Below are 57,671 nucleotides of genomic sequence, written 5' to 3'. Positions count from 1 at the left end.
GGATTGAACGACGGCTACAACGACTTGTCTCTTCTTCATTCGCTTGACCTCCCTCGCATTCTTTCAGCTTGAGCATTATGATAATAGAAATCGGATGGAAACAAACCATCCAATCACACGACATTTCTAACCATCCACCAGACTGAAGAGCAGGTGCCGAATATGTGGAAGCCCGACCGTTCCAGCGACAAATCGTTATTTCAACAAATCGCCGACGACCTTGAAAGAAGAATTTCCTACGGGGAGTTTCCGCCCGGCAGCGCGCTGCCGTCCGAGCGCAAATTGGCCGACCAATTGGGCGTGAACCGCAGCACGGTCATTATGGCCTATGCGGAGCTTCGCGCGCTAGGAATTATCGAAAGCCAGTCGGGAAGCGGAACGCGAGTAAGCAAATACAAATGGGGAGCAACGCCGAAGCATACTCCGAACTGGCATCGGTATGCGGAAGGCGGAAGCTTCCTGCCTAACGTGCCCTTCCTGCGCCGAATCCGGGAAGCGCTCGGACAGCAGCCGTCGTTGATCGATTTTGCGAGCGGCGAGTTGTCGGGGGATCTGGCGCCTGTCGAAGAGATCAATGCGCTGATGAGCGACAATCCGTTGGCTACTTATTTGGGGTATGACGATCCCAAAGGCTACAGCTCTCTCAGGCAAGGGCTTGTCTCCTATTTGAATAAGTTCCGGGGAATCGAGACGACGGATTCGTCGATTCTGATCACGTCCGGCTCCCAGCAATCTTTATATTTGATTACGCAGTGTTTGCTGTCGCCCGGAGACGCGGTTGCAATCGAAGACCCCTCCTATTGCTATTCGCTTCCGATGTTCCAATCCGCCGGGCTACGGTTATTTCGCCTTCCCGTCGATCGGCATGGCGTCCGTCCCGACGATATTCGCTCGCTGTACAAGAAGCATCGAATCAAGATGGTGTTCCTGAATCCGAATTTTCATAATCCGACGGGCGCGGTGCTCGACCAAGAACGGAGGCTGAAGCTGCTTGACGTTGCTAGCGAGCTGGGGCTTCCGATCGTGGAGGACGATCCGTTCAGCCTTACCGCTTATGAGGACTCGCCTCCGCAGCCGCTCAAGTCGCTGGACTCGATCGGTTCGGTTCTCTATATCGGCTCCTTCTCCAAGATTGCCGCTTCCGGACTGCGAGTCGGCTGGATGGTCGCTCCCCATTCCGTCGTCGAGCGGCTCGCCGATGCGAGGCAGCAGATGGATTTCGGCCTGAGCGTCGTCCCTCAGAAGGTTGCGATGCAGTTTTTGAACTCCGCTTATTTCGAGCCGCATCTGGATCGGCTGCGCTCCAGCTTGCTGTACAAACGGGATTTGCTTATCGAAGCTTTTCGGAGAGAGCTGCCTGACGAAGTATCTTTTGAGGCTCCGCGAGGGGGACTGCACTTATGGTGCAAAATTATTCCGGAGGTGAACGACAGCAAATTGCTGGAGGAAGCCATCCGCAGAGGTGTCGTCTTCGTGCCGGGAAGCGTCTATGGCTCCGATTCCGGCTATATCCGATTTACTTATGCCAGACCTCGGGCGGAAGAAATCGTCCGGGCGTGACGAAGTTCGCGGCCGCGCTTCGTGATATTTTACGCTAGTCAATAGACAGCCTGCCGATAGCTGCGGCAGGCTGTCCTCTTACCGGTAAGTCAGGTTCGAACCGATTCGGGCGCTTGCGATTGTAGAGTCCCCAGCACCGCGTTTGCTCTCAAAAGCTTGAACGGCTGCGTTGGCGACTTCAATGTCCTGAGCGCTCGTCCCCCGCTTACTCCGATACCGCCAACGATCATGCCTTCGCTGACAAGAGGAATGCCTCCGCCCAAAATGACAAGCCTGCCATGATTGGTTGTATTAATGCCGAATGTAGGACCTCCGGGCTGCGCCGACTGCGCAAGATTGGATGTCGGCATCTGCATGGCGACGCTCGTCCACGCCTTGTTCTGGGAAATGTCGATGCCTGCAATCCGGGCGTTGTCCATCCGATGAAAGGCGATCAAGTTCGCTCCTTCGTCGACGATTGCGATGTCGCTGTTGAGCCCCAGCTGCCGCGCTTTTTGCTCCGCGACCGCCAGCAATCGTTTTGCTGTCTCCAACGTTAATTTCACAGCCTCTATCCCTCCTTCCGTCTTGTATCGTATGGTCATTTTCTCGCTTAGGTGAACGTCCGTTCGAATTGCCCCTAACGAAAAAGGGTTGAGCGACAATTCGCCCAACCCTTACAGTATCCATTCTCAATACTCCCTTTAGAAGCTGGGCCGCTGTTCTTGCCGTTTCTTGGAGTCCTTCGGAAATGATCTCTGCGGAACGATCCTTGAACTGATTATGTCCTTCGATCACAACTTCCTCCGCCGCAATTCCGAACAGCCCCAGCGATGCTTTAAGCGGCTTGACAGCCGATTCGATCGCCGACATCGGCTCGACCGAATAAACACCGCGCGAGCGTTCAGCAAAACGACTTTCTTGTCCCCCGCAAGTCCGACCGGACCTTCCGCCGTGTATTTGAACGTTTTGCCGACTTGCGTCAGGTAAGAAATATAGCTGATCAAAGGAGCCGGAGCGACGAAATTCCAAAGCGGAAAGGCGAAGACGACTTTGTCGGCGGCGAGGAACTGATCCAAATACCGGTTTGCGAGCTCGGCGGCGGACCGTTCCGATTCGGTAAGCTCGTAGCCTTGTCCAAGCTTGTACAAGCCGGTGATAGCGTCGTTTCCGTAGTAAGGAAGCTCGGTCTCGTAGAGATCAAGCTCCTCAACTTGATCGGCAGCGTGCGTTTCTTTGTATGTTTTCAAGAAGGTGTCGTACATTTGTACGCTTACCGCTTGTTCGGATGGACGGTCGTTTGCTTTGACGAATAGAACGTTTGCCATTTTTTCATTTCTCCTTTGTGAATAGAGCGGATTGTTAATTGTGTAAAATATTGCACAGTATAGCTTAAAAAAATCCTGTTGTGCTCACCCCGTTGGAAATCCGACGAAATCGGAAATGCAGCATTCGATCTTCACTGAGTTTAATGTGCCTCTAGAAAGCACATTAAATCGCAAAAAAACACTTCAAATGCAACCAACATAAGCACATTATATTGCAATTCGAATCCGATCTCAAGTCATTTATGAATTCGGGCAAAAAAATTCAACTCGCCCCATAATATCCGCAACCGTATATTGCCTCAGATGCTCCACCGTAAGCCGTTCGGCTTCAAAGAGAATCTTCTCCAGCTCCGCGTCCAATTGAACGCCGGCTTCTCCGCAATCTACGTCGTCGACCGACTCGGCAGGCTCTGCGCTGACCGCGCAATAAATCTCTCCCAAGGTCAGCTCGTCGGCTTTTTTTCGCAATAAATAGCCGCCTTCGCGACCGCCGCGCGATTCCACGATGCCCGCGACAGCTAATGATTGCAGGACTCTCCGCATAAAGGTCGCATGCGATTGAACTTGATCCGCGATCATGGCGCTCGACAAGATGCCGCCGCTGTTTGCCAGCCACACAACGGAATGAACGGCTATTTTAAACCGGGGAGGCCCGATCTGAATACCGCGGCTTGCGCTGCTCATTTGCGATCGCTCCTTTTTTGCATCCGTATCTCGCAAATTATAGAACAGCCGCGCCAGATGTTCAACCTCCCGTCGACAAAGCGGCTTCCATTTTCGTTCATTTCCGCCTTTTCTAGAGACAGTAAGATTCGAGAAGCTTGCGCACAGCCGGACCGTTCTTCTCCAGCCAAAGCTTTCTGTCGCTGAATTGATTCATTATGTAATTGAAGCTTCGTTCAACGTCATGTCCGAGTAGTGCTGCCCAATGTAAATATGAAGAACGGCAATGTGGTAAATCCGGGTCAGCAGCTCCAATCGTTCGATTTCCGGCGACGTGCATTTTCCTTGCTCCGCGTACCCTTTTACGAATGCCTCCGCCATTTCCATGGAACCGCCCGACATTTGCAGAACATGATTAAGACTAATGGCCAATTCCATGCAGCGAGCGTCCACCGAGACAAAATCGAAATCCAGCACGCCGCGTATTCCGTTCTCGTCGGCCAACAGGTTGAAGATTAACAAATCATGGTGAACGAGCTGGGTTGGCAAATCCTTTAGCAAGTGTGCGGACTTTTCAATCGAAGAAACCATGCTTTCGTAAAAAAGAAGCTGATCCTCCGCAATGGGAAAAGGCGGATTTTCAATAAAAGCGGCGACAGCCGCGCGATCGGCAAGCGGATGAAGGCCGTAAAACTCGGAAAACGACTTGCCCCGGTACGATAGCCGATCGGCCTCGAATTGCTCCAATGCGTTGGACAACTCGCCGACCACTTTGCCGAAATCAACAGCGTGACGAACGCTCGATAGCTCGGGCGCGCTGCCTTTCAGGAAAGTGACGACGGCGCCCAGCGTTCCATCGGACATGGATATGTATTCATTGCCGGATAGGCTGCGCACAAATTCGGGCACTCGGAAGGATAGGGCGCGCTCGCTTAGGAAGGACGTTATTGCGGCTTCCAGCTCCAAGCTTTGCACGCTTTTCGTATGGCGGTTATAGATCCGGATGACGTACTTGTCCGCTTCAATAGTAACGATTTTGGTCACGTTGGTCAGACCGAACGGAACCGAATCGATCTCATAGCCGGGAGTTTCAAAATAGGCATGCACCACTTCGTCGATCAAAGCTTTCATCTCTATTGACCTCATCTCTATGCTGTTCATATCTCAAAAAATGATTGACACTTATTAATTCGCAGTGGTATTCTCTTTTTCCTTTCATTTTTGTAAAGTTGGAGGTATTTTTCCATTGATTACGCTTAGCGGAATCGAAAAAACATTCAAAGTCGCCAAAAGAGCGACGGGATTGCGACATGCGGTTCGTTCGTTGTTTTACAGGGACTATACGATGGTGGAGGCTCTTCGCGATATTTCCTTCACGATTGCCCAAGGCGAGATCGTCGGCTACATAGGACCGAACGGCGCGGGCAAATCGACGACGATCAAAGTTATGAGCGGGATTCTCGTCCCGGATCGCGGCGATTGCGAAATTATGGGCTATACGCCTTGGAAGGATCGTGTCGCTTACGTTCGGAATATCGGTGTCGTCTTCGGTCAGCGTTCCCAGCTTTGGTGGGACGTTCCGGTGTTGGATTCTTTCGAGCTTCTTCGCGACATTTACGACGTGCCGCAATCGGAATATGGACGGAATCTTGAGCTTCTCGTCGACACGCTGGATTTGGGCGACCTGCTTCAAACTCCGGTCAGACAGCTTAGTCTGGGACAACGAATGAGGTGCGAGATTGCCGCTTCCCTCCTTCACGGTCCGAGCCTGCTCTTTCTGGACGAGCCGACGATCGGACTTGACGCCGTCTCCAAAATCGCGGTACGCCGTTTCATTCAGACTATTAATCGCGAGAAAGGCGTCACCGTCATCTTAACGACGCACGATATGAGCGATATTGAAGCTCTCGCCCATCGCGTTCTGCTCATCGGCAAAGGCCGCCTGCTCTACGACGGCAATCTGGAAGCGATGAGAACTCGTTTCTCTACCGACCAAATCGACGAAGCCGTCGTGAAGCTGTACGAGGAGTACGAATTAGTATGAGAGCGTTCCTATCCGTGTTTCGACTCCGGCTGTTCGTTGGCTTGCAGTATCGTTCCGCGGCTTTGGCGGCATTGCCACCCAGTTTTTTTTCGGCGCCATGACGATTATGGTATTCGAAGCCTTCTACGCCAACGTATCCAACGAACCTTCCATTACGTTATCGCAATTAACCATTTACATTTGGCTGAAGCAAGCCTTTCTCGCTTTTATTGCTCTTTGGATTCGGGATAACGAGCTGTTCCAATTGATAACGACAGGCAACATCGCCTACGAGCTTTGCCGGCCAACGGGACTGTATGGACTATGGTACGCCAAGCTGACCGCCCAGCGGCTGTCGAATGCCGCGCTTCGCTGCTTCCCAGTCCTCATCGTCGCATTCGTGCTTCCTCAGCCTTATCGCCTGACGCTTCCTCCCGATTTGACTTCGCTTGTTCTGTTTGCGATCGCTCTCCTGTTCGGCCTTATGCTGCTGGTATCCATCTCGATGCTTCTCTACATCTCCGTTTTCGTTACGATGTCGCCGGTCGGTTCGCTCCTGATATTCGCAGTCGCAGGCGAATTTTTGGCGGGGATGGTCATTCCGGTTCCGCTTATGCCTCATTGGCTGCAAACGGTCGTCTACGCGCTCCCGTTTCACTATACGGCAGATTTCCCGTTTCGCGTCTATTCGGGACATATTCCGGCTAACGAGGCGCTTATAGGGATTATTGTTCAATTAGCGTGGCTGGTCGTACTTGTACTGCTTGGAAAAAAGCGATGAACGGCGCGCTCCGCAAAGTCGTCGTGCAAGGAGGCTAGTCGGATGCGAATTTTTTGGAAATATTTGATTTTGCTGTTCAAAGCGCAAATGCAATATCGAATGTCGTTCTGGCTATTGACTGCGGGACAATTTATTATCCCTTTTACCGTATTCGCGGGACTTTACTTTCTCTTCGAGCATTTCGGGCAAATTCGAGGCTGGGATTTCTATGAGACGGCTTTATGCTTCGGCATTATCCATATGGCGTTCGCGGTCAGCGAATGTTTGGCGCGTGGATTCGATTCGTTCTCGACTCTCGTGGGCGGAGGAGACTTCGACCGGCTGCTCGTTCGTCCCCGAAGCACCGTCGTTCAGGTGCTCGGATCGAAGTTCGAATTTACGCGTATCGGACGGATGGCTCAGAGCGTCTTCGTTCTCTTGATAGCGGTTCAAGGTGCAGCTGTGGAATGGACAGCATTGAAAATCGTCGTCTTGCTGCTTATGATCGCAAGCGGAGTGTTTATTTTCACCGGCATCTTCATGCTTGCGGCAACGATGTGCTTTTGGACGATTCAAAGTATCGAGGTGGCCAACATCTTCACCGACGGCGGACGGGAAGTCGCTCAATATCCGCTTCATATTTACGAGCGATGGGTAACCCGCTTTTTCACGTTCGTCATCCCTTTCGGATGCGTCAATTATTTGCCGCTGCTTTATATTTTGGATCGCAACGACGGCAACGACCTTCTCTACGCGGCGGCGCCATTGGCCGGGTTCGCCTTCATCGTACCGTGCTTGCTGGTATGGAGATTCGGCGTTCGTCACTATCGCTCGACTGGGTCGTAACCGGCACAGTGGGAGCTCGTACCACTGTCGAGCGTTTGGACTCACCATTCGCCGAATGTATGGGAGCTCGTACCACTGTCGAGCATTCGGACTCACCATTCACTGAATGTGTGGGAGCCCGTACCACTGTCGAGCGTTTGGACTCACCATTCGCCGAATGTATGGGAGCTCGTACCACTGTCGAGCGTTTGGACTCACCATTCGCCGAATGTATGGGAACTCGTACCACTGTTGAGCATTTGGACTCACCATTCGCCGAATGTATGGGAGCTCGTACCACTGTCGAGCGTTTGGACTCACCATTCGCCGAATGTATGGGAGCTCGTACCACTGTCGAGCGTTTGGACTCACCATTCGCCGAATGTATGGGAACTCGTACCACTGATGCTCATCCGAAAGCGCCTCTATCAAACCATAAAATAGGGCTCTCCCACCGGTTCAAAATGACCTGTGGGAGAGCCCTATTTATTGCTTACTCTTCTGCTCAATCTCTACAACTATTGATCCTTCCAACGCTGAACGGTAATGTTAAGCGTCTGTGCTCCGCCTGATGTCGTGAACGTGCGGTTGGCAATATCCGTACCGTTGCTGTTCGCTTCCACGCCTGCCCATGAACCTTTCGTCACCTTGAAATCAAAGCTTGTCCCGGAGGCGATAGACAGCGTGATGCTGTACGTACCGTTCGTATTCTTCGTCAGCTTGTAAGCGGAATCGTTCGTGCTCCATCCGTTCAAGCTCGACGCTAAGTAAAGATCAGCGTTTGACGGCGTGTTCGACGGCGCCGTTACGACGATTGTCAAGCTGTCCACCTGCGGCAAGCCGCTTGTTATGGTTCCGTTCACGAACGTCGAGACGCCCGTATTGAAGTAATAACTCGTTCCGCCATTGTTGTCCCAATTGCCGTTGCCGTCGTTGAACGCGACCCGTACTCCTGTTGCCGCACTCAGAGGAATCGTAATCTTACTGTATCCGGCAAACTCGGACTGCGTCATAAGCACGCCAGGAGTCGTCGTCCAGACTCCCGGTTCCGGCTGGTAATGAATGTACGGCGCAGCAAAGCCTCTCTTGTAATAGATCGTCGCCGTATTGCCCGCCGATGAATCTGTCGTTACCGTTATGGCATTGCTCGCTGAAGACACATTGTTCTTCGCGTCCTTCGCTTTCACCGTGAACGTATAGGCCGTATTAGCCGTCAATCCTGTCGCCGAGTAGTTCGTCGTCGTCGAAGTGCCGATGAGTGCCGAGCCCCGGTAAATCTCATACCCCGTTACGCCGACATTGTCGGTCGAAGCCGTCCACGTCAAGATGACCGTCGTATCCGACTTGCTGTTCGAAGAAAGGTTCGTCGGAGCCGTTGGCGGCTCGGTATCCGGCGCTCCGCTTACGATCGTGCCCGCGTTGTACGTCGACGTGCCTGCCGGGAAGAAATAGTTCGCCCCGTTGTTGCTGTCCCACGTGCCGCTTCCGTTGTTGAAGCACGCTTCCAGCTGCGTTGCCGTGCCGATATTGATCGTGATCTTGTTGTACCCCGCAACCTCCGCTGCCGGGATCGCTACGCCGGGAAGACTTGTCCACGTTCCGTTCAATTTGTAATGAATGTAAGGAGTCGTATAGCCCTGCTTGTAGTAAATCGTAACGACGTTGCCTGTCGGAGCGTTCGTCGTCACCGTAATCGCACCGCTTGCTGTCGACACGTTCGCAGCCGCATCCTTCGCTTTTACCGTGAACGTATACGCGGTGCTAGCAGACAGTCCCGTGACGGTATAGCTCGTACTCGCAGTCGTTCCTACCTTCGTCGTTCCTTGATAGACGTCATAGCCCGTTACGCCAACGTTATCGGTTGAAGCGGTCCACGACAAGCTGACCGTCGTATCCGTCTTGCCGGTCGACGCCAGGTTCGTTGGAGCGGTAGGCGCTTGCGTATCGGGAAGTTCGGTGTACACGACGCCATTGTCAAGGACATTGATGCCTGGTGAGAAAATATAATTATTTCCGTTGTTATCGTCCCAAGTTCCCGATCCGTCCGTGATTTTCGCCTGAATAGCGTTCGGAATATTCCCTACCGTAATGGTAGCTTTGCTATAACCGGGAATTTCGGACTGTGACATGGCAGTCGAATACCAAACTGAATCCTTGAAAAAGCTATTGTAATGAAGGATAGGATTGGACAGACCGCGTTTGTAGTAAACGATAATCTGATCGGGTCCGCTCGTTGTCGAAACAGTAAACGTGCTTGCGCCCGATTCGTTACCCGACAAATCTACCGCTTTTACCGAAACCGAATAACTTGTATTCTCACTCAACATACCAAATTTAAACTGATTGATTTCCTGAGAGTCCAAATAATAACCGTTTTGATAAATTAGATAATGATCGAAATCGGATTCCGTTGAAGGACTCCAGGTCAAGGACGCTGTAGAAGCCGTCTGGTAAGAAGAAACTAACCCCGTAGGGGCTGCGGGAGCCGTATTGTCGTAATCGCCATAAACATTGACAGTCATGTTTTGACTGCTCGCAGAATTGACGTTGACTCGAATGCCCGTGTACTTTTTGCTGTAACCATCAGCCGCGCGGAACCGGTCGCTGTTCGGCGCAGTCGACGGACCGAATTGCGTACCTCCGCCAGTTCGGTATAACGGATCCCAAGGCTGCCCGTATACCAGATCTACCCACCGACGGTTATCATCGGAGTTGCTGCCTCTGGAATCATCGATTTGCCAAATGGCAATACCGCCGCTCACTGCGGATAAACTGGCATCATAGCCTTCTAACTGTCGATTTTCCACGAGAAAATATTGCTCGGGAACTGCCGTAGGCAGCTTCAGTACATTATATCCGCCGGTAAGGAGCGACTTCATCGTATACGCAGTGCTCGTATTGGGTTTAACGACCGTTGGCTGTACGAATCCGAGCCTCACCTTGCTCCAAGCATCCAATTGCGTCGGCGTCACCCCGGAATATTCTCCTGATAACGCACCCCAGCTTCCCGAAGCCATCAGACTGAAAGACCCGATACCTGAGCTGCTGCCGTCAGTATCGTACAGATCCGGCAGCCCCAGCATGTGTCCCAACTCATGCGCAAGTATCCCGATTGTCGCCTTGTGTGTTCCATGCATCTCACCTTGTTGCGTGTATCCGGCACCGACACTATAACTGCATAGTTGTTTTCCGTCCAGAGTGGGGATTAAGCTTCCATATAAGAAACCTTGGTGCCCCCATACACTTGGATTGGAGCCCGTATCGCCGTAACTTTCCTCTTTTCCCGCCAAAATAGTAACTATTTGAAGCTCGTCGTTAGCGATATAACCGTCTCCATTTGTATCGTAGCTGGCGTAGTCGATATACGAATCCGCGGCGGTCAACGCATCCTTAACAATAGTTTTGCTATTATTGGATGTCTCCTTGTTGGCGTGAGCGTAATTCAAAGTCACTTTGACAACGCCGTCATTGGAAGTGCCCGACGACTCCGTAGCCGGGAGAAACGTCAGAAGACCGTTCGAAACGTCGCGGTAGTAGTTGCGAACCGTCTTGCCAGTCGTCCCGAAGAAAGTGGTGCTCCAGTCCGCATCCGAATATTGCATGCTGACATTCGAGAATTGAACCAGCAGCACTAGAATTTTCTGATTTCCGGTCGTGCTCATCGCGCTTAAAGCGGGACTGCCGCTGTTGTGCAATTCCGAGCTCTCTGCAAAAATTCCTGATTGCGCAGGTCCTTCGAATACTTCCGGATGCAGTTCGTTTAATTGCTGCAGATCGGCTTGATCGATAGCGGACGATGGCTTCGCGTCGATGCCGAATTTGCTGCCGCTTGCTTTAGGAGCATTGGCTCCAATTTCCGCATAATTCCAATACTTTTGATTGTCTCTGATGAGAATATCGCCTACCGCTGTCACTGCCCAATTCAAATGCTCGTCCCCTTGCAACCTTGCTTGGAACGTGACGCCGGACGGCTGCGTGAACGTCTGCAAATCCGTTCGCGCAGGAGCAGCCGAAGCTATGCCTCCCGCACATAGAGCAGTCAATAGAAGAAACGAAAACAAGTACAGCACTCGGTAAACATTTTTCATGGGTACATCCGCTCCTTTTGTCATTTGATATGCAACCGTTTGCACGATCATTTCCAGATTAGCACAATGTATCCATACAAAATGTTATTTTATCAATATTTTAGGTAAATTTTGTCGAATCTTTAACAACAGACGAAGCTTGATTTGCCTCCAACGCTGCCAAAAATGTTTTATAAAAGATAAAAAACGACATGCGATCATTCCGCATGTCGTTCGTTGTCACTAAAATAAATCAGGATATTGCCGGCTGTTGCCTTCTAAATTAGTTGTTATTGATCCTTCCAACGCTGAACCGTAATGTTAAGCGTCTGCGCTCCGCCAGATGTCGTGAACGTACGGTTGGCAATATCCGTGCCGCTGCTGTTCGCTTCCACGCCTGCCCAAGAGCCTTTGGTCACCTTGAAATCAAAGCTTGTCCCGGAGGCGATGGACAGCGTAATGCTGTATGTGCCATTCGCATTTTTCGTCAGCTTGTACGCGGAATCGTTCGTGCTCCAGCCGTTCAAGCTCGACGCCAGATACAGATCGGCGTTCGACGGCGTATTCGACGGCGCCGTTACGACGATCGTCAAGCTGTCCGCCTGAGGCAAGCCGCCTGTAATGGTGCCGTTCACGAACGTCGACGTGCCTGCATAAAAGTAATAGTTGGTTCCGCCATTGTTGTCCCAATTGCCGTTCCCGTCATTGAACGAGACCCTCAGGCCCGAGGCCGTACCTAATTGAATAGTAATTTTGCTATAACCGGCAAATTCGGAATTGGTCATGGCCACGCCAGGCGTAGTCGTCCAGCTTCCCGGATCCGGCTGGTAATGAATATACGGCGTAGCAAAGCCTCTCTTGTAATAAATCGTCGCCGTATTGCCCGACGTTAGGTCCGTTGTCACGGTAACGGCATTGCTCGCTGACGACACATTGTTCTTAGCGTCTTTCGCTTTAACTGTGAATGTATAGGCCGTGTTCCCCGTCAACCCTGTTGCCGTATAGCTCGTCGTCGTCGAGGTTCCGATGAGTGTCGACCCCCGGTAAATCTCATACCCCGTTACGCCGACATTATCGGTCGAAGCCGTCCACGACAGGCTGACCGTCGTATCCGACTTGCTGTTCGAAGAAAGGTTCGTCGGAGCCGTTGGCGGCTCGGTATCCGGCGCTCCGCTTACGATCGTGCCCGCGTTGTACGTCGACGTGCCTGCCGGGAAGAAATAGTTCGCCCCGTTGTTGCTGTCCCACGCGCCGCTTCCGTTGTTAAAGCACGCTTCCAGCTGCGTTGCCGTACCGATATTGATCGTGATCTTGTTGTACCCCGCAACCTCCGCCGCCGGGATCGCTACGCCGGGAAGACTTGTCCACGTTCCGTTCAATTTGTAATGAATGTAAGGAGTCGTATAGCCCTGCTTGTAGTAAATCGTAACGACATTACCTGTCGAAGCGTTCGTCGTGACTGTAATTGCACCGCTTGCCGCCGACACGTTCGCAGCCGCATCCTTCGCTTTTACCGAGAACGTATACGCTGTGCTCGGGAGAGCCCCGTAACGTTATAGCTAGCGCTCGCGGTCGTTCCTACCTTCGCCGTCCCTTGATAGATGTCATAGCCCGTTACGCCAACGTTATCGGTTGAAGCGGTCCATGACAGGCTAACGGTCGTATCCGTCTTGCCGGTCGTCGCCAAATTCGTTGGCGCGGCAGGCGCCTGCGCATCGGCGCCGTTCGGAAGATCGCTGCTTACGAAGCCATTGGCGATTACATTGACTCCCGGCTCGAAAAAATAACCTCTGCCGTTAGCATCGTCCCATTCCCCGGATCCGTTCTGAATTTTACCGGCAATAATGGAGCCGTTAAGTCCCGATACCGGAATAATAATTTTGTTATATCCGGCAATTTCCGCTTGCTGCATCGATTCATAATGCCAAATTTCGTCCCCGTAAATTCGGCTGTAAGAAATGTTCGGCGCAGCAAAGCCGCGCTTGTAATAAATGATAATGTTGTCTTCGTTAGATGTGGTCGCTGTATGGGCTGTGCCTACTGCAGATATATTTCCTGACCGATCTACCGATTTGACGGAATACGTATACGTCGAATTGGCTTGCAGATATAGCCCTTTAAACTGAGTAGAATCGGTATCAATGATAAAATTGCCGTTCGAATATACTTTATAATAATCCGTATCCGTACTCGTTGACGGATCCCAAGAAAATCCGACTGACGAAGCGGTCGTATACAGCGTGGTCATCCCGACCGGAGCCATTGGAGGCGTATTGTCGTAAGTGCCGCTGACATTGACGACCATATTCGACGAGCTTGAGCTCGCCACGCTGAGCTGAATGCCGGTATTGCGTTTATCGTATCCATTGCCCATAGCATATCTGTTGCTATTAGGAGTTGTCGTTGGCCCAAAGTCGGTTACGTTGCCCACGTAATAATAGGGATTGTTGCTGTTAAAAAATTTTAGGTCAACCAGTCTGCGATTGTCGTCGGAATTGACGGGCTGGGTATCGTCGATTTGCCAAATAGCAATTCCGCCGTTCACGGTTAGACTTGCGTCGTATCCTTCTTTTTGCCGATTTTCAATTAAAAAGTATTGCTCGGGCACCGATGTAGGCAGCTTCACTACGTTATATCCGCCGGTCGATATGGACTTCAGCGTATACGGGGTGTTCGACGCAGGTTTGGCGATAAGCGGGTCGACAAAACCGAGCTGCACCTTGCTCCACGCATCCATGTGCGTCGGTGTCGTTCCGATATATTCTCCGGTCAAGCTAGCCCAGCTTCCGAAGGCCATTAGACTATGTTGTCCGACTCCAGTGCTGCTGCTATCATAATCATAAAGGTCGGGAAGACCTAACATATGACCGAGCTCGTGCACAAGAATGCCGATCGTCGCTCGGTGGTTGCCGTGCCGTTCGCCTTGCTGCGTATATTTTCCGCCCTTGAATTCATTGCAAATAATTTTGCCGTCAAGCGTAGCGCTGTTCTCGTCGCTCAAGCTCCAAGTAACTCCCCAAGCGGTCAAATTGGTATCGCCGTAACTCTCTTCGTATCCGGCCAAGATCGTAACGATGTGGAGTTCATCGTTCGAAATAGCGCCATTCCCGTTCGTATCGTAGCTTGCAAAATTAATATAAGGATCTGCCGCGACCAAGGCATCGTGAACAATAGCGTTGCCTTGATTGAAATCTATCTTGGCGGCATGGGCATAATTCAAAGCCACTTTGATTACACCGTCGTCAGCGGTGCCCGACGACTCTGTTGCGGGAAGAAACGTCAGCCGACCGTTCGAAATCTCGTTATAGTAATTTCGTACCGTTTTGCCAGTCGTTCCGAAGAACGTATTGCTCCACTCCGATTCCGAATATTGCATTCCGATATTCGAGAATTCGACGAGCAGCACCAATATTTTTTGATTGCCGGTTGCACTAACGCTTTGTTGTAAAGACGGTCCATTATTTTGCGACCCAGCGTTATTGTCGATTTTGACGCTGCTATCGAGCGCAGGCGCTTTGAATTCCTCGGGATGCTCATCGAATAATTGCTCCATATCCGCTTTGTTAATAGCGGATGAAGGCTTCGTGTCCATTCCGAATTTGCGGCCGCTCGCTGTCGGGCGATTCTCCTCGAGCTCCGCGTAATTCCAATAATTATTGCTGTCCCTTACGAGGATTTCACCGCTTGGCGTCGCCGCCCAGTTAAGAAACTCGTCTCCTTGCAGTCTAGCTTGAAATTGAACGCCAGACGGTTGCGTAAACGTCTGCAAATCCGTTCGTGCGGGAGCGGCCGACGCCAAGCTGCCCATGCACAATCCTAGCAGCAGCAAAAATGAAGATACCCCCAACACTTTGTACAGCCTTTTCATCCGGAAACCTCTCTCCCTTTTCAAATGGCGCAAACGTTTTCTTATTTGCGCAATTTCCAGAATAACACATTTTTATGTCGTAATTTGTAGTTTTTTAAAAACTTTAAGCATATTTTAAAATTAATACCTTTTATAGACGACGATTTCCTTTGCAAAAAGCTCCTTCAGTGTCTTATTGACCTGAAGGAGCTTCTCTTTGCTATACTATTCTATCTCTATTTCTACCGTTATTGATCCTTCCAACGCTGAACGGTAATGTTGAGCGTCTGCGCTCCGCCCGATGTCGTGAACGTGCGGTTGGAAATATCCGTGCCGTTGCTGTTCGCTTCCACGCCGGCCCATGAACCCTTCGTCACCTTGAAATCAAAGCTTGTCCCGGAGGCGATATAAAGCGTAATGCTGTACGTGCCGTTCGTATTCTTCGTCAGCTTGTAAGCGGAATCGTTCGTACTCCAGCCATTCAAGCTCGACGCCAAGTAAAGATCGGCGTTCGAAGGAGTGTTCGACGGCGCCGTTACGACGATCGTCAAGCTGTCCGCTTGCGGCAAGCCGCCTGTAATGGTGCCGTTCACGAAGGTCGACGTGCCTGCATAGAAGTGATAATTCGATCCGCCGTTATTGTCCCAATTGCCGTTACCGTCGTTGAACGCGACCGACAAAGCGGATGCCGAACCGAGTTGAATCGTAATTTTGCTATATCCGGCAAACTCGGAGCTCGTCATAGCTACGCCAGGTGCAGTCGTCCAGCTTCCCGAGTCCGGCTGGTAATGAATGTAAGGAGTTGCGTAGCCTCTCTTGTAATAGATCGTCGCCGTATTGCCTGTCGACGGGTTCGTCGTTACCGTAATGGCATTGCTTGCGGACGATACGTTATTTTTTGCGTCCTTCGCCTTGACCGTGAACGTATAGGCGGTATTGGCCGTTAAGCCCGTTGCCGTGTAACTCGTCGTCGTCGAAGTGCCCAGCAGCGAAGAGCCTTGGTAAATCTCATATGAGGTTACGCCGACGTTGTCGGTCGAAGCCGTCCACGACAAGCTCACCGTCGTATCCGTCTTACCCGTCGATGCGAGGTTCGTCGGAGCCGTTGGCGGCTCGGTATCCGGCGCTCCGCTTACGATCGTGCCCGCGTTGTATGTCGAAGTACCTACCGGGAAGAAGTAATTCGCCCCGTTGTTGCTGTCCCACGTGCCGCTTCCGTTGTTGAAGCACGCTTCCAGCTGCGTTGCCGTGCCGATGTTGATCGTGATCTTGTTGTACCCCGTCACTTCCGCAGCCGGGATCGCTACGCCGGGAAGGCTTGTCCACGTGCCGTTCAGCTTGTAATGGATGTATGGAGCCGTGAAACCTTGCTTGTAATAAATCGTAACGACGTTGCCTGTCGCAGCGTTCGTCGTCACCGTAATCGCGCCGCTCGCAGCCGATTCGTTCGCAGCCGCATCCTTCGCTTTTACCGTGAACGTATACGCGGTGCTAGGCGACAATCCCGTAACGGTATAGCTCGTGCTTGCAGTCGTTCCTACCTTTGTCGTTCCTCGGTAGATGTCATAGCCCGTTACGCCGACATTATCGGTCGAAGCGGTCCACGACAAGCCGACCGTCGTGTCTGTCTTGCCGGTCGACGCCAGGTTCGTCGGCGCTGTCGGCGCTTGCGTATCGGTTTCGGGAAGCTCGGTGTAAATGACGCCATTGTCGAGAACATTGATGCCTGAAGTGAAATAATAGTTGGATCCGCCTCTATCATCCCAATTTCCCAAACCATCCGTGATTTTCGCCTGAATACCGTTCGGGATGTCCCCTACCGGAATAATAGCTTTGCTGTATCCGGCAATTTCGGATTGCAGCATGGTAGTCGAATACCATATCGCATCCTTGTAATAGCTGTTGTAATGGAGAATAGGATTGGACAGCCCGCGTTTGTAGTAAACGATAATTTGATCGGGTCCGCTCGTCGTCGAGACGGTAATCGCGCTGGCGGGCGATTCGTTCCCCGACAAATCTACCTCTTTTACCGAAAACGTATAACTTGTGCTCGTATTTAGCATAACGTACTTAGCTGTCGTCGTTTCTTGCGCATCCATGTAATAGCCGTCTTGATAGATAACATAATGATCGAAATCCGGTTGCGTAGACGGGTTCCAGGACAACGCCACCGAAGAAGCCGTCTGGAAAGTAGAAGTTAATCCGGAAGGCGCAGCGGGAGCCGTATTGTCGTAATCGCCGTACACGTTGACAACCATACTCTGACTGCTCGAAGAGTTGACATTAACTCGTACGCCCGTATATTTTTTGGCGTAGCCGTTAAGCTCGCGGAATCGATCGCTGTTCGGCGTAGTCGTCGGTCCGAACTGAGTTGCGCTTCCCGAATGGTACAAGGGATCGAAGAATTGTCCGATTTTAAGTTCTACCCACCGACGGTTATCATCGGAGTTGCTGCTTCTCGAATCGTCGATTTGCCAGATGGCAATACCGCCGCTTGCCGCGGATATGCTGGCATCGTAGCCTTCCAATTGCCTATTTTCCACGAGGAAGTATTGCTCTGGAACTGCTGTTGGAAGCTTTAGTACGTTGTACCCGCCGGCAAGCAGCGACTTCAGCGTATAAGCAGTGCTCGTGCTCGGCTTGACAACCGTCGGTTGAACGAATCCGAGCTTCACTTTGCTCCACGCATCCATTTGCGAAGGAGTCGTCCCGGAGAACTCTCCCGGCAACGAACCCCAGCTTCCGTGAGCCATGAGGCTTAAGGTCCCGATTCCGTAGCTGCTTCCGTCGGTATCGTACAAATCCGGAAGACCGAGCATATGTCCGAGCTCATGCGCCAAAATTCCGATTGTCGCCATATGGGAGCCGTGCATTTCGCCTTGCTGCGTATATCCGGCATCGACGATGTAGCTGCACAGCACTTTTCCGTCCAAAGTAGGACTTAGGCTTCCGTACAGGAATGTTTTGTGCCCCCATACGCTCGGATTCGTGCCCGTATCGCCGTAGCTTTCTTCCTTTCCCGCCAAAATGGTCACGATTTGAAGCTCGTCGTTCGCGATATAGCCGTCTCCGTTCGTGTCGTAGCTGGCGTAGTCGATATAAGGATTCGCCGCGGTCAGCGCATCTTTGGTGATCGTTCTGCCGGTATCGGATGTCTCTTTGTTGGCATGAGCGTAGCTCAAAGTGACTTTGACCACGCCGTCATTGGCAGTGCCTGAAGACTCCGTCGCCGGCAGGAAGGTCAAATTGCCGCCTGAGATGTCATTGTAGTAAGTGCGCACCGTCTTGCCGGTCGTTCCAAAAAACTGGTTGCTCCAGTCCGCGTCCGAATTCAGAATGCTGACATTCGAGAATTGAACGAGCAGCACCAATATTCTTTGAGTGCCGGTCGCGCTGATCCCGTTAATGGAAGGGCTCCCGCCGCTTTGGGATTCGGAGCTCTTCAAGGAAATTCCTGGCGCCGGAGCCGGCGCTTCGAACGCTTCCGGATGAAGCTCGTTTAATTGCTGCAGATCGGCTTGGTCGATAGCCGACGACGGACGCACATCGATTCCGTATTTGCGGCCGCTTGCTTTCGGAGCGTTGCTTCCGATTTCCGCATAGTTCCAATATTTTTGATTGTCTTTAATAAGAATATCGCCCGTTGGCGTCGTTGCCCAGTTCAAGTTCTCGTCACCTTGCAGCTTCGCCTGGAACGTGACGCCCGACGGCTGCGTAAAGGTCTGCAAATCCGTTCGCGCCGGAGAAGCCGACGCCAAGCCTCCAATGGCTAGAGCAGCTAACAACAAAAACGAAAACAAGTACAACAATCGATAATGCCTTTTCATTCGTTCATCCACTCCTCTATTTTTGGTATGCAAACGTTTGCGCATTTGCTGTTTCCAGAATAACACATTTTATGCATCCATAATGTAGTTTTTTTGATGTTTTAGGTAAATTTTGTCGGACATTTTATAAACATAATGAAATGTTCAAGTTCGTATTTATTTGTGAACGCTGTCAAATTCGTACAATAAAAAAACGACTAGCGGTCATCCCGCTCGTCGTTTTTATTGGAATTGATTTGGAAACTGCTTGACTATACCGTCAGTGAAAACATCCGCCATCATCAATGCTTGCTGCTCGATTTTGTCATAATCCGAAATATCGGCGGCGAAGTTTTGATTAAGCCGGTTAACGGCTTCCGACTTGGTCAACCGCAAATGCTCGTGCATCATTTTCGCGACATCGTTTTTTGGCCAGTACGGGTTGATGCCGCTCAAAAATACCGCAATTTCGTCCGCGTTGGCGTACCATCTTTTCTCCGCATCCGCGGTGGCCGCCGTATCGCCGGCTTTAGCCGCTTTGACCAGTTGATCCGCTATGACAAGATGCTGGGTCATCAGATCGTTAAAGCGCGACGCGACCTGATCGCCGTAATACCGCCTGAATACCGCAGCCATATCCGGCGCGTTCCGGAGAAGCCGCTGCGTAACCAACGCTTCGTCCTTCAAATCAGATGCAATGCTGATGATGAGCATGCGGGTCCATGCGACGTGCTCTTCCCACAGCATTCGAAACTCGTTGCGCAGATCCGATTCGGCCTGGCTAATGCATCCTTTCGACGACCTGCCGAATATCCGTGAATCGCATGGAAACGACATCGGGTAGGCGACATAATAATACGGCGCGGCTGCTTGCCAAACATAAGGATACAAAGTCCCTTCACCTCGCAATATCGATGTTTGCCTAATCAACATATGAAGGGAACGGCGAAGTTGTTATCTTTTTAGAATAGATCAAGCAGCATTCCTCCTGCAGCGCCTGCAATGACAGCCGTCCAGGGCGGAAGCTTCCAAAAAACGAGCATCAAAAACAGAACCGAAGCAAGAATGAATTCGCCGGAAGTTTGGATCGACGTCGTCCATAACGGGTTATACAAAGCCGCCAGTAAGATGCCTACTACCGCTGCGTTGATTCCGATCAGCGCACCTTGCGCTACGGCGTTGCGCCGCAACGCATTCCAAAAAGGCAGCGCACCAGCAACTAGCAGAAAAGCAGGAAGAAAAATGGAAGTCGTTGCGATCAAGACTCCCTTGACTCCGCTAATCATCGCTCCCAAATAACTTGCGAAAGTAAACAGCGGTCCAGGCACCGCCTGTGCTGCGCCGTACCCGGCCAAAAAATCCTCCTTGCCGATCCACCCGGTTGGAACGACTTCCCGTTCGAGCAGCGGAAGCACGACATGGCCTCCGCCAAATACAAGAGAGCCTGCCCGATAAAAGCTGTCGAACAACGCCAATTCGTTCATAGAAGTCCCCTGTCGAATAAGCGGCAGAACGATTAACAGCGCGGCAAAGAGAGACAAGCACGCCGCAGCAAAGCCTCGGCTTACATGAACAGTCAGGCGCGGCGGTTCAGGCGAAAGCGTCCTTCTGTATAGAATAGTTCCTGCAATGCCCGCTGCGACAATGAGAAGCGCCTGACTTAGCGCCGTCTGCCACATGAGGGTAACAATCGTTGCGGCCAAAGCGACTGTCGCCCGCTTACGGTCGGGAGCAAGCTTTTGTCCCATGATAATAACGGCTTGGGCGACAATGGCTACAGCCACGATTTTAAGACCGTGAATCCACCCGGTTCCGATGCCGATATCCGAGCCTTGAAGAATGAAAGCGAATAAGGCCATCGCAATGACCGAAGGCAGCGTAAAGCCGAGCCAAGCAACCAAGCCGCCTAGCAAGCCTGCGCGAACGATTCCGATGCCGATGCCGATCTGGCTGCTGGCCGGACCGGGCAGCAATTGGCACAAGGCGACCAAATCGGCGTAGCTCCGTTCATCCATCCATTGGCGGCGGCGTATATATTCCAAGTGAAAGTAGCCAAGATGAGCGATCGGCCGCCGAAAGATGTAAGACCCAGCTTCACCGATACGAACAACAAATCTTTGAGCGTTCCCGCCTTGCTGAAGGTCTCTTGGTCGACAGCTTCCTCTTTCTTATGCACGTGAAGTGATTCCCCCTGGGTGGTACAACTATTCTAGAAAAAAGAGTATCATATCCTGTATATCGATTCGACGCATTATCAATTACTGGAGGGTATGCCATGTTATTTTTACGCAATGAAAATTTTCGCAGCTATATCCGATTTTACCCGGTCACATCGATCATTCTCGCGATCAATTTGATCTTGTTCTCCATCGACGAGCTGTTTCTTGACAATAGAATTACGATATGGGGAATGTTTTTTCAGGAGCCGGGTTATAATCCATACGGATTAAGCGAGCCTTGGAGATATGTCACTTCCATCTTTTTGCATGGCGGCTGGGACCATCTTTTGTTCAACTGCTTCTCAACGCTGGTATTTGCCCCGCCGCTCGAAAGACTGTTGGGCCACTTCCGTTATTTCGCCTTTTACTTGGCGGCCGGCATAGCAGGCAATGCTTTGAGCGCCATCGTACAAGCAGGCTCCGTACATGCCTCCGTGGGAGCTTCGGGAGCGATCTACGGCCTATTCGGCGCGTATTTGTTCCTTGCGATATTCCGCAAATCGGCTTTGGATGAGGGATCGCGCAAGACGGTATATACGACGCTGATTTTCGGACTGATCTACTCGGTCGTATTGCCGAACATCAATATTTGGGCCCATATCGGCGGCGGTATCGCGGGCTTCGCCATGATGGGGCTGCTCGTGTCCAAACATAGACTGACGGAAAATGCACGTTTCTCGTAAACGACGCTTGATCCTTTTTTAATGTACTTCCCCTAGCTGTCGTTGTCCACCCTTTCACCCTTCCCTGGGCGAACGCATAGGATGGTTGCAGATCGCAGCGAAGGGCAGGGGATTACGAATGGCCGTTTCCTATATGAATTACACTTCTCCGTCGACACAATTCACTTACGATTTGAGCCAAAACCCGTTTTTCAAAAAAAACGCTCAGAACTATATCAACGAGCTTTCCGTGTATCAATTGAATACGCTTGGAAATACCTCTCTGCTGGATATCTACTTAAGCTCGGGCGGAATCGTGGAGCCTCATTACCATCAGAACGCAACGGAGCTTGTCTATGCCGTCTCGGGCGCCGCCGTCGTTTCCTTGCTCAATCCGTTCACCAAAGAACTGCTCAACTTTCCGATAAAACCCGGACAAGTAGCCAACGTTCCGCAGGGTGGTGGCATTATGAGATTGCGACGACGGACAATACGCAGCTGCTCGCCATATTCGACGCCCCGGTTCCCGAAACGATCTTCGGTTCCGATATTTTGCGGCTGACACCCGCAAGCGTGCTTGCCTACTCCTATTGCCTTGACGAGAAAAAAGTAAAAGAAGCGCTGGCTCCCATTCAAACTACAACCTATCTCGGCCCTCCCAACGACTGCGCCAAAAATCAAGCTTCAGCGGCCATGCCAAAGACGCAGACGCAGCACTATCCGGCTTCCCGGGTCAAATCGCAACTGGGTATCCGCCATACGCGCAAAGGCCATAGCATAAAAACAGGGCTTCTCCCTTAGCGGAGAGGCCCTGTTTTTGGCGTATGAAGGATAAGTCCGGCCGCATATACTCTCACGATACCCCGATTCCAATGGGAGGGCTGCGCATGAAGCACCGCCGCTTCTTAACGATAATTCCGATCACCCTGCTGCTTCTATCCGCTGCAAGCTACCTGATGAGCGATGGATCGAAGAGCTTTCCCGCTGCAACCATCTCCGACAACGGAAAGCTAAAAGCCGTCGTGCTCACAGATGCCGCGAATAACCCAAAGGCGATGAAGGAGCAAAAATTCACTTATACGATAACGGACGAAAACGGACAATCGGTCAGCGGCGCCGTCGTCGACGTCAGCCTGACCATGCCGGTATGTTCTGCGGCGTCATTCCCACGCGGATGACGGAAACTTCGCCGGGAACCTATGTCGCCGTCGGCATTCCCGTCATGAAGGGGAATTGGACGGCGGTCGCGAGCGTACAGGCGGGTCGGACAGTCTTCGCATAGAGCACCCGTTCCATATTGGATAGATTCTGTCACCATAACCACGGATGGATAGAAGGAATCCATCCGTTCACGCTGAAGCCCTTGAGAATCGACAGCAGCCCCATGATCACAGCCACGTAAAATCCGGCGGCTCTCAATCCCCTTCGCCAGCGGCGTCCCATGCGGTTCGCAGTTAATGCTACCGCTAACAATACAGGCACCGTTGCGAGGCCAAACACCAACAATGTTGCCATGCCTTCGATCCAAGAGCCGGCAGCAGCAGCCCTCATCTGCATCGAATACGTTAGCCCGCAAGGCAGCAGCCCAAGCATGAGTCCTGTCAAGAAGACCGACAGCAGCTCGAAAGGAGCTCTAATCCGTCCCGCGATTTCGTGAGTGATGCGCGATCCCTTCGTTTTCCGCGCCGGGAGCGGTATCGCATATTTTCGAAACGCCCACAGCAGGATGAACGCTCCTCCAACGATGCTGGCAATGGATTGAAGGCCGACCAGCTTTCCGGCTGCGTTAATAAAAGAGCCGATGCTTCCCATGACGGCGCCGGAAACGGAATAAGTGACGATTCGCCCCGCATGGTAGGCGAGTACGGAAAGCATGGCGCTCTTGCGTGCTTCGAGTGCGATGGATGAGCCGATTCCCCCGCACATGATTATACAGTGCGGCGCACCCGTAAGCCCTGCGACGACGGCAATCGTTAACGAATCCGCCATCATGTCGTTAATTTCTTCTTTTCAATACGAGTATCTGGTCGTTTCAGACGCAAGGCATTGCCGACGACTAGGACGGAGCTGAACGCCATGAATACGCAGGCTGCCCTGGGATCGAGCAGCCCAAACGCTGCCAGAGGGATCATGATCGCATTATAGACGAGAGCGAAGCTTAGGTTCTGGCGAATGTTCCGCATCGTCCGGCGCGAAATGGCGATCGCATCGGCTACAGCCGACAGCCGGCTTCCGACGAGAACGATGTCGCCTGCCTGCATCGCCGCCTCGTTGCCCCCTGCCATCGCGAATCCGATGTCCGATGCCGCGAGGGCGGCCGTGTCGTTAATGCCGTCACCGACCATGACGACTTTGCGGCCGGCAGCTTGAAGCTCCCTCACCATCTGCAGCTTTTGCTCCGGAAGCATGCCCGCTCTCACGCGTTCGATGCCGACTTCCGCCGCTGCTTTTTTTGCCGCCTGCTCTCCGTCTCCCGTCAGCATCCAAATTTCGCCCGTTCGTTCGAGCTGCCGGATAGTCGATTTTGCGTCCTGCTTCGTTCGATCTTGAAAAAATAGAGCTCCTATCCATCGCTCTTCCAACGCTACATGCAGGATGGACGCTCCTTGAATGTCAGTCTGCCGCTCAAAAAGGTCGGAAATCGCGATTCCATGTGCCGTCAGCCACTTCTCGTTTCCGATTCTCATCCGCTTGCCGTCCACCATTCCCGTCACTCCTTGACCGGGGTACTCGCGAAAATCGATAGCTTCGGATAACAGCAGGCTTCGAGCCTTCGCCTCGCTCGCGACCGCTTTCGCCAATGGATGCTCGGAATATTGTTCAAGCGATGCGGCCAGCCGAAGTCCCTTATGCCGCTGGCCGTCAACGAAACGGCTGCCGACGAGCGCTGGTTTTCCTTCGGTAAGCGTACCGGTCTTGTCAAACAAGAACGTATTCATAAGGGGGAGCGATTCCATGAAGCGCCCTTCCTTCACGAGGATGCCCGCTCTTGCCGATAAGCTTGAGCCGATTAATAACGATACCGGCGTCGCCAGTCCTAACGCGCACGGACAGGCGACCAGCAGCACAGCCATCGCATTCCGGAACGCGTCGTCGGGATCGGATGACGGCGCATAGAACCAAGCGATAAAGGTGATAACGGCAATTCCAAGCATAACCGGAACGAATACGAAAGCGATTCGATCGACGGCTCGTTGTACCGCCGGCTTCGTACTCTGGGCTTCCTCCACCGTCGCGACGATGCGGGACAATCGCGTGGAGGCAATATCGGACGAAGCTTCCACGATCAAGCGGCCAACGGCCAGCCGCGTCCCGCGTGAACCCGATCACCCGCTCGTTTGAAAATCGTTCGATACTCCCCGGTTAAGAGAGCTTCATCGATTTCGGCCAAGCCTTCGAGGACTATTCCGTCCGTCGCAATCCACTCGCTGTCCGCAACGGACAACCGATCGCCTTTTTTCAATCGGGCGGCCGGCACCCATGCCGTGCTGCCGTCGGGCAGCACGACTCTCGCATTGTCCGTCTGCAGCTCCTTAAGCGCCGACAACGATCGCAACGCTTTTCCTTTCGCTATCGCTTCCAGCCACTTGCCCAGCAGGATGGCCGTCAAAACCATCGCAATCGTATCAAAATACAAAAAGTGGTGCTCATGGCTCCCGTCGTCCCGGAAGACGAGATAATGACTGTATAAATAAGCGGCTGAAGTGCTGATGGCGACCAGCGTATCCATATTGGCCGTTCTTTGTTTGAGCGCCTGATAAGCTCCGTAATAAAAAGGGAAGCCTACATAGAACTGCAAGACGGTCCCGACAACAAGCTGAACGAACGGCAACGTTATTGCGTGCGGAACGTATAGGCTCATCGGTTCCGCGAAATGGGCCATCATTCCCCAAAACAGCGGTATGGACAGAAGCAGTGATAGGAAAAATCGTTTGCGGAGCTCGGCCTTTTCGCGTTGGAACGGGGCTGTTTCATCGACGGCATCGATACGCGCGCCGTAGCCGAGCTTCTCTATTCTCGCAATTACAGATTGGGCCGAGGATTGGCCGCCGGATTCGATATCCACAATCGCCTTTGTCGTCGCCAAGCTGACGGCGGCGCGAGCTACGCCATCCATACGGGATAGCGATTTCTCGATACGGGCTGAGCAGGCTGCGCAAGTCATGCCGGTGATCCGCAATTGAATCGTTCTCATAGCACCCTCCCGAATGACGCCGCTTAACGGGCAATCTGCCCGTCCTTTTAGTCTATGATCCGTGAACCGCACGAGAACTTCGTCCCTCGCCCTATGCGGCTCTAAAGTAAATATTTCCTGGACGTCCGCAACCTTTCCGCTGACGAATGCGTCTCTGACAACGAATGCATGAAGCAACCTACACCGCCATGCAGCCGAAGGGAGATTATGAAATGAACAAGAAAAAAGCAATCCTGATCGCTACCGTAGCCGGAGTTATCGCGACAACGGCATCTGTCGGCGCGTCGGGCATACTGGAGAAAGTAAGCGGACTTGTGAGAAAAGACTATCAAATATCCGTCAACGGCGAGAAGACGAGCCTCACCCCCGTCTTCATTAACGGACAAGCTTATTTGCCCGTCCGCAGCGCCGCTGCGGCACTCGGCTACGAGCTGCAATTCGACGGCGCCAATAAGGAGATCGACCTTACGGAACGTTCGAAGGAAGAGGCGGCGGACTATATGAGAATGAACGGCGTCATCGTTACCGCACAGCCTGTCGATAACGGCCAGTACCGAATCGAGCTGCTCGGCAGAGGCGATTCCAATTGGATCATTCTGTACGTCGACGACAAGACAGCTCTTACGGATGCTGAAGGCAAAGCTGTCGCAGCGAAGGATTTGAAGCCGGGAATGCAGGCGACCGCCGAGTTCGGACCGGTCGTCGCTCTTAGCTACCCGGGTCAATCCCATGCCGCCAAACTTTCGATTGGCGCCGAAAGGCTGATCAAGGAAGACGTCATTCAATCCGTCAAGCATACGGATGACGGCTGGCAAGTGCAGTTCGGCGAAAGCAAGGACGGCGCAGCGGTGCCGACTTTGATCTTGAACGCGGGTAAGGAAACGAGCGTGCTGACGGCGGAAGGCCAGTCCGTCGCTTTCGAAGACTTGAAGGCGGGAGACCGCGTACGCGCCTATTACGGTCCGATCATGACGAAAAGCATTCCTCCGATTAGTCCGCTCTATTACTTGGTACTCCTTGCTCCGGATAACGGACAGCAGATAGCTCCGGCGGAAGCCCAGCAATTCCGCGATCTGGCTTGGAACCAATTGTCGGACGACCAGAAGACCCATCTGACGACCGCGCGCAACGATGCCGTCGTCGACGTCGTTAGCGCGAAAGAATCGGGAGTTTTCCCTTCCGACGATGCGCAGAAGAAAAAACTTGAGGAGCTTAAAGCGGCGAATGCGAAGCTTGTCACCGTTACTTACCATACGGATCAAGACGCTCTCCTCGGCCCTCTGACCGCCGCATTTTCGCTTGAAACGAAGGAATTCATCGGCTATTACATTCGCAAGTAAGCCGGGAAGGGCAGCCTGGGCAGCAAAGAAAAATTTCTCCTCCGCCCCGTTCCTACTGGAACCCAAACAAGCGTAATGCGATACCCTATAGAGACAAATGACTATTTTTCCTGGAGGGTATCTTATGGATCGCGCGTTTTTTCCCGGCGGAGGTTTCGGGGGAGGTTTCGGGGGAGGTTTCGGTCGCCCATTCTTTCGACCGTTCCCCACCCTTTTTTTCCAAACCGTTTTCTGTTTCCGAGCTTTTTCTTCTCTCCGTTCTTCTTCCCGTTCTTCCGGGACGGACAATCGGACGACACGCTGTTTGCCCAGCACCAAGCGACGCATGGAGAAACGTTAGCCAGCGTCGGTCATCGCTATAACATTCCTCATCCCATCTTAGAGGAAGCGAACCCGCACCTGGCCAATCCGAATCAATTGGCCGCCGGTGAAACCGTCAATATTCCGCGCATCTCCAATATGATGTGCCAAAAAACATACGCGGAGATGACGGCGCCCGCTCAGCAAGTCCAACCGGTAATGTACGGAGGACAAAGGCAATAAGAATCGCCGTAAGGGCTATCTCCAAGGTCTGAATAGACCAAGGGGATGGCCCTCTTTGCTGTTACTGCGCATTCCGCTCTCTTGAATGCTCGGCATCGGGACGAGCTCCGGTTCTGTTCTTTCGGCTGGACAGTGTGTGTTCGCTCGCATCGGTGGGACGAGGTACCATTCTTTCGGCGAATCGGGCGTTCCAGCGCGCATCGGTGGGATGAGGTACCATTCTTTCGACGAATCGGGCGTTCCAGCGCGCATCGGTGGGACGAGGTACCATTCTTTCGACGAATCGGGCGTTCCAGCGCGCATCGGTGGGACGAGATACCATTCTTTCGACGAATCGGTCGTTCCAGCGCGCATCGGTGGGACGAGGTACCATTCTTTCGACGAATCGGTCGTTCCGGCGCGCATCGGTGGGATGAGGTACCATTCTTTCGACGAATCGGGCGTTCCAGCGCGCATCGGTGGGATGAGGTACCATTCTTTCGGCGAATCGGGCGTTCCAGCGCGCATCTGTGGGATGAGGTACCATTCTTTCGACGAATCGGGCGTTCCAGCGCGCATCGGTGGGACGAGGTACCATTCTTTCGGCGAATCGGGCGTTCCAGCGCGCATCGGTGGGATGAGGTACCATTCTTTCGGCGAATCGGACGTTCCAGCGCGCATCGGTGGGATGAGGTACCATTCTTTCGACGAATCGGGCGTTTCGGCGCGCATCTGTGGGATGAGGTACCATTCTTTCGGCGAATCGGGCGTTCCAGCGCGCATCGGTGGGATGAGGTACCATTCTTTCGGCGAATCGGACGTTCCAGCGCGCATCGGTGGGATGAGGTACCATTCTTTCGACGAATCGGGCGTTTCGGCGCGCATCGGTGGGATGAGGTACCATTCTTTCGGCGAATCGAGCGTTCCGGCGCGCATCGGTGGGATGAGGTACCATTCTTTCGGCGAATCGGGCGTTCCAGCGCGCATCGGCGGGATGAGGTACCATTCTTTCGGCGAATCGGGCGTTTCAGCGCGCATCGGTGGGATGAGGTACCATTCTTTCGGCGAATCGGGCGTTCCAGCGCGCATCGGTGGAATTACCAGTATTTTGGGATTGGTGCGCGTCCGTAAGTTGATTAGGATAGAGTATATCCTGCTCTCTCCAGATCAAGAAACGAGTTGATAGTAAAAAATGAGCTTCTTTCGTTCCCTCTATGTACCGACAGCAGCGTTTCTCCTATGTTTAGCCACTGTCGCAACCCCAGTTCAACTCGCAGCCGCCGCAGAATCGAAATTGCCCTTTAACGATATTGCCGACAGCTACGCCAAGGGTGCGATTGTACATTTAAGCACGTTAGGAATCGTATCGGGCAACGGCTCGGGTAAATTCGAGCCGCGCAAATCGGTCACGCGAGCCGAATGGGTCTCGATGCTCGACCGTCTGTTCGCTATCGAGCCGGTAAACGGCGCGATTCCGGCTTTTGCTGACGTTCCGAATACCGTCTGGCATTATCCGTGGGTTCAGTCAGCTGTAGAGCTGGGACTGGCGACAGGCACATCTCCATCTTTATTCCAGCCAGATAAGAAGGTTAGCAGACAGGAAGCCGCCGTCTTTCTCGTACGAGCATTGAAGCAAAGCTTGGCGGCTGCCTCGTCGTCGAATGACAAGACATATATGGACTCCGACCGAATTGCTTCGTGGGCGCTTCCATCCGTTCGTCAACTGCAAAAGCTTAACGTCATGAATGGCGACGGCGGCACGTTCCGCCCGGAGGACTCCATGACGAAGCAAGAAGCCGCCGCTCTTCTGGACAAGGTGCTGCAACGGAACGCGTGGTCCGCGCAATTTCAGGCTGCGCCTGCCGCTTCCATCCAATTAGGGTGGCAATACGGGCAAACAACCGTTCAATTCGAGCGGCAAGTCGCCCAGTCGAATGTGAACACATTATCTCCGCGGTGGTTTTTCCTCGGGCAAGCCGGCACACTTGAAGATAGCGCGGATGCGCCGCTCGTTGCATGGGCGCACGCCCAAGGCAAAAAAGTGTGGGCGATGGTCGGCAATCATTCGGATCCATCTCTCACCGGCAAGACGATTTCCGATGCGACACAACGGAAAATTTTCATTCAAGCTTTGGCCGATGCCGTTCGAAAATACGGTTTGGACGGACTGAATATCGACTTCGAGAACGTAAGCCCGCAAGATCGGAACGGCATGACTCTCTTCGTCTCCGAGCTGGCCGCTGCGCTGCGCGCTATCCCGGCGAAGCTGTCGGTCAACGTCTCGCCTGATCTCGGCACCGATTGGACGGATGCATTCGACTATGCCGCACTCGGAAACGACGCCGATTATATCGTGCTCATGGGCTACGACGAGCATTGGGAAGGCGATGCAGAAGCCGGATCGGTGTCCTCCCTTCCTTGGCTTCGCTCCGGCTTGGACGCATTGCTCGATAAGGTGCCGGCGAACAAAGTCATTTTGGCGATGCCGCTGTACACGAGAGACTGGTATGCAGGCGCAGCCGCCACGATGTCGACCGAATGGAGCTTGATCCGCCAGAACGATCAAGTTCGAGCTCTGCATCTGAAGCCCGACTGGAACGAACGTCTCGCCCAATATTCCGCTTCCTATTGGAGCCTTGGCGTCCAACACCGTATATGGCTCGAGGACGGACGCTCCTTGTCGCGGAAAATGGAATTGGGTTTAGTGAAAAACATAGCCGGGTTCGCCTATTGGTACATGGGAGGCGATAGCCCCGACGTCTGGGCAAGCATGCGCAATCGATTGCGATTCAGCACCTATACTTTCCTTTGAAGGAGCAAACCCGCCTATCCGGAATCGGATGGGCGGGTTTGCTTTTGCGTCTTGCGCAACATGCGGAATAACTCGACCAGTACGACATTTGAGCTCAACCATACTCCAGTGAAGGCAAAAGCGGCGGTTACGTCGCTAGCGTCATAGCGGTTCAAATAGATACAGGCAACTCCGGCGAATAAGCTCGCTATGACGGCAACGCCCCCTAACGAAATTTGAATCCTCCTTCTGCGGACGGAACGTCCGACGTAATAAGCGGACAAGCCGAATACGACCATAATTAACGATACCGGTTCGCAAGGAAAGGAGTAAGCCGAGAGCTCCGGTCCCGTCCCGGCAAACAAATGCCGAAGTCCATACTCCCAGATTATGCCTCCGAAGATACCGAACGAATAGAGGGCAGCTTCCTCCAGGCGTTTCCCACGGAGCTTCCACACGGCTATCAATGACAGAACAACGATAGGTGCGAGAATAATCGGTGAGGCCGCCTGCATCGTACCGCTGAACAAAGACTTCCAGCTTTCATCGAATACGGCGTGAATGACAAGAGGAGCGATTTGGTCGAAGTCGGAAAACTCATGCGCCAAAAAATCCTGGATGATTACGACAGCCCAGGTAACGGCTGCGACCAATACGAGACAAGCTATAGCGATTGCCCATTCGGCTTTTCGAACGGTACGGAATGCAGACGATCCGTTAGCGATAAAGCGAAGCACCGCTTGCTTGACACGCACTTTCCTATTCTTGATCGTGTAATAAGCAAGCAATAAGATCGCGCCCAAAATACCGGCGAAAATTAAATATTTGCGAATCGAATGGTGAAAATGGTCCCATTGAGGACCGAGTATTTTTCCTAACGTTATGAAAAGTCCCGTCCAAATAAAAGCGCCCGTATAAGCATATAACGCAAACGTGCGAAACGGCAGTCTGGTCACCCCGGCGAAGTATCCTGTGAAGTGGCGGATACCGGGAATGTAGTATGCGATCAGCAATACTTTGTTCCCGTACTTGTCGAACCAGACGGAAGCTTTATCCAGCTTATCCGGACCGAGATGGATTCTCGAGCCAACCTTCTCGAAAAAGGGGCGTCCTGCGGCGTAGCCGATCCAATAAGCCGCCGTCACTCCCAACGAACTGCCCGCTCCTGCGGCCAGCATGCTCGCGAACCAGTTCAATTTCCCCTCAAAGACGAGAAGTCCGGCATAGCTCATCAGAAATTCTCCCGGAAGAGGAAGAGCCAACACTTCCAGCATGAGGCCAAGCCCTAGAACCCAATAGCCGTAATGGTTCATCGCATTGTGCAAAAAGTTCATCGCTTCACCCGCCAGAATCGATTTTCAGACCATCATCGCAGCCGGCCAGAGGCAAAGAAATCGTAATGACGGTGCCGATTCCGCTCCTGCTGCGAATTCCGATCGTTCCGTCATAAGCTTCCGTCAAGCTCTTCGCGATAGACAGTCCTAGCCCGCTGCCGCCTTTTTTGCGGTTTCGATCCCTATCGACTCGGTAGAAGCGTTCGAACACGAGAGGCAGCTCATCTTCGGGAATACCCTGCCCCTGGTCTTCGATCTCGATTATCGCCCTGCCCGCATCGGAGAAAGCCCGTAACGATACGGGCTTGGAATCCGCCGAATAACGAACGGCATTATCCGTCATTATGATAACGATCTGTTTGAGATGGTTAGCATCGATGGAGACGCTTAACCCTGGAGCGAGCTCAGTGTGGAACTCCCTCTGCGGATACAGCATGACATAGTCCTTTACCAAGTCCTCCAATATTTCCGATGCGTCAATCGCGCTGCCACACTCTCGTCTCACTCCGGACTCCGCCCGCGTCAATTCAAGCATCTGGTTGGCGAGCGACTTAAGCCGGGCCGTTTCCTGCAACGCCGCGTCAAGCGATTCGTCCATAACGGCCGGATTAGACTTTCCCCATCGTTTCAATAGCTTCAAATGACCCTCAATGATAGCGATTGGCGTTCGAAATTCATGGGAGGCGTCCTCAACCAGCCTGCGTTGCCCCAGAAACGAATTTTCCAATTCATCCATCATTCCGTTAAACATGGTCGAAAGCCGCGACAATTCATCGTTATTGTTCGAATAGGAAACCCGTTCGTGAAGCCCGTCCTTTTTGATGCTGCCCATCGTTTCCGTTAGCCGCTTGACCGGAACGATGACTTGCCGGGCAATGAACAGTCCGCCAGCAGCGCTAATAATGATCCCTGCGATACCGCAAACCCACATAAGCCGGTTCAGCCTATCCTTCAAGACATCTAACGATTCCATATTACCGGCCAATTCCATCGTTCCGCGAAAACCGTCCGTACGAACCGGACTTCGAATGAGCAATAGATGATCCTCGCCATGATGAAAGCTTACGATCGCTTCCTTGTCCGTCGTACCGGATGGAACCCATTCGCCGGGTATTCCGCGAGCGATAACGACCAGCGGTTTTCCGTTCTCGTCAAGCAGACGGAAAAGCTGGTTATCCCGGACAAGCCGTTCGAGAAATCGCTTATTCTCCTCCCATTCCTCCTGGTTATTTTCTCTCTCCTGCTCGGAAAAATAACCTGCTACTTCGTTCGCGGTTTTTCGAAAGTTGTCTTTTTCCGATTCCATCATGAACCGATACACGAGTTGATACTGAATGAGACTGTAGCCGATGAACAAGAGCAAGATCAAGCCGCAAGACAAGGATGCCAGTTTATATTTGACGGGCAACGGAAATCAAGCCCCTTCGTTCAGTAAGTTCATGTCTTCATCATGTACCCGATACCGCGAACCGTTTGGATATATCGCTCTTTATCAGGACCGTCCAGCTTTTGCCGCACATATCGGACATAGACATCGACCACGTTGGTCTCGACTCCCGCTTCGTAGCCCCAAACCTCGTTGAGCAGCCTCTCGCGGCTCATGACGGTATTCCTATGGTGAAGAAGCGCAAGCAATAAGTCGAATTCACGCTTGGTCAGCTCTATCGTCTTACCTTGCCGGGTGACCGTTCGGGAAGGAACATCTACCGTCAAATCCAGAAAAACGACCGAACCCTCCTGCTCCGTCTCGTCGTCATCCAATCTTCGAAATAACGCTCGCATTCGAGCCAATAATTCTTCGATCGCGAACGGCTTCGGAATGTAATCGTCTGCGCCGCTGTCCAATCCCGCCACGCGGTCCATAACGGTATCTCTCGCCGTCAGCATAATAATCGGCGTTTTGTTATGTTGACTGCGGAGCCTTCGGCATATTTCGATTCCGTTAATTCCCGGAAGCATCAGATCGATAAGAATGAGGTCCCATTCGCGCTCTGTCGCAAGCTGCAAGCCTTCGCGTCCGTCATGGCTCACCGTAACGTCGAATCCTTCATGCTCCAGCTCCATTTGGACGAACCTCGCGAAATTCGGCTCGTCTTCGACCAAAAGCAATCGTCGCATGTTTTTTTCCTTTCATTAATCGTTTAAAAACGAACGGACAGGCCCGCTTACTATAGTAAGGTGCCTGTCCCTCCTCAACCTTATTCGTCGGCCGTTTCGCCGTCCGCCTCGTTATCTTCCTGATCGTCGGCAGCTCCGTTATCCTCTTGGTCGTCCGCAACTTCGCCGTCTCCGTCGGACTTCTCTTGATCGTCAGCTACCTCTCCGTCGCCATCGGATTTCTCTTGGTCATCGGCTGTCTCGCCGTCTCCGTCGGATTTCTCCTGCGATTGAACGGCGCCCGCTCCAGTCGTTTCAGTCGTTCCGGCATTCGTCGTATGAGTTGCCGCATAAGCGGCTCCGCCTGCGCTGGCGACTACCGCGAACAGCGCAAAAGCCAAAAGCCATTTTCTCTTCATCATTCCTAAACTCCTCCTTGATAGGGTTGCTTCCTGCTTACGTCCTTTACTATACCTTCCGAACGATGGGAAAGACTTGAGAGCCTCATTAGAATTTGATGAGAAAATGGCGGTTTAATGCGGATTTTTCATAACAAACTTGCTATTCTAACTGCTCGAGGATAGCTTGTCCATGCTCGAAAATGAAAGAGTTTTCATCTTTTTCTCAGAAAGACGTTCGAAAGGGCAACCAGCCGGGACTTAAGCCGTCCATTGGTAAATCGTAGGCGGAATTTGCCGTGCTATAGTGTGGGCAGGTGTTCCAAGCCACTACGGAAGAACACACTACAAGTCGCAACCAGGAGGCACACAACATGAATAAACGTTACGGAAAAACGATGGCCGGTATCGCGCTCGGTCTAGCGATTATGGCCGGCGGAACGATAACGACGGTTGGTTATGCTCCTTCTCATGCCGCGGCGGCCACAGCATCCCAAGCTTCGGGCATTATTCAGACGGGCAAGCAGTATCTCGGCGTTCCCTATAAATTCGGAGCAAAAACCGGGAATACGAGCCGGTTCGACTGCTCTTCCTTCACGCAATATGTTTTTGCTCGGAATGGAATCCACTTGCCTCGCTCCTCGAAGCAGCAATCCAAAGTGGGCACGTACGTTCCACGAAATCAGCTTCGGCCTGGAGATCTGGTATTCTTCTACTCTCCGATTCACCATGTCGCCATCTACCTGGGGAACGGCAAGCTTCTGCACACGTTCGGCAAGCCCGGCGTAACGATTACCGATTTGAATTCGGGCTGGTGGAGCTCCCACTATACGACCGCCCGCCGCGTCCAATAGATCGGACAAGCCCAAGGAGTCTTTCCGGAACGTGGAGAGACTCCTTCTCCGCGTTTCAAACACGGAAGCGATAACCGGCTCCCCATACGGTTTCGATATAGACGGGATTGGCGGCATCCGCTTCGATTTTCTCCCTCAGCTTGCGGACATGGACGGTTACCGTCTGAGTGTCGCCCATCGCGTCGATTCCCATATTCTTTCGAACAATTGGTCTTTGCTGAATACCCGGTTCGGATGAATCGCGAGAAAATGCAGCAATTCGAATTCCTTGGTCGTCAGAGTAACCTCCGCGTCCCGGACGAACACTCTGCGCGAATCGGGATCCATCCGGATTTCACGGACTTCCACTTCGTTAGTCAAGCCGCTTAGCCCTTTCAACCGTTCGTAACGCGATAGATGCGCCTTCACCCGCGCCACCAATTCCGCAGGCTTAAACGGCTTCGTTATATAATCGTCCGCGCCCAGCCCAAGTCCGCGGATCATGTCGATGTCTTCCCGCCTCGCGGTAACCATCAGAATCGGAACGTCGAGATTGTCCCTAATCTGCCTGCATACCTCGAAGCCGTTCATCCTGGGCAGCATCAGATCCAGAACGATCATATCGAATTTGCCGGACAACCCCCTCTCCAGCCCCAGCTCTCCGTTAGGAGCGATTTCGGTCCGAAAACCGCTGGCTTCCAAGTAGTCTCTCTGCAGTTTGGCGATGCTAGGCTCGTCTTCCACGATCAGTATCGTTTTTCTCACGGCCGGAATGCCCTCCTTTCTGAATCGGCAGCGATAGAATAAGGCGCGTCCATTCGCCTTCCAAGCTTTCGGCGACAATGTCTCCGCCGTGCCCTTCCATGATTTGCTTCGCAATGGCCAGACCGAGACCGCTTCCGCCGGTTTCGGCATTGCGGGACTGTTCGGCCCGAAAAAATCGGTCGAAAATATGAGGCAGCGCCTGCTCGCTTATTCCGGGACCGTTATCCGCGATTTCAAGGACAACGGCATCTCCCCGGCAATAAGAGCGCAAGACGATTCTCTTGCTAGGCTTGTCCATGTATTTCAAGCTGTTCTGAATGACGTTGACCAGAACGCGCCGGAAGGAATCCCTGTCGACCGACGCGATAACGTCGTTATCGAGCTCCAGCTCGACAGCGAGCTGAACGCCTCTTTTTTCCAGCTCGAAATGCAGCTCCTCCGCCCAATCTTCCAGAAAGGCCCGAAAGGAGACGGACTCGAAGAAGAACGGAACCCGGTTCAGATCCAATTTGGAGTATAAAAATAATTCCTCGATCAAATGATCCATCTCCGCCGCTTTCGCCGAAATCGTCCTCATATAGGCTTCCGTTTTTTCCGGCGAATCCGCAACGCCCTCCAGGATACCGTCCACGTACCCTCTAATGGCGGTAATCGGCGTTTTTAAGTCATGGGAGATGTTCGCTACGAGCTCTTTTCGGTTCTCCTCATATTGCTGCTGCAGCTCGACCGAATGCTGAAGCCTTCCCCGCATTTCTTCGAACGCTATCCCAAGCTGGCCGATCTCGTCCTTTCCCTGCACTTGGACTCGGTAGTCCAGGTTTCCTTCCTTGATTTGTCCTGCCGCCTTTCGCAATTCGCCAAGAGGACGGATGATGTTCTTGGACATGAAGTAAGTGAGCACGGCATGCGTCAGCACGAGAATGACCAGAAAGCTGACGAGCAAAATCGGAAAGGATTGCCTCGCAAAGAGAACGACCGGATCGACCTCCATCAATATGAACAAGCTGACAGGCTCGCGTTTTTTTGACATCAGATCGTATTGCAAAATCGAGAACAGCTCATTCCCGTAAGACTTAGCCGCTATAACGTTCCGGAACGATTCATGCGAAAAAGCCGGAAGGCTCGACAGAACGTCCGTTCGGCTGCGGATTCCTTCGGATGCATAGACGGTGCGGCCTTCCATCCGGATGACGAGAAACGCGTCCTTCGTTTTCATTTCGCTCGATAACCCCTCCAAATATTCGGGGTTGGAGAGAAGCTCGGGATTTCCGGCTATCGTATGATTGAGCAGCCGGTTGTAATCCGACTGCTCGAAGCCTTCCACTTTCGTCTCGTAGAAGTTGGCCAAATTCGGAAAATGGCCTCGATAAACGACGACAAGCAGCAAAGTCGTCATGACGAGAAGGAGCAACGGCACGACGAGCATGGCCGCATAAGATAGTATTAATTTGAAACGGATAGACATGAACCCGATTCCCCGCTTCGGTTAATTTTGACGTTCCAAGGAGTCCTCCCCTAACTTTCTCCAGTATGCGCTTTTTACTTGCTTGTCACAATCTCAATCGCATTCCGCAGAGCGGCCGTCGCCGCGAAATGAGCCGCTTAATAAATCGTTAAGAAACGAGAGTTATAGTAGGTTAAAAAATAAAGGAGAACACGACTGTGAATGTAAACCTGTTTCGATTGCTCAACGATTTGGCGGGCCGATATGACTGGATTGACGACTTTATGGAGTTTTGCGCCCAGGACATCGTATGGATCATGCTGGCCGTGATGGCATTGCTATGGCTCTCCGGGAAAACCGCTAATCAGAAGCTCGTATTCTATTCGGGATTGTCGGCTGCCGTCGCGTTGATCGTGGCTAGCTTCCTCCTGTCACCCGGAATCAATCATCCTCGGCCGTTCGTCGGGCATACCGTCCATCAATTAATCCCGCACGCGCCGGACCCCTCCTTCCCAAGCGATCACGCAACGCTGGCATTCTCTCTCGCTTTCGGCGTCTGGTTCGCGAATCGCCGCCTGCTGGGAGCTCATCTATTTCTGCTGGCCTTATTGACAGGAGTAGCGAGGGTATATGTCGGGGTCCATTATCCTGCCGACATTCTGGGAGCGATGGTCCTGTCCCTCATAACTTGCTTCGCGATCGCTAAAATGAACAGACGAATGGATGCCGCGCCTATGCTCTTCATCCGGCTTTACAGGAAATTAACAAATAAGCTTAGCCTTGCATTTCTTCCACGATCCAAGTAACCGAACAGCGACCTCTCTTTAGTGAAAAGGTCGCTGTTCGTTTCACTTCAACGGATTGACTTCGTCTCTTCTCGTTACCGTCAGGTAAATAACAAGACCCAAAATCGTGAGGAGAAAAATGACGCTGATTCCCGTCGTCCCAAGTCCCAGGCCGCGTTCATCGCTAGGCTGAGAGAGATAGTCGCCAATAGAAGCGCCGAGCGGACGCGTCAAAATATAAGCTATCCAAAAGGCTAAAACCGAATTCAGCTTAAACCGGTAGTAAGCGACCGTCACGATCCCGATCAGCACCGCGAATAGCAACGCCGACAGCCAATAGCCCAGATCCAGAGCCTCGGATAATAAATCTCCTGCGGAAGTCCCCAAGGCAAAGGTAAACAAGATGGCTAACCAGTAATAGGATTCCCGCTTGGATGTGTAGATGGAGTGAATGGACAGCGTTTTCTCGCTTGCGTACCAAACCGTAAAAGTCGCCAGCAGCGCAATCGCAAAAATGACGGTGGTCGTTACGAGAGGTACTCCGAAGTTATCGACGAGGTTATCGGTAATGAGCGTACCGATGACGCTAATCAACAAGACTGTGAGCCAATAAATCCAAGGCACGTACTTCTTCGCTCTAAATTGGATGACGAGAGAAACGCACAAGAGTCCAGCCACAAGCAAGGTTGTGCAGGTCAGTCCCCAGTTCAAGTTAAAAGTAAGAAAATCTGCGGCTGTCTCCCCTACCGTAGTAGCCATAATCTTGATAATCCAGAAAAAGATCGTAACTTCCGGCACTTTGTTCAACATTTGCCGAACTAGCGGCATAACCGTTGCTGTTTCATTCATAGCGATCGATCTCTGATCTTTCAATCGAAATCCTCCTCCACTTTCGTATCTTATCGGTTCTTCCACTATGGTATAGCGAAAAAATAAAAGATCGATTAACCGTTTATTACTCATTTATTAAGTGGATATCAATGGTTCTTCAAACCTGAAAAAGCGACCTCTCCCTAAGGAAAGGCCGCCTAATATATCATGAAGAAAAAATCCGCTCCCGCCCATGCAATCTTAAGGCGCCGTTCTCGACCGATTCAGTTGGAAAGCGACCGCAGAAAGACTGGGCGATGGAGACATTCTCAAGGAAGAGAGATTTCCGTATCCTCCGAATTCCCCCACTCCGCCCAGGAGCCTTCGTATGGCCGCACGTTCGGATAACCGAGCAGCCGAAGCGCGAAATAAGTATGAGCGCCCCTGCCGTTCGATTGGCAATAAGGCACGACTGTCTTCTCCTTCAAGACGCCGGCGCTCTCGAATTGCTCCGTCAGTACCGCGCCGCTCTTGAAAATCGGAGCTTCCGGAACCGTGCGATCGACGGCATCCTTCCATTCCAAATGTACGGCTCCCGGAATATGGCCGCCTCTGGCATTGTTGCGCAGATTGTCTCCCCGGTACTCGTCGATAGCTCGGGTATCCAGCGCAACGATGCTGGTATCGTTCAATTCCCGCTGCAATTGATTCTTCCCGGTGAAGCGCTCCGGATGCGGAGTTGCCGAGAAATTCCCCCGGGCTTGCCAGGTTTCTTCGACCGACAACGGTTTGCCGGCTCGCAGCCATATGGCGAGGCCGCCGTTCAACACCTTTACCTTGTCCGCATGTCCGTAATATTCAAGCGCATAAAAAAGACGGGTCGCTTGGACCGAATCTCCTTCGTCATAGACGATCACTGTCGTATTGGCGTTAATGCCGGCAGACTGCGCGAGCTCGGTAAACAAATCGGCCGGAACGATGCCGATGCCGTCCTTCGACTTGGTTAGCGCCGACGGTAGCGATACGGCTCCCGGAATATGCCCGTCTTCGAAGCCCTTCGTTCTCGCGTCGATAATAATAGCGCCCTCTTTAAGCGAATAGCGCTCGACCTCGTTCACATCCGCTAACAAATGCCCGTTCGTATAGTCCTTCACATAGCTCATTTCCGTCAGCCTCCAAGTATTTGGATAAATAACAAAAGAGACCCGCCCCTAAGGAAACAGATCTCCAGTCTTCTGGTCGATTGCAGCACCGCTATTATACACTACAATTGCGATGAGAATAAAGGGTTATTCACTCCTCGCGATCCGACAAAGACTTTCGACCCGCAAATCCGTCGTGCCACCCATGGTAATGGGTAATGCTCTCTTCCCCTTCCATCCAGCAGATCAGCACGTCTTTGCCATCCAGGACGGCGGGGAAATCGATCAAACCGGGCTCTATCGATTTCAACAGAACGCCGTTTCGTTTGAAGTTCTCCAGCAGGAGCTCCGCCTCGGCTCTCATGAAATCGAGCTTGCCCTCTTCTTCGAAAAAGGGATCCTCCTCCGTGCCTATCGACATCTGCTTATGCAGAGCTTTCCTTTTTTGCAATTTGACGTATCGGGTTCGAAGCTCCGCCATAAGCGCCTGTACGTTTCCCAAGTCCTCCTTCAACCTTGGCAGCAAGGCGTTCGCTTCGTCAAGCGTAAACGTTCTATTTTCCATATGTGACCGCTCCCTCCCCAAAATGTACCTGTATTAATGATTTCAATCTTAATATCGATTAATTCGATCGGAATTTCGTCCCTGCTTCTTTGACTTTGGTTCGTAATATGCGAGAATGGACGTTAAGCAACATCCGTTGCGCCAATGTTAACCTATCGGAGAGCCGAATCGCAAATGCCTATGAAGGAGGAATAAGCATGTCCAGTCAAGAAAGCACGGCCGATGAAGTAACGGTGCAAGCCTTGTTCGAGCCTTACCAAGAGGGAAATTTGAAGCTATCTAACCGAATCGTGATGGCTCCGATGACGAGAGGCTTTTCCCCGAACGGAGTTCCCGGTCCGGACGTAGCCGACTATTACCGCAGACGAGCGGCGAACGGCGTTGGCCTGATTGTAACCGAGGGAACGTTGATCAATCATCCGGCGGCGGCTGCAAGCCCGAATTGGCCGAACTTCCATGGAGATGAGGCTTTGCAAGGATGGGCCAAAGTCGTTGAAGCCGTTCACTCGGCGGGCGGACGGATCATTCCGCAATTGTGGCATGTCGGTACGACCCGCAAGATCGGGAGCCTCCCGAATCCCGAAGCGCTGCCCGTCGGACCGTCCGGAATCGATGCGGCGACGGGAGAACAAGTATCCGAGCCATTATCGGAGCAAGAGATCGCTTCCTTGGTCGAAGCGTTCGCCCAAGCGGCATCCGATGCCAAGCGAATCGGGTTCGACGGTATCGAAATTCATGGCGCGCACGGTTATTTGATCGATCAGTTTTTCTGGGAAAAAACGAACCGGAGAACGGATCGCTACGGCGGCAGCCTGGCCGCTCGCACCCTCTTCGCGACGGAAGTTGTGAAAGCTTGCCGGCAAGCCGTCGGTCCCGACTTTCCTATCGTGTTCCGATTCTCTCAATGGAAAGGAGCCGATTACTCGGCGAAGCTGGTTCAAACTCCCGAAGAGTTGGAGCAATTCTTGGCCCCACTGGCCGAAGCCGGCGTCGATGTCTTTCATTGCTCGACTCGTCGCTTCTGGGAGCCCGAGTTCGAAGGCTCCGACCTGAACCTTGCAGGCTGGACGAAGAAATTAACCGGCAAACCGACGATTACGGTCGGCTCCGTCGGCCTTGACGTCGAATTCACGAAGAGAGACGAAAGCGCCAATACTGTTACGCTGGACAAGCTGCTTGATCGACTGAACCGCGGCGATTTCGATCTGGTAGCCGTCGGCCGCGCGCTTCTTCACGACCCCGAATGGGCCGTCAAAATCCGCGATGGCCGCTCGGACGAGCTGCGCCCTTATTCGCAAGAATCGACGAAAACATTGTACTGAATGAAAGCACCGATATCAATTCCTTACCCAAAAAACGGAAAGGCAGCCCTCCATCGGAAACAGGGGCTGCCTTCTTCTACCCATAAGTGCATCAGATTAACGCTTCAATAGCTCCTTGCGCAGCGAAGAAAGAAACTTTTTCGAAAATTTTCGAGGTCCCATTGAGATGATGGAAGCGCCTAAAAGAACGATTGTCGTGCCTGTTCTTTCATTAAGAAGCGCTTGCTGAACGGAACCGAGCAGCGAAGTTTTCACGGCTTGCAGCTTGCTGCTCCCACGGCTCGATTGTCTAGAGCCCGCTTTCTCGTTCGTCCCCTTCTTCATTTGATCGATTAAGCCGCGGTATTGGTGGCTATCCGGCTGCTCCATTAATTTGCCCCACCAGCTATCGGCTTCCGCCTGACGATCGGAACGGAAATAAGCGGCGCCCAGCTCGTACAGCAACTCCTGATAAATTCCGGGCGCGAGCGAGGACGGATCGGATTGGCAGGCTTCGATCAGAAACTTGTAGTCTTCGATTGCCGTACCCGTGCGGCTGAAATATTTTTCCGGAAGACGGTACGCCACTTTGCCTCTAAGCAGCCGGATCGTACGGTCATGCGGTGCGCGGGCAACCGCATCGTCGAGAAGCTTTAAGGCGCTTTTCGCCAGCCTCAGCCGTTCTTTCGGCTTGGTCTCGTCTCTCGCGAGCAATGCCAATACGCTTCCAAAATAAGCGTCCACTATCGGTTGATCCGGGTGCTCGGTCCGAAGCCGCTTGAATGCGCGTTCCGCCGTCCTAACGGCGTCCCGGTCGCCAGCCGCTCCTTTCTGTTGCCATTCGATCGCCTTCTCCAGCTTCTGGTCGAACGAAGCCGTGCCTGGAGATTGATTCGATGAGCCGTTATTATCCATAATGATGCCCTCCCCGAACGAATCTATAAAGTCGGACTATTCAATCATTTGGTCATTTTAGTTTTAAAGTTACGTCACTTCTCTACCAAGCTCAATCGACGCCAACCTATCTTTTTCAAAAAACGGCGAACGTCCTGCAAGCCGCCCTCTTCCCGGTTGGTTGTCCCAGGCCGGCACTGCGGGTATAATAACGAAGCAAACGTACGTTTGCGTAGTCGGAGCTCCCGTCTACATCCTGTCAGTCCGCGGAGGGAAATCATGAAAGGTTCGACCCATCTTGCTATCGGCGCGGCCGTAGGAGCCGCCGCCTCCTTGTACTATCCGTTCAGCTTTCACAGCGCGGCGTTATACGTAACCGCAGCTTCCGTCTCCGCATTAAGCGCGGACCTTGACGGCCCGAGCCTCTTAAGCAACAAGCTTAAGCTGGGCAAGCTGGCCGAGGCGCTGAGAGAGTTCGTTATTTGGGCGGGCGTTCTCTTAATGGGAATCGTCGCTTATCGTTATTATTCGGATCTTCGGTTCGACAAGACGTTCGCCGCTTCCGGGATTGCGCTTTTTCTAATTGGAATCGCGACGAAGGAGGGCGTCATTCGCAACTTGCTCGTCAGTGTGATCGGCGGCGGTTTTCTATATGCCGGATTTACTTCCGGGCAGCCGTGGCTAATGGGCTTTGGCTTGTTCGTAGCTTGGGCGCCTTGGTTGAAGCATCGCGGCATGACTCATACCGTGTGGGCCTTGCTGCTGTGGGCGCTTATCGGGCGCGGGCTGGAGAGGCAGCTTGGCTTGGATGGAATCATGGCGGCCTCCGCAGCCGGATACGCCTCGCACTTGCTGGCCGATACGTTAACGCCTCAAGGCGTTAAGTGGCTTTATCCGATTTACAAAAAATCTATTAAATTTCCTCTATCGTAAGGAGATTTGCCTTGACTAGCGAACGTCCAGACACCAAGTCTCGTCTCTCCCGCAATTATAAGCTTCAGCTTGCTACCGTCTTTGTCGGTTTTCTCGTGTTCGGATTTTCGGAAAATATAAAGGGACCCGCTATTCCCCGGATTCAGACGAGCTTCGGCATTGATGAGATGCAGCTCGGAACGCTGCTGTCTCTCAATGCTCTAGGCTATTTGCTGGCTTGCACATTCACGGCATTCCTTGTCCGTAAGCTCGGCATTAAGCGGGTCAGCCTGTTTGCTTTCGGATCCATGACGCTTTCCGGAATTCTAATTTTTTTGTCTCATCACTACTCGGCTTTTTCAGTTTCTTACTTCCTTATGTACATAGGCAATGGGATTCTGGAAATCGCCCTAGCTATACTCGGAGCGAGAATATTCGTGCGCAATACCGGCACGATGATGAACCTGTCCCACTTTTTCTACGGACTAAGCTCCACCGTCGCTCCGATGATCGCCTCCGGCTTGATGACGGTGACGGTGCTCAGCTGGGAATTGGATTGGCGGGGAATGTACCTGCTCATTCTTTCCCTCTCCGTCATTCCGATGATTCCGGCTCTATTCGCCTCTTTTCCAGGCGACGAGCTGGCGGAAAACGAAAGAATCCCTTGGTCCTCCTTGATGCGCGATCGCACCGTTTGGCTCTTGGTGCTCATCTTGACGTTCGGAGTCGTATCGGAGCTTGCCGTCGGCGGCTGGCTTGTCAACTATTTGGAGAAGGCTTATGGCTGGGAATCGGCGTCCGCTTCCGGAATGCTGTCCGCGTTCTTCCTATGCTTTACGTTCGCCAGGCTCTTTCTCGGACCGATTACAGACCGAATCGGCTTTACTCTATCGTTAATTATTTTTTCCGGATTTTCAGGATTGTGTACGATTGCGGCAATAGCGGCCGGACAAGCCGGAGCCATTCTGTTCGCGGCAGCCGGAATCGGCATCGCCCCCGTATATCCGACGATTATGGCTTTCATTGCGAAGAGGTATCGCCGGCAGAGCGACACGGTTATCACGTTCACCGTCACGCTCATGGGCATCGGCAACGTTATCGGCAATTACTTGATCGGCGCTATCACACAAAGCTTCAAAGCCGGCGATACAGCCAGAGCGGACGCCGGTTTGATGCGAGGACTGCAGGCGGGGTACTCGTTCATCGCCCTATGCGCTCTCTTATGCTCGGCAACGGGCATTATTCTGTATCGCCGCCTGAAGAAGCGAAACGAATTGTTGTAATTCGTTGATGAGGGAACAGTTGTCCAGACTTACGCGAAAAGCCAAAGCAGAAGCGCATACATGTAAAACATTCCGTTAAATCGGTTGCTGTTGGTTCGTATTCATCCGATACCTGCATTTGTTGCAGCTAGTTTGGCTTATTATCCCGATTTCCGATGAGATTGGGGAAATGAAGTGCACGATTTACAGTTAGTCCCTCCATCGCTCCTTACCAGCATAAAGTACCTGCACGAAGATCAGCTATTTCTAACGAAAAAAAGAAGAACCGGGGAAGCAATAAACTTCGCCCGGTTCTTTATTCGTTCGCTATTGCAGCTTCAAGCCGAAAATTTTCCCTCCGCGCGACGCTACGACGGCATAGTCGCCAAAGACGGCCGGCGACGATTCGACGTTCGCCCCGACGTTCGCGGTTCCTCGAACCTTCCCGTCGATCGCCGAAACGATGGAGACATTGCCGACCGAATCGGCTTGCACGATATACGCTTTTCCCGCCTCGCTGTATACGTCTACCGGAGACGACCAGCTGTAATTTTTCATCGGGAGCTTCCATAGCTCCTTGCCCGACTTCTTGTCGACGGCGACCATCAGCCCGCCCTTGAACGTCCCGTGACGGGCAAGCGTGAAAATGACCATATGGCCGATTTCTTTCTTGCCTAGCGCAGGAGTAGCCAGGAGACCGCCGTTGACCGGATGCTCTCCTAGCAGCGAGAAGCACGGATATTTGCGAGTCCAGACGACTTTGCCGGTCAGTCCGTTGATTTTTCGAAGGAACGAATAGCCGCCGATTCCCTGCTTATCTACCTCGGTACCGGTATAAAGGTAGGGAACGCCCTCCTCCTGCTCGATAACGATCGACGCGTCCGTATCGTCGCTCGCCGGCAGCGTCCAGAGCGGAACGTTCTTCTCCAGATCCATCGCCTGCAAGCTGCCGCCGTTATCGGCGAAGAAAGCCAAATTTCGATAGACCGCCACGGAATTCTCGATTCCCTGATAGCTGTTGCCCGCGATTTGATAACGATACTTGCTGACGACCGGGCTAACCTTGATCGATTTTTGCGCGGGGTTAAACGCCGTGTTCAGCTTGATGTTGAAAAACAAGCCGTTCTCGCCGCCGACCACCAACGTATCCTCTTCGCGATTGAACAGCGCCGAGCTGTCGAAGGCTCCCCATGTGCGCTTGGCGTAAGGGTCCTTGCCCGACATGTAGTATAGCCTTTTTTGGTTGGTCAGGCTGAACAGGCTAAAGCCGATCGTTCCTTTCTCCGGAATACCCTCTCCGACGTATAGAAGCGGATAGCCGCGAGCGTCGACCGACACGCTGCCCTTGATCGGATTGCCGATCTTGATCGGGCTTCGCGTCTCTTCCCCCGTCTGCAAATCCAAAAAATAGACGTTTCCGTCAAGGGAGGCGTAGATGACTTCCGTGAATCCCGGCTTTTTCAAAAATTTGGCCTTCACGTTCATCGTCTTCAGTACTTCCGGGCTCCACTTCACGATAGCAGGCTGTCCCGTCCATCCGGCGCCACCGCCCCAGCTGCTCTTCTTCGTTGCTTTGTTCCAAGCGATTACAGGCTTGAATTGCTTCATCTCTGTCGTCCCGAATGCGGGAGCGCTTCTTTCGCTCGAGCCGCGAAACGTCAGCACGCCCTCCACTTCGGTGTAAACTTCGGGAAATTGCTGCGGCTTCGGCAGTTGACTCCATTTGTACGAGATGATGCTTTGCGCTTCAGCCGTTCCTTGAACGAGCAGCATCAACGATAAGAGCAGCAGACTCAAGCTCCTTTTTCCGAGGAAGGCTTTCATGAAACTCCCCTTTACATATCTAATATTTCTATATATTTCCTTGGCAACACTCTTATTTATAGAATAAATCGAATGGTTTAGCAATGCTAAATCCTTGTCGAACGTCGCCAAAACGCAAAAAAAACACGACCTGCGGGCCGCGCGCTATAAAAGCGATATTGGTGAATATTTCCGTTACGGGTTGAACCGATTCAATATTTGGTCGTTTTCACTTTCGAATGGTTGAGCAAATAGGCAAAATCGTTCTCGTTGCGCTTCTGCTCTTCCTTGCGGGCTTCCTCTTCCTTCTTCCTCTTCTGCTCGGCTTGCTGAAGCTGCTCCTGCTTCATCTGATCCGTATGAGCCTTGAGCTTGGCCAATGTATCGGCGCTCAACAGATCTTTTAACGTTGCGGGCTTATCCGAAGCTTCCGCTTTTACCGGCTGGGACCTTCTGTTCTTGCTGCTCATCTTCCATCACTCCACGTTGAAATTAAAGTAGGTTTTCGGATATGGCTCGGACCGCAGCGTATAATGCCACCATTCCTTACTGTAGGACTTGAAGCCGTGCTTCTCCATCGCCTTCTTGAGCAGAGTGCGATTCGCCGTCTGCTTGGCCGTTATTTTCTTCGTCCCGTGACTGGACACCGGGTCCAGAAAGTCGAAGGAGCCTCCCATGTCCGCCTCTTCGCCCGTCTTCGCGATCACAAGCGTCAGATCGACGGTGCTGCCTCTCGAATGACCGGATTTGCTCGCCAAGTATCCAAGCTTAAACAAATCCTTCTTAGCTACATTAGGATAATAGGACTTCTTCGCCTTCGTATCCTTCGCGTCTTTGGACCATCGAATAAAGTGATCTACCGCTTTTTGCGGACGATAGGCATCGAAAATTTTGAGCCGATATCCTTTTTTCGCAAGCTCGTCGCTGACCGATTTTAAGGAAGACGCCGCCTTGGAGGTCAGAATAGCGTACGGAGCCTTATAGCCGTCGATTCGAGCGCCGACAAAATTATTGTCGCCGTAGTAACGAATATCGAATATAGCCGTCGGAATCGCTTCGTCCAAGTACACAAAGCCTTTAGGCAATTCGCGTTTTTTCTCGGCCGTATCCTTCTTGATATTGCTTGTGGCGGCTTGAGCCCCGACCGTCGGCACAACGAGAGCGAGCGACAAAGCTATGACGATGAGAGCCAGCTTCCTAACAGTGTGCGTCATACGCGACGATCCTCTCCGATATTTCCGCCTTGGCATCCTTCCATCATTATAAAACAGATAGCTCAAATAAGCTCGTCGTTCGAAAACGAACGAAGGCAAGCTACAGCTTTTTATAATCGCCCTTCATGATGCTTATCACTAAACCGGGCCACTTCGGATTGGAGGGACAATATTTTTTTGCGATCTTCTCTATGGTCGTATAGCCCTTCCCGACATAGCTTTTGGACAGCAAACGGCCAAACGTATGTACGCTGTCTTCTTTCGTTTCGAAGCTGAAAGCTTTATTATGGGCTCCGTCGATGGCGTTCAAGCCGAAAAGGTTGTTTTTGATTTTGGCAAGCCTGCTTTTGCCGTTGCCGCTTTCGAGCTTCATCACTGCAATCGTGAAGTAGGCGTTGATGCCATACTCCTCCTCGATGTCCAGAATCGCCTCCTCCAGACCGTGTCCCGCTAAAGCCGTTCCTTTGAAAATCGTTGCAATATGCTCCTCCGTCAAGCCCGAATCGGAGCTTACGGCAGATGTCGGCTGCTTCGGATCTTCAATTGTATCGAGGACGACGACCGGTTCGTCCGTTTTGGCGATCGCCGTCACGGTTTTGCTGTTCTTTAATACGGCATAATCGGCATGAACGTAACCTCTTCCTTCCAGCTCGAGCCAACCGTTATCCGTCGTTCTTTTCACAGCAATCGCCGTTCCATGTTTAATGACATTAAGTATTTTGGACTTGGAATTGGGCTTCTCCCTCACGTTGAGGTAATAGGCGGTTACTTCATATGTATACTCCATCGTTTCCGGGGGTTCTTGAACAATCGGCTGCTTGGAGGGTTCGTTCTGAATGACTGGAGAGCTTGCAGGGAGACGTTCCACGGATGGCGCGGCGTTCACTGCAAGGTAGCGTGCTTGCAACAAGCCTGTAGCGAGGCCGTAAGGTTGAATAAACAGTTTGAACGGCGAGGAAAGATCTGATGCGGCCGGCTCCTCCTGCGCGGCGGCTTGCGGTTCGTTCACTGTCGGCGAGGGAGACTGGACGACATGTTGAGCGGGAAAGCTCATGCCCATCGTGAAGATCACGATAACGCAGAGCATATAGAGGAACCCGGTTTTTCGGAGGTTCATACGCATAACAACACCTCTTTCTTGGTTGGATGAAAGATGCTCGTTACGATATAGATAAGATTGTACTCAGTAGTCGTTGAGAATCATGTCAAACGATCTGGTTTCGTTCTGCGATTTCTTTGTCGATCCCCCACAGGCGATAATATGTCCGAAAAAATAAAAAAACCGCGCTTAGCGCGGTCAGTCATCTTTCATTTTGATGGTCATAGGACTTGGGTCCGAGAAGCATTGCTCCCAGGAGAGACAGTCGCATCCGATGCTTTTTGCCAGTACGGACTGCATCCTCTTCATCTGGTTGATTTGCTCCTCCAGCTCTTGCTGCTTCTGCCTAGCCATGACTCTCCACCGCTCCGAAGGCGGAACATTGGAATCGAAGCCGTCCAGCAGTTGCTTGATTTCGACGATTTGAAAGCCTGCGCTCTGGGCCAGCTTAATGATTTCCAAGCGGCTGACAATCTCTTCCGTGTATGCCCTCTTCCCGCTTATCCGCTGCGGCGGCGGGATCAAGCCGATCTGTTCGTAGTAACGGAGCGTCGATGCCGATGCGCCGCTTTGTCTGGCTACTTCGCCTATCGAAAGCAAAAGAAAAACCTCCTTGACTTCAAGCTAGCTTTAAGTGATACGCTTCAACAAGCATACCGGATTGGAAAAACTTCAACAAGGAGGTTTTATGGCAGTTGTCGCATCGGCTTTATTCGTCATTACTTTAGTTTTTGTCATCTGGCAGCCAAAGGGTCTCAACATCGGATGGTCGGCATGCGGGGGAGCCGTTATCGCTCTTATTATCGGAGTTGTCGACATTGGGGACGTATGGGACGTGACCCTTATCGTCTGGAATGCCACGTTGGCCTTCGTCGCCGTCATTCTGATTTCGTTGATGATGGACGAAATCGGATTTTTCGAATGGGCGGCTTTGCAGGTGGCAAGATTGGCTCGAGGAAACGGAACGCTCCTGTTTGTATACGTCGTATTGCTAGGAGCCGCCGTAGCCGCATTGTTCGCGAATGACGGCGCCGCACTCATTTTGACTCCGATCGTGCTGGCAATGGTGCGAGCCTTGAAGTTCGAAGATCGTATGATTCTCCCCTTCGTCATGGCGTGCGGCTTCATATCGGATACCGCCTCCTTGCCGCTGGTCGTCAGCAACCTCGTGAACATCGTCTCCTCGGACTTTTTCGGAATCGGATTCGCGCAGTATGCCCATCGGATGCTCGTTCCTGCGTTGTTTGCCATTGCTTCGAGCTTGCTCGTGCTGATCTTGTTCTACCGAAGAAGCATTCCAAAGCGGTATGATCTGGCGCAGTTAAAGCAGCCGAAAAACGCGATCAAGGATATTCGTTTGTTTCGGATCACATGGGTCATTCTTGTCATACTGTTGGCGGCTTATATGACTAGCGGGCTGCTGGAGGTTCCCGTCTCTATTATCGCAGGCGCTGCGGCAATCGCGTTTCTGTCGCTTGCAAGGAGAAATCGGGAAATCCGTACGTGGAACGTCGTCAAAGGCGCCCCCTGGGCCGTCGTCGTCTTTTCGATCGGGATGTATGTCGTCGTGTACGGGCTGCGCAATGCGGGAATGACGGACAAGCTCGGGGACCTTTTTGCCTGGGTCGGCGAACAAGGACTGTTCGTCGCGACAATCGGCTCGGGCTTCATAGCCGCTGTTCTTTCCTCCGTCATGAACAACATGCCGACCGTTATGATCAACGCGCTTGCAATCGAAGGGACGAATTCGAGCGGAGCTTTGCATGAAGCGTTCGTGTACGCTAACGTGATCGGCTCCGATCTGGGCCCGAAAATTACGCCGATCGGCTCGCTGGCTACCCTGCTCTGGCTTCACGTTCTGTCTCGAAAAGGGGTCAAAATCACGTGGGGCGCTTATTTCCGAACGGGAATTATCCTCGTTATTCCGGTATTGTTCGTTACTCTGGCGGCGCTTTATTTGTGGCTGACTGTTGTTGGCTAACTCATTTCAATTCAAAGGGGATTTTCTTAACATGGTTAATAAACCGCTTATCTATTTCTTATGCACAGGCAACTCTTGCCGCAGCCAAATTGCCGACGGGTTCATGAAAGCGCTCGGGAGCGACTGGTATGAAGTGAAAAGCGCCGGACTGGAAGCGCACGGCCTTAACCCGCGAGCTGTCCAAGTTATGCAAGAAGCCGGAATCGACATTTCCGGCCACTCATCGGACGTTATCGATCCGGAGCTGTTGAACCGGGCTGCTTACGTCATAACGCTGTGCGGACATGCGGACGAGCATTGCCCGGTCATTACGAACGTTAATGTCATTAAATATCATTGGGGCTTCGACGATCCGGCCAAAGCAACCGGAACCGAACACGAAATCATTTCCCAGTTTCGCCACGTGCGCGATGCCATCAAAGCTCGAATTGAGCTCTTTTTGCTGGACGGAAAGTGAGAGAGCAATTGAGTCGCGGCACATCGCTAGCTCGTACTTGAAGCGTCGGCTTGAGTTGTGATGAGTCGCGGCACAATTCCGGCTCGCACTCGAAGCTTCGGCTTGAGTTGTGATGATTCGCGGCACAATTCCGGCTCGCACTCGAAGCTTCGGCGGAGTTGCGATGATTCGTGGCACATATAACAAAAGGTTGAGCAAGGGTCAACAACTCCCCCGCTCAACCTTTTAATCCGTTATTGTGCCAAAATGCTCTCAATCCGCGCCAGCTCTTCGTCCGCGAACGTTGAATTGCTCAGAGCATCGACTGCGTCTTCGATTTGCGACGATCGGCTCGCACCGATTAACGCCGAAGTCACCTTGCCGCCGCGAAGCACCCACGCAAGCGCCATCTGCGACAACTTTTGTCCGCGCTCCCGAGCGAGCTCGTTCAGTTGGGCCACCTTGGACATAACCGCCTCCGTCAGCTCCTCGGGCCGCAAAAATGGGCTCGGTCCCGCCGCCCGCGAATCCGTCGCGATGCCGTTCAAGTACCGGTCGGTCAAAATCCCCTTCTCAAGCGGAGAAAAGACGATGGAGCCGATCCCTTCTTCCTCAAGCACGTCCAGCAGCCCGTTCTCCGGTTGACGCGACAGCATCGAATACTTCGGCTGGTGAATGAGACAAGGCGTTCCGAGCCTTTTCAAAATACGAGCGCCCTCCCGAGTCTGCTCCGGCGAGTAATTCGAGAAGCCTACATACAGCGCTTTGCCTTGACGAACGATCAGATCCAAGGCTGCCATCGTTTCCTCCAGCGGCGTATCCGGGTCGGGACGGTGGTGATAAAAGATGTCGACATATTCCAGACCGAGTCTGCGAAGACTTTGATCGAGGCTGGCGACCAAGCTCTTCTTGGAGCCCCATTCCCCGTAAGCCCCGGCCACATGTAATAGCCCGCCTTCGACGAGACGATGATCTCATCCCGGTAAGAGGCGAAATCGTCCTTCAAAATTCGCCCGAACGTCTCCTCGGCGGAACCGGCCGGCGGACCGTAGTTGTTAGCAAGGTCGAAGTGGGTAATGCCCAGATCAAACGCTCGGCGAACCATGCTCCTGCCGTTCTCGTATTTGTCGATACCGCCGAAATTATGCCACAAGCCAAGCGAGATAGCCGGAAGCTTCAGCCCGCTTTTGCCGCTCCTGCGATATGTCATCGATTCGTATCTTCCTTCATGCGCCGTGTAGACCATCGCAATCACTCCCCTATGTAAATTCACATTTATCATACTAGCGAAGCGAGAATTAGCCTATACCAAGAAGGAAGTCAATTATGGATTAATGTCCGTTTTGGTCGCATTCGCCCGGTAAACGCTTGGCGAAACGCCCTTCACTTTGTGAAACATTCTGGAAAATAACAGCGGATCCCGATAGCCTACCGATCTCGCCACCTCGCCTACTGTCAGCGTTCCCCCGCCGAGCAGCTCGCATGCCTTGTCCATCCGATAACGAAGCAAATATTGCATAGGAGGAACATCGAGCGCTTTTTTGAAAATGGCGCTTAAGTATTTGCGGTCGAGGCCGAGACTTTCCGCGATTTGTTCGATCGAAATGTTGTCGCTGTAGTGGGAACGCAAACATTCCAACGTTCGATGCACGTACTCCTCTTGCCGCCCCGGGAGCGCCGCCGCGCTGGACACTTTAGCCGATATTTCGATCCATGCCGCCAAAAATTCATAAAAATGAGCTTGAAGCCGCAAGTCTCTCGCTACGCTCGCCGTCGATGATAACGTCAGTTGTTCGTAGAGCGCGGGCATCGTTTTTTTGTCCATTGTAAATACGGGCCTGTCAGCGGTTATTACCGTCCGTTCAAGCAGCGCCGCGACATCGGTTCCTGCGAAGCCGATCCAGGAGTACGTCCACGGCTCGGCCTCGTCCGCTTCGTAATAGTAGACGACGTTCGGAACGATGAGAAAGCCTTGACCCGCAACTAGCGAATAGGTTTGCCCTCCGACCCGAACTTTTCCTTTGCCGTCGTGAACGAAATGAATTTTGTACACATCGCGAACGCCGGGTCCGACCGCATGTCCGGGAGAGCAAGCCTCCTTGCCCCAGAACAGCAGATGGAGCCGCGCCGGCGTCTCGGCAGGACGAAACGGATTGTACTGGTATTCGGCCATCGTATGCACCTCCCGCCCACGCGCAATTGCCGTTACGACTTGATAATGAGACCGAACAAGCTGGCGAACACCGCCGCTTGACCTTCGTTAATGATGCAGCCCCGCAAATCCTCCGCTTCGACGCCTAGCACGGTAAATTCGCAATCGCTCAAATCGATTCCGTCCAGCTTGGTCCCTGACAGCTGCGCTCCGTCAAGGTTCGAACGCTCCAAATCGACCTTCAGCATCGTCGAGCTGTAAAAATCGGCATGGCGAAGCGAGCAATCCTCGAATTTTACCTGCTTCATATCCGCGTACCGGAAATTCGCGTAATCGCCGGAGCACGATTGGAAAAGGACGTACCGCAACGTAGAGTCCGACAAATCGAGCCCCATCAGCTTGCAATTGCGGAACTCCGCCCGATGAATGTTGCATTCTCGAAAGCTCTCGTTGGAAAAATCGCATTTTTCGAAAATAACGTCCGTAAATTCGGCATTCGAAAAAGCGTTGCGCGAAAATGTGACGTTCGTAAAGATCACGCTCTCGAAGCACGCTCTGTCGGCTTCCTGGCTGTCGATGAGCCGATCGGAAACAAGCCCCATCCGTACCGCCTCCTCGCGCTGAAATTCCGCAGGCAATTCGACAGGCAACAACGCTTGCGGAATGCGGGGACTTTCCCATTTGGCCGTTCCGACGCTCGCTGTGCGTTGACGCGCATTTTTCGCGGTGCTTTTCATCGTTATCGTCTCCTCCTCATTTTCATTCGGTCGATAATGAAGACAAAGCCCGATCGCTCAGGCTTTGTCGTAAAGAAATGCGCTATACGTTCTTCAAAGCTACTCCTTCGGGAAGCAAAGCTTCGATTCTCTCTCTTAACTTCGAGTCGTCGTGAATTTCCTCGCTAAGAATGGCGACGAAGCCTCTATCGTCTCTCGAACGGATCAATCGGCCCATGCCTTGCTTCATCCGAAGCAGCATATAAGGCATGTCCACTTCCTCGAAAGGCGAAGCCGCAGCTTGCCTCTTAGCCATGTAGACCGGATCTTGCGGCGGATAAGGAAGCGACCAGACGATAACTTTGTTGAGGGACGGACCGGGAATATCGAGCCCTTCCCATAGGCTGACCGCGCAGAGAATGCTGGCTTCGTCGTTCTGGAAATCGGAAATGAGATGGCTGATTTCCCGATCCCCTTCGAACAGGATACGCTTGTTCGCGCACTCGGAATACGAAGAAATCGACGCCTTGAACCGCTGCAGCTCCTCTTTGGAAGGGAACAACACCAGCGCTCCTCCGTCGGAGCCGCCAAGCAGACGGGCAGCAGCCGTCATTTTATCCGTGAAGGCGGCTCCTCCCGGAGGCCATGTCGGCGCCACCGCTTCCATCTGATCGGCGTAATCGTAAGGCGAATCGACGCTGAAGGACAAATAATCGCCGATGCCGAGACTGTCCGCTACATAGTCGAACGAACCGTCTACCGATAGCGTCGCCGAAGAGAAGACGACCGGAACGTTAGAGCCGAACACCCGCTCTCTTAACACCTCTTTGACCGCTCTCGGCATAATGACCAGCGTCAGTCCTTCCGAGCTGTCCGTTGCCCAACATATCAAGGAAGCCGACTGCTGGAACAGGCCGAGCGCTTTCTGGATCATCTCCAGATGCTCCTCCACGATACGGAGCTGGTAGTCGTCCAGCGTATACAGCTCGCTCTCGAACACCAGCTCCTCTTCGATCGCTTCGATGACGCCGCGAAAAGCGGATACGTCGCGCTGAAGTCTCTCGGTAATCATGATGTGCTTTCGATCCGAACCGGCGATAGCGACGCTTTGGCGCGACAGCAAGTCGAACAACGCTTCGCTGCGGTCGATAGCTTCGTCGATAAGCACAGCCAGCGATTCGCGAATCTCGTTCTGCAGCAATCGGGATACGAGCTGCTCGAACACGGAATGCTTCAACCGGTAAGTGAGCGCCTTCTGGGCGGCGGCTTCCAGCAGATGGCCTTCGTCGAAGACAACCGACGAATGCTCCGGCAGCAAAGGCAGCTGGCCTTCTCTTTTGCGCCCTTCATAGGTCCATACATGCTCCATGTAAAAGTCGTGCGAGCAAATAATCAAATCGGCCGATTGCCGATAATGTTCGCGGGACAGCGTCTGTCCGCATCGGTGCCTCCGCTCGCATACGAAGCAATCCTGAAACGGGTCCCAGCTGATGCTGTTCCACTGCTCGTCGTTCAAGTCCGGATATTCCCGGCGGTCGCCGTATGCATGGAACGTCTGCATCGCTTCGAATTTGTTAACGAACGAAGGAAGCCGGTCATGGATATCCTGATAAGCCTCCACATACTCAGGGCCGCCTCTCGCTTCGTCAAGCTTGACGAGGCACAAGTACTTGTCCGGCGACTTGCCCAATCTCGCGTCGATAGCCAAGCTCAGATGTTGGGCAAGCTTGGCGACGTCGCCTTCCGGCTTTACGAGCTGTTCGATCAAAGACTCGTCCGCGCAAGCGATAACGGCGGGCTTGCGGGTGTATCGCGCATAACAGATGGCGTATAGCAAATAGACGAGCGTCTTCCCGGTTCCAACCCCCGCTTCCGCGAAGATCGTCTTCTTCTCCGCGAACGCGCGCTCAAGCTGGAAGGCCATGTAAATCTGCTCGTCGCGAACCTCGAAGCCCGCTTCCGGCAATATATCGTAGAACACGTCTGCGATCCATTCTCCCGCCTGCTGCAGAAAGGGCTTGGCATGCTCGAATTCAAATGGGTAACGGCTCACGGCTGTTGATCCTCCACGAAAATCATATCGTGACATTATCACACGATTCTTCGGCAAAAGCAAAGACTTGACGAAGCTCGTTCCAATGTGTCAATACGCTGGAATTACCGTTCCGCGCCTACCGGTTCTCCCAACGAAACAATCGCAGCGCCAGCACGCCGCACACTATAGCGAATCCGGCCAGCACCGCCAATTGCGCGCCATAGCCCGACACGGAATGCCCCTGCCATACGCCTTGCGCCAGCTCGACGAAATAGGTCATCGGAATCGCCTTGCTGATCGCCTTCATAAATTCCGGAAAAATAGACAGCGGCATCGCGATTCCGGACAGAAAGAGCATCGGAAAAAAAATCGCCATGGCGACGCCGCTAGCAGCGCCCGGCGTGCTCACTAGCCCTGACAAAGCAAACCCCAGACAGAAGCAGCCGATGGCCCCGATCAGCATGACCAGCAGCAGAAGAGCCGCTCCTCCGAACGTAATGTCGATGTTCCATACGAGCTTGGCGATGACGATGACTTCGATCGCTCCCAATACAATAAGTACGAGTCCTTGTATGAAATGGGACACCAGCACCGCCGATTTGCGAAGCGGAGTTACGCGAAATCTCCGTAAAATGCCGCTCTCCCTGTACGTGATCATATTGATGTTCAACGTAAATACTCCAACGGATAAGACGCTCATCACGCACAAGGCCGGAACGTAATAATCGATGTATCGGGTTCCCGGATCGGCTCCCGCCTCTTCTCCGAATAACGATCCGAAAATAAGCAGCATGAGGACAGGGTAGACGAGCACCCAGAATATCGTCATCCAATCGCGCAAATACAATCGGAAATCAAAAGCGATCAATCGGAAATAGGCGCTCATACCGCTGTCCCTCCATGCCGCTGGGTAAGTGCCGTAAATACTTCGTTCATCGTCGCTTCTTCCAGACGGAGCCCGCTCACGAGCCAATCTTCCTTATCCGCAAGATGGAATAGATGCTTGAGCGTCAAATCCATATCCGTCGTCTGCAGCCTGACGATTTCCGCTTCCCATTCGACGCCGACGACATTAGCGAGGCTCTCGAATGCGGCCTTGCCCGACT

At 52.6% G+C, this 57,671-nt stretch carries 42 protein-coding genes and 9 pseudogenes (2 of these 51 only partly in view); 16 read left to right on the top strand and 35 right to left on the bottom strand.

The genetic code is table 11. The features are described 5' to 3' along the window. Positions 1 to 39: pseudogene (locus tag D3H35_RS12610) on the bottom strand (carbon-nitrogen hydrolase family protein); it reaches 911 nt to the left of the window's first position. 123 nt (positions 40 to 162) lie between these two features. On the opposite strand from D3H35_RS12610, the pseudogene pdxR reads away from it, so the two are divergent. Beyond that, a pseudogene (gene pdxR, locus D3H35_RS12605) lies at positions 163 to 1,598 on the top strand (MocR-like pyridoxine biosynthesis transcription factor PdxR). A 40-nt stretch (positions 1,599 to 1,638) separates the two neighbouring features. Here pdxR and D3H35_RS12600 read toward each other — a convergent pair. The 4 genes and pseudogenes from D3H35_RS12600 to D3H35_RS12585 all read right to left on the bottom strand — a co-directional run bounded on the left by D3H35_RS12600 (position 1,639) and on the right by D3H35_RS12585 (position 4,661). After that, positions 1,639 to 2,144 (bottom strand): annotated as a pseudogene (locus tag D3H35_RS12600) (GlcG/HbpS family heme-binding protein). 103 nt (positions 2,145 to 2,247) lie between these two features. Further along, positions 2,248 to 2,867, bottom strand: a pseudogene (locus tag D3H35_RS12595) (FMN-dependent NADH-azoreductase); the annotation flags it as partial. A 240-nt stretch (positions 2,868 to 3,107) separates the two neighbouring features. Beyond that, on the bottom strand, positions 3,108 to 3,551 hold the full coding sequence (locus D3H35_RS12590) for an RrF2 family transcriptional regulator (protein WP_119149690.1): 444 nt from the start codon (positions 3,549 to 3,551) through the stop codon (positions 3,108 to 3,110). Between the two features lie 195 nt (positions 3,552 to 3,746). After that, positions 3,747 to 4,661 (bottom strand): phosphotransferase enzyme family protein, encoded by a 915-nt coding sequence (locus tag D3H35_RS12585; protein WP_158594081.1) that lies wholly within the window; start codon positions 4,659 to 4,661, stop codon positions 3,747 to 3,749. 115 nt (positions 4,662 to 4,776) lie between these two features. On the opposite strand from D3H35_RS12585, the gene D3H35_RS12580 reads away from it, so the two are divergent. From D3H35_RS12580 to D3H35_RS12570, 3 genes are all read left to right on the top strand, one after another. Continuing rightward, entirely contained in the window at positions 4,777 to 5,574 is a 798-nt protein-coding gene (locus D3H35_RS12580; protein WP_119149688.1) for an ABC transporter ATP-binding protein, read from the top strand. 97 nt (positions 5,575 to 5,671) lie between these two features. Beyond that, the gene (locus tag D3H35_RS12575; protein WP_233567902.1) at positions 5,672 to 6,334 is read left to right on the top strand and encodes an ABC transporter permease; all 663 of its coding nucleotides are present in this window, start codon (positions 5,672 to 5,674) and stop codon (positions 6,332 to 6,334) included. Positions 6,335 to 6,376: 42 nt separating this feature from the next. Beyond that, a complete protein-coding gene (locus D3H35_RS12570; RefSeq protein ID WP_119149687.1) occupies positions 6,377 to 7,159 on the top strand; it encodes an ABC transporter permease in 783 nt (260 codons plus the stop codon). A gap of 497 nt (positions 7,160 to 7,656) precedes the next feature. On the opposite strand, the gene D3H35_RS12565 is transcribed toward D3H35_RS12570, so the two are convergent. The 6 genes and pseudogenes from D3H35_RS12565 to chrA form a co-directional block, all read right to left on the bottom strand. Next, a complete protein-coding gene (locus tag D3H35_RS12565) occupies positions 7,657 to 11,226 on the bottom strand; it encodes a carbohydrate binding domain-containing protein (protein WP_158594080.1) in 3,570 nt (1,189 codons plus the stop codon). A gap of 269 nt (positions 11,227 to 11,495) precedes the next feature. Beyond that, positions 11,496 to 12,692 (bottom strand): carbohydrate binding domain-containing protein, encoded by a 1,197-nt coding sequence (locus tag D3H35_RS12560; protein ID WP_119149685.1) that lies wholly within the window; start codon positions 12,690 to 12,692, stop codon positions 11,496 to 11,498. Positions 12,693 to 12,715: 23 nt separating this feature from the next. Next, a complete protein-coding gene (locus D3H35_RS12555) occupies positions 12,716 to 15,073 on the bottom strand; it encodes a M6 family metalloprotease domain-containing protein (protein WP_119149684.1) in 2,358 nt (785 codons plus the stop codon). A gap of 227 nt (positions 15,074 to 15,300) precedes the next feature. After that, positions 15,301 to 18,879, bottom strand: coding sequence for a carbohydrate binding domain-containing protein (locus D3H35_RS12550; RefSeq protein ID WP_158594079.1), 3,579 nt, complete (start codon positions 18,877 to 18,879; stop codon positions 15,301 to 15,303). A gap of 222 nt (positions 18,880 to 19,101) precedes the next feature. Continuing rightward, positions 19,102 to 19,749, bottom strand: coding sequence for a LysM peptidoglycan-binding domain-containing protein (locus D3H35_RS12545; protein ID WP_233567901.1), 648 nt, complete (start codon positions 19,747 to 19,749; stop codon positions 19,102 to 19,104). Positions 19,750 to 19,820: 71 nt separating this feature from the next. Further along, a pseudogene (gene chrA / locus D3H35_RS12540) lies at positions 19,821 to 21,034 on the bottom strand (chromate efflux transporter). A 99-nt stretch (positions 21,035 to 21,133) separates the two neighbouring features. Here chrA and D3H35_RS12535 point away from each other — a divergent pair. The 3 genes and pseudogenes from D3H35_RS12535 (at position 21,134) to D3H35_RS12525 (ending at position 22,917) form a co-directional block, all read left to right on the top strand. Beyond that, the gene (locus tag D3H35_RS12535) at positions 21,134 to 21,760 is read left to right on the top strand and encodes a rhomboid family intramembrane serine protease (RefSeq protein ID WP_119149681.1); all 627 of its coding nucleotides are present in this window, start codon (positions 21,134 to 21,136) and stop codon (positions 21,758 to 21,760) included. Positions 21,761 to 21,878: 118 nt separating this feature from the next. Next, a pseudogene (locus D3H35_RS12530) lies at positions 21,879 to 22,540 on the top strand (cupin domain-containing protein). An 86-nt stretch (positions 22,541 to 22,626) separates the two neighbouring features. Beyond that, complete coding sequence (locus tag D3H35_RS12525) at positions 22,627 to 22,917, top strand: hypothetical protein (RefSeq protein ID WP_119149680.1); 291 nt, start codon at positions 22,627 to 22,629, stop codon at positions 22,915 to 22,917. Between the two features lie 133 nt (positions 22,918 to 23,050). Here D3H35_RS12525 and D3H35_RS12520 read toward each other — a convergent pair whose 3' ends face one another. Continuing rightward, a complete protein-coding gene (locus tag D3H35_RS12520; RefSeq protein ID WP_119149679.1) occupies positions 23,051 to 23,731 on the bottom strand; it encodes a sulfite exporter TauE/SafE family protein in 681 nt (226 codons plus the stop codon). Next, positions 23,728 to 25,904 (bottom strand): annotated as a pseudogene (locus D3H35_RS12515) (heavy metal translocating P-type ATPase). Before D3H35_RS12515 ends, D3H35_RS12520 begins: the two are co-directional and overlap by 4 nt. 242 nt (positions 25,905 to 26,146) lie before the next feature. On the opposite strand from D3H35_RS12515, the gene D3H35_RS12510 reads away from it, so the two are divergent. Next, a complete protein-coding gene (locus tag D3H35_RS12510; RefSeq protein ID WP_147355825.1) occupies positions 26,147 to 27,274 on the top strand; it encodes a stalk domain-containing protein in 1,128 nt (375 codons plus the stop codon). Positions 27,275 to 27,832: 558 nt separating this feature from the next. Here D3H35_RS12510 and D3H35_RS30355 read toward each other — a convergent pair. Beyond that, a complete protein-coding gene (locus tag D3H35_RS30355; RefSeq protein ID WP_147355824.1) occupies positions 27,833 to 28,885 on the bottom strand; it encodes a hypothetical protein in 1,053 nt (350 codons plus the stop codon). Positions 28,886 to 29,090: 205 nt separating this feature from the next. Here D3H35_RS30355 and D3H35_RS12495 point away from each other — a divergent pair, with 205 nt between their 5' ends. After that, the gene (locus tag D3H35_RS12495) at positions 29,091 to 30,608 is read left to right on the top strand and encodes an S-layer homology domain-containing protein (protein WP_233567900.1); all 1,518 of its coding nucleotides are present in this window, start codon (positions 29,091 to 29,093) and stop codon (positions 30,606 to 30,608) included. A gap of 14 nt (positions 30,609 to 30,622) precedes the next feature. Here D3H35_RS12495 and D3H35_RS12490 read toward each other — a convergent pair whose 3' ends face one another. From D3H35_RS12490 to D3H35_RS12475, 4 genes are all read right to left on the bottom strand, one after another. Further along, on the bottom strand, positions 30,623 to 31,921 hold the full coding sequence (locus tag D3H35_RS12490; protein ID WP_119149675.1) for a VTT domain-containing protein: 1,299 nt from the start codon (positions 31,919 to 31,921) through the stop codon (positions 30,623 to 30,625). Positions 31,922 to 31,925: 4 nt separating this feature from the next. Beyond that, positions 31,926 to 33,329, bottom strand: a complete 1,404-nt coding sequence (locus D3H35_RS12485) for a HAMP domain-containing sensor histidine kinase (protein WP_119149674.1) — start codon at positions 33,327 to 33,329, stop codon at positions 31,926 to 31,928. 29 nt (positions 33,330 to 33,358) lie between these two features. Then, complete coding sequence (locus D3H35_RS12480) at positions 33,359 to 34,039, bottom strand: response regulator transcription factor (RefSeq protein ID WP_119149673.1); 681 nt, start codon at positions 34,037 to 34,039, stop codon at positions 33,359 to 33,361. Between the two features lie 80 nt (positions 34,040 to 34,119). Further along, positions 34,120 to 34,440: a hypothetical protein gene (locus D3H35_RS12475; protein WP_119149672.1), complete on the bottom strand. Its 321-nt coding sequence runs from the start codon at positions 34,438 to 34,440 to the stop codon at positions 34,120 to 34,122. Between the two features lie 350 nt (positions 34,441 to 34,790). Here D3H35_RS12475 and D3H35_RS12470 point away from each other — a divergent pair, with 350 nt between their 5' ends. Beyond that, on the top strand, positions 34,791 to 35,270 hold the full coding sequence (locus tag D3H35_RS12470) for a C40 family peptidase (RefSeq protein ID WP_119149671.1): 480 nt from the start codon (positions 34,791 to 34,793) through the stop codon (positions 35,268 to 35,270). A gap of 55 nt (positions 35,271 to 35,325) precedes the next feature. Here the strand turns inward: D3H35_RS12470 and D3H35_RS12465 are convergent. Further along, positions 35,326 to 35,993: pseudogene (locus D3H35_RS12465) on the bottom strand (response regulator transcription factor). Then, entirely contained in the window at positions 35,977 to 37,479 is a 1,503-nt protein-coding gene (locus D3H35_RS12460; RefSeq protein WP_119149670.1) for a sensor histidine kinase, read from the bottom strand. Before D3H35_RS12460 ends, D3H35_RS12465 begins: the two are co-directional and overlap by 17 nt. Before the next feature lie 197 nt (positions 37,480 to 37,676). Here D3H35_RS12460 and D3H35_RS12455 point away from each other — a divergent pair, with 197 nt between their 5' ends. Next, entirely contained in the window at positions 37,677 to 38,264 is a 588-nt protein-coding gene (locus D3H35_RS12455; RefSeq protein ID WP_119149669.1) for an undecaprenyl-diphosphatase, read from the top strand. Between the two features lie 42 nt (positions 38,265 to 38,306). Here the strand turns inward: D3H35_RS12455 and D3H35_RS12450 are convergent, their stop codons facing one another. From D3H35_RS12450 to D3H35_RS12440, 3 genes are all read right to left on the bottom strand, one after another. After that, a complete protein-coding gene (locus D3H35_RS12450; RefSeq protein WP_233567908.1) occupies positions 38,307 to 39,092 on the bottom strand; it encodes a COG4705 family protein in 786 nt (261 codons plus the stop codon). Positions 39,093 to 39,382: 290 nt separating this feature from the next. Then, positions 39,383 to 40,216, bottom strand: a complete 834-nt coding sequence (locus D3H35_RS12445; RefSeq protein ID WP_119149667.1) for a sulfurtransferase — start codon at positions 40,214 to 40,216, stop codon at positions 39,383 to 39,385. Positions 40,217 to 40,346: 130 nt separating this feature from the next. Continuing rightward, entirely contained in the window at positions 40,347 to 40,760 is a 414-nt protein-coding gene (locus D3H35_RS12440) for a DUF2203 domain-containing protein (protein WP_119149666.1), read from the bottom strand. A 197-nt stretch (positions 40,761 to 40,957) separates the two neighbouring features. Between D3H35_RS12440 and D3H35_RS12435 the strand changes: the two genes are divergently transcribed. Beyond that, positions 40,958 to 42,082: an NADH:flavin oxidoreductase gene (locus D3H35_RS12435; RefSeq protein ID WP_119149665.1), complete on the top strand. Its 1,125-nt coding sequence runs from the start codon at positions 40,958 to 40,960 to the stop codon at positions 42,080 to 42,082. A gap of 96 nt (positions 42,083 to 42,178) precedes the next feature. Here the strand turns inward: D3H35_RS12435 and D3H35_RS12430 are convergent, their stop codons facing one another. Then, positions 42,179 to 42,976: a tetratricopeptide repeat protein gene (locus D3H35_RS12430; protein WP_119149664.1), complete on the bottom strand. Its 798-nt coding sequence runs from the start codon at positions 42,974 to 42,976 to the stop codon at positions 42,179 to 42,181. A gap of 258 nt (positions 42,977 to 43,234) precedes the next feature. Here D3H35_RS12430 and D3H35_RS12425 point away from each other — a divergent pair, with 258 nt between their 5' ends. Both D3H35_RS12425 and D3H35_RS12420 read left to right on the top strand, forming a co-directional pair. Continuing rightward, positions 43,235 to 43,888 carry a metal-dependent hydrolase gene (locus D3H35_RS12425; RefSeq protein ID WP_119149663.1) on the top strand — a complete coding sequence of 218 codons (654 nt, stop codon included), beginning with the start codon at positions 43,235 to 43,237 and terminating at the stop codon, positions 43,886 to 43,888. 11 nt (positions 43,889 to 43,899) lie between these two features. After that, positions 43,900 to 45,150, top strand: a complete 1,251-nt coding sequence (locus tag D3H35_RS12420) for an MFS transporter (RefSeq protein ID WP_119149662.1) — start codon at positions 43,900 to 43,902, stop codon at positions 45,148 to 45,150. A 306-nt stretch (positions 45,151 to 45,456) separates the two neighbouring features. Here D3H35_RS12420 and D3H35_RS12415 read toward each other — a convergent pair whose 3' ends face one another. From D3H35_RS12415 to D3H35_RS12395, 5 genes are all read right to left on the bottom strand, one after another. Next, positions 45,457 to 46,953 carry an outer membrane protein assembly factor BamB family protein gene (locus D3H35_RS12415; RefSeq protein ID WP_119149661.1) on the bottom strand — a complete coding sequence of 499 codons (1,497 nt, stop codon included), beginning with the start codon at positions 46,951 to 46,953 and terminating at the stop codon, positions 45,457 to 45,459. A 191-nt stretch (positions 46,954 to 47,144) separates the two neighbouring features. Then, positions 47,145 to 47,402, bottom strand: coding sequence for a YqkE family protein (locus D3H35_RS12410; RefSeq protein ID WP_119149660.1), 258 nt, complete (start codon positions 47,400 to 47,402; stop codon positions 47,145 to 47,147). 6 nt (positions 47,403 to 47,408) lie between these two features. Continuing rightward, positions 47,409 to 48,146, bottom strand: coding sequence for a M15 family metallopeptidase (locus tag D3H35_RS12405; RefSeq protein WP_119149659.1), 738 nt, complete (start codon positions 48,144 to 48,146; stop codon positions 47,409 to 47,411). A gap of 100 nt (positions 48,147 to 48,246) precedes the next feature. Further along, complete coding sequence (locus D3H35_RS12400) at positions 48,247 to 49,269, bottom strand: glucosaminidase domain-containing protein (protein ID WP_119149658.1); 1,023 nt, start codon at positions 49,267 to 49,269, stop codon at positions 48,247 to 48,249. A gap of 174 nt (positions 49,270 to 49,443) precedes the next feature. Further along, entirely contained in the window at positions 49,444 to 49,845 is a 402-nt protein-coding gene (locus tag D3H35_RS12395) for a MerR family transcriptional regulator (protein WP_119149657.1), read from the bottom strand. A gap of 88 nt (positions 49,846 to 49,933) precedes the next feature. Here D3H35_RS12395 and D3H35_RS12390 point away from each other — a divergent pair, with 88 nt between their 5' ends. Further along, a complete protein-coding gene (locus tag D3H35_RS12390; RefSeq protein ID WP_119149656.1) occupies positions 49,934 to 51,226 on the top strand; it encodes an arsenic transporter in 1,293 nt (430 codons plus the stop codon). A 31-nt stretch (positions 51,227 to 51,257) separates the two neighbouring features. Beyond that, the gene (gene arsC, locus D3H35_RS12385; RefSeq protein WP_119149655.1) at positions 51,258 to 51,683 is read left to right on the top strand and encodes an arsenate reductase (thioredoxin); all 426 of its coding nucleotides are present in this window, start codon (positions 51,258 to 51,260) and stop codon (positions 51,681 to 51,683) included. Positions 51,684 to 51,916: 233 nt separating this feature from the next. Here the strand turns inward: arsC and D3H35_RS12380 are convergent. The 6 genes and pseudogenes from D3H35_RS12380 to D3H35_RS12355 form a co-directional block, all read right to left on the bottom strand. Next, a pseudogene (locus tag D3H35_RS12380) lies at positions 51,917 to 52,908 on the bottom strand (aldo/keto reductase). A gap of 78 nt (positions 52,909 to 52,986) precedes the next feature. Then, positions 52,987 to 53,835, bottom strand: a complete 849-nt coding sequence (locus D3H35_RS12375) for an AraC family transcriptional regulator (protein ID WP_119149654.1) — start codon at positions 53,833 to 53,835, stop codon at positions 52,987 to 52,989. A gap of 32 nt (positions 53,836 to 53,867) precedes the next feature. Next, positions 53,868 to 54,551 (bottom strand): pentapeptide repeat-containing protein, encoded by a 684-nt coding sequence (locus tag D3H35_RS12370; protein WP_199728510.1) that lies wholly within the window; start codon positions 54,549 to 54,551, stop codon positions 53,868 to 53,870. An 82-nt stretch (positions 54,552 to 54,633) separates the two neighbouring features. Beyond that, a complete protein-coding gene (locus D3H35_RS12365) occupies positions 54,634 to 56,583 on the bottom strand; it encodes an ATP-dependent DNA helicase (RefSeq protein WP_119149653.1) in 1,950 nt (649 codons plus the stop codon). 118 nt (positions 56,584 to 56,701) lie between these two features. Continuing rightward, positions 56,702 to 57,451 carry an ABC transporter permease gene (locus D3H35_RS12360; protein ID WP_119149652.1) on the bottom strand — a complete coding sequence of 250 codons (750 nt, stop codon included), beginning with the start codon at positions 57,449 to 57,451 and terminating at the stop codon, positions 56,702 to 56,704. Then, on the bottom strand, positions 57,448 to 57,671 hold the 3' portion of the coding sequence (locus D3H35_RS12355) for an ABC transporter ATP-binding protein (protein ID WP_119149651.1). The gene runs 700 nt beyond the window's last position; only the last 224 of its 924 coding nucleotides appear in the window; its start codon lies off the right edge, out of view; it ends in the stop codon at positions 57,448 to 57,450. Before D3H35_RS12355 ends, D3H35_RS12360 begins: the two co-directional genes overlap by 4 nt.

This window comes from Cohnella faecalis (assembly GCF_003570905.1).
Taxonomy (GTDB): Bacteria; Bacillota; Bacilli; order Paenibacillales; family Paenibacillaceae; genus Cohnella; species Cohnella faecalis.
This window is presented reverse-complemented; position numbering and strand designations above follow the sequence as displayed.

What these genes read in the sequence shown, in the direction of transcription:
- D3H35_RS12435 (WP_119149665.1), top strand. Translation starts at nt 40,958, where the DNA reads ATGTCCAGTCAAGAAAGCACGGCCGATGAAGTAACGGTGCAAGCCTTG.
- D3H35_RS12520 (WP_119149679.1), bottom strand. Translation starts at nt 23,731, where the DNA reads ATGATGGCGGATTCGTTAACGATTGCCGTCGTCGCAGGGCTTACGGGT.
- D3H35_RS12535 (WP_119149681.1), top strand. Translation starts at nt 21,134, where the DNA reads ATGTTATTTTTACGCAATGAAAATTTTCGCAGCTATATCCGATTTTAC.
- D3H35_RS12575 (WP_233567902.1), top strand. Translation starts at nt 5,672, where the DNA reads ATGACGATTATGGTATTCGAAGCCTTCTACGCCAACGTATCCAACGAA.
- D3H35_RS12525 (WP_119149680.1), top strand. Translation starts at nt 22,627, where the DNA reads ATGAAGCACCGCCGCTTCTTAACGATAATTCCGATCACCCTGCTGCTT.
- D3H35_RS12555 (WP_119149684.1), bottom strand. Translation starts at nt 15,073, where the DNA reads ATGAAAAGGCTGTACAAAGTGTTGGGGGTATCTTCATTTTTGCTGCTG.
- D3H35_RS12430 (WP_119149664.1), bottom strand. Translation starts at nt 42,976, where the DNA reads ATGGATAATAACGGCTCATCGAATCAATCTCCAGGCACGGCTTCGTTC.
- D3H35_RS12400 (WP_119149658.1), bottom strand. Translation starts at nt 49,269, where the DNA reads ATGCGTATGAACCTCCGAAAAACCGGGTTCCTCTATATGCTCTGCGTT.
- D3H35_RS12370 (WP_199728510.1), bottom strand. Translation starts at nt 54,551, where the DNA reads ATGAAAAGCACCGCGAAAAATGCGCGTCAACGCACAGCGAGCGTCGGA.
- D3H35_RS12475 (WP_119149672.1), bottom strand. Translation starts at nt 34,440, where the DNA reads ATGATGAAGAGAAAATGGCTTTTGGCTTTTGCGCTGTTCGCGGTAGTC.
- D3H35_RS12375 (WP_119149654.1), bottom strand. Translation starts at nt 53,835, where the DNA reads ATGGCCGAATACCAGTACAATCCGTTTCGTCCTGCCGAGACGCCGGCG.
- D3H35_RS12460 (WP_119149670.1), bottom strand. Translation starts at nt 37,479, where the DNA reads ATGTCTATCCGTTTCAAATTAATACTATCTTATGCGGCCATGCTCGTC.
- D3H35_RS12450 (WP_233567908.1), bottom strand. Translation starts at nt 39,092, where the DNA reads ATGAATGAAACAGCAACGGTTATGCCGCTAGTTCGGCAAATGTTGAAC.
- D3H35_RS12470 (WP_119149671.1), top strand. Translation starts at nt 34,791, where the DNA reads ATGAATAAACGTTACGGAAAAACGATGGCCGGTATCGCGCTCGGTCTA.
- D3H35_RS12425 (WP_119149663.1), top strand. Translation starts at nt 43,235, where the DNA reads ATGAAAGGTTCGACCCATCTTGCTATCGGCGCGGCCGTAGGAGCCGCC.
- D3H35_RS12490 (WP_119149675.1), bottom strand. Translation starts at nt 31,921, where the DNA reads ATGAACTTTTTGCACAATGCGATGAACCATTACGGCTATTGGGTTCTA.
- D3H35_RS12440 (WP_119149666.1), bottom strand. Translation starts at nt 40,760, where the DNA reads ATGGAAAATAGAACGTTTACGCTTGACGAAGCGAACGCCTTGCTGCCA.
- D3H35_RS12445 (WP_119149667.1), bottom strand. Translation starts at nt 40,216, where the DNA reads ATGAGCTATGTGAAGGACTATACGAACGGGCATTTGTTAGCGGATGTG.
- D3H35_RS12565 (WP_158594080.1), bottom strand. Translation starts at nt 11,226, where the DNA reads ATGAAAAATGTTTACCGAGTGCTGTACTTGTTTTCGTTTCTTCTATTG.
- D3H35_RS12510 (WP_147355825.1), top strand. Translation starts at nt 26,147, where the DNA reads ATGAACAAGAAAAAAGCAATCCTGATCGCTACCGTAGCCGGAGTTATC.
- D3H35_RS12415 (WP_119149661.1), bottom strand. Translation starts at nt 46,953, where the DNA reads ATGAAAGCCTTCCTCGGAAAAAGGAGCTTGAGTCTGCTGCTCTTATCG.
- D3H35_RS12390 (WP_119149656.1), top strand. Translation starts at nt 49,934, where the DNA reads ATGGCAGTTGTCGCATCGGCTTTATTCGTCATTACTTTAGTTTTTGTC.
- D3H35_RS12480 (WP_119149673.1), bottom strand. Translation starts at nt 34,039, where the DNA reads ATGCGACGATTGCTTTTGGTCGAAGACGAGCCGAATTTCGCGAGGTTC.
- D3H35_RS12405 (WP_119149659.1), bottom strand. Translation starts at nt 48,146, where the DNA reads ATGACGCACACTGTTAGGAAGCTGGCTCTCATCGTCATAGCTTTGTCG.
- D3H35_RS12585 (WP_158594081.1), bottom strand. Translation starts at nt 4,661, where the DNA reads ATGAAAGCTTTGATCGACGAAGTGGTGCATGCCTATTTTGAAACTCCC.
- D3H35_RS12550 (WP_158594079.1), bottom strand. Translation starts at nt 18,879, where the DNA reads ATGAAAAGGCATTATCGATTGTTGTACTTGTTTTCGTTTTTGTTGTTA.
- arsC (WP_119149655.1), top strand. Translation starts at nt 51,258, where the DNA reads ATGGTTAATAAACCGCTTATCTATTTCTTATGCACAGGCAACTCTTGC.
- D3H35_RS30355 (WP_147355824.1), bottom strand. Translation starts at nt 28,885, where the DNA reads ATGCGCGCTGGAACGCCCGATTCGCCGAAAGAATGGTACCTCATCCCA.
- D3H35_RS12410 (WP_119149660.1), bottom strand. Translation starts at nt 47,402, where the DNA reads ATGAGCAGCAAGAACAGAAGGTCCCAGCCGGTAAAAGCGGAAGCTTCG.
- D3H35_RS12360 (WP_119149652.1), bottom strand. Translation starts at nt 57,451, where the DNA reads ATGAGCGCCTATTTCCGATTGATCGCTTTTGATTTCCGATTGTATTTG.
- D3H35_RS12590 (WP_119149690.1), bottom strand. Translation starts at nt 3,551, where the DNA reads ATGAGCAGCGCAAGCCGCGGTATTCAGATCGGGCCTCCCCGGTTTAAA.
- D3H35_RS12570 (WP_119149687.1), top strand. Translation starts at nt 6,377, where the DNA reads ATGCGAATTTTTTGGAAATATTTGATTTTGCTGTTCAAAGCGCAAATG.